The organism is Streptomyces sp. NPDC006385, from assembly GCF_040612485.1.
In the GTDB taxonomy this organism is placed as follows: Bacteria; Actinomycetota; Actinomycetes; order Streptomycetales; family Streptomycetaceae; genus Streptomyces.
On the sequence record NZ_JBEXQG010000046.1, the window covers coordinates 1 to 55,206 of the forward strand.

A 55,206-nucleotide genomic window follows, 5' to 3' on the forward strand; every position below is an offset into this window, starting at 1 on the left:
CCACCTGCTGCTATGTCGAAGTGGACATGGAAGAGGGCAACGCGCTTTTCGTGCGGGCCGGTCACCTCGCCCCGCTGCTGCGCCAGCCCGACGGCTCGGGGTACGCGCTCACCCATGTCGTCTTCCATCTCACCGACTGGGGCCGCCTCCCCGCGGGCGTCCCCGCGGACCTGGCCACCTACCTGGCGCACTGGCTGCCGCCCTGGATCGACACCTGCCTGGACGCCGGGATGTGGGACCTGACCTGCGAGCTGCTGGTCGTGGCCGCGAGCCTCCCGAACCCGCCCGAGCCCGCGACCCTCCAGGACGCCTGGACCCGCGTCGCGCGGGCGCAGCTCGACTCCGGCGCGCTGCCGGAGCAGCGCCTCGGGGGCGACGCCGGACCGGACCCGGAGCCGGACTTCCGCCACTGCTACCACTCCACGCTGATGGCCGCCTTCGCGGCGGCACAGACCGTCAAATGCCTCACCGACGCGGGCGGTGCGGTACCCGCGGGCGGCATGCAGAACCGGTACGGGGGACAAGGAGTGCCAGGATGACCGACACCCGTCTGATGCACACCGTCGGCGTGCGTGCCCTGGAGTGGTTGTGGGCCCACCGCGACGGTTTCCGCCTGGAACCCGAGGCCGATCCGGAAGTGGGCTTCCTGGAGCGCTTCAAGCCGGTCGGCGAACTCGCCCTGATCTGCCGGGTGTTGTTCCGGGAGGGCGTGGCCGGATCGCGGCAGGCGGAGCTGGCACGCCGGCTCCTGGACCACACGTGGCGGGAGACGTTGGACGGCGGTCGCATGCTGGTGCGCGGCCAGCGGATCGAACCGCTCTCGCCCATCCCGTTCGAGGTGTACCTCCCCTACAAGGAACTGGGCTACAGCGAGCCCGAGGTGGAACGCGCCACCGTCCTCTACCACCGGCTCGACAGCTGGGACGCCCTCGAACTGGATCCGACCCGACGCCTCGGACTGGCCGCGTTCCAGCGCCGCTTCGGCCTCACGCCCCGCACGCCCGAGGCCGGCCTGGTCGGCTCCACCTGGCTGGCCCGCACGCCCGAACCCTGGACGGTCAGCGGGCACATCGCCTACGACGTCACCCACACGGTGTTCCACCTCACCGACTGGGGAGAGCACCCCGAGGGCCTGCCGCCGGACATCGCCGAATACCTCGCCACGTGGCTGCCGGTGTGGATCGACGACTGGCTGGACCTCAAGCGCTGGGACCTGCTCGGCGAACTCCTCGTCGTCGACGCCTGTCTGCCCCGCCCCACCCTGGACGAACCGGCCTGGGAGGGCTTCGCCGCCGCGCAGCGGCCCGACGGCGCCATGCCCGCCGTCCGGGACATGCCCGAGGGCGAACCGGACGAGGTGTTCGACATCGTCTACCACCCGACGCTGGTCGCCGCCTTCGCCTCCGTGCTGGCCACGTCCCGCGCCCTGACCGAACTCACCCACGCCACCACCTCATGACCGACCGGGCCACGCCCTGGCCCGGGGCCGATGACGCCGTGCACCCGTGGGGTGTGGGGGTGGTGGGACTGCGAGGCGGTGCCGACGCCGGGGAACTGCCGAGCGCCGTCCCGAGCCGTGATCGTGTCGGTGGCGCTCTTGGGGACGACTACGCGCTGCTGGAGCGGCTGGAGCGTGCCGTCGACGCCGTGGAGGCGCCCGATGTCGTCTTCGCCGTCTCCCGGTCCGGTCGCCGCACCCTGTACTGCGGCGGCACCGCCCCACCCCCGCCGGTCGCCCGGCAGGAACTGCGCTACGAGATCGGTTCGGCCTCGAAGACGTTCACCGGGCTGCTGCTGGCTCACCTCATCCAGCGGGGCGTTCTGACCGGGGGCGAACCGGCCGCCGCCTGCCTGGACCCGGTCCGGCGGACCGACGCGGACCCGGTGACGCTCGCCCACCTCATCACGCACACCGCCGGGCTGCCCGCCCTGCCCGCCGACTTCTACCTGCGGGCGCTGCCCGCCTGGCGCACCAATCCCTACGGCCGCTACCCGGCCGAGCGGGTGACCGACGCCTTCCTGCGCCACCGCCCACGGCACCGGCCCGGCACCCGGTGGCAGTACTCCAACTTCGGCGTCGCCGTGCTCGGCCACGCCGTCGCCGCCGCGACCGGCACGGCGTGGGAGGAGCTGCTCGGCGCCCACGTGCTGCGTCCGCTCGGGCTGAGCGGCACCGCTCTTGAGGCGCGGGACGCGAAGGCCGACGCCGTCGGACACGGTAAGGACGGTCGCACGACCACCCTCGCCTTCGACGCGGGCGGCTTCCAGGCGGCGGGCGCCCTCCGCGCCACCCCGCACGACCTGCTGACGTTCCTCGAAGCCCACCTCGACCCGGCCGGCACCCCGCTGGCCGACGCGCTGCGTGCGGTACGCACGCCCGTGCTCCGGCGCGGTCCGGGACGCCGGCACGTCCACACGGTCGCGTGGTTCCGGCACTCCACGGACGGCGGTCCTCTGTACTTCCACGGTGGGGCGACCCTCGGCCAGCAGGCATTCCTCGGCTTCAGGCCCGACACCGGCACGGCCCTGGTCGCGCTGTGCACCCGCCGCTTCCGCGCCCGGGACCGCTTCGTCGCCACGGCGTACGGGCTCCTCGCGCAGGAGTAGACAGGAGTAGAGGGGAGTAGAGGGGAAGGAAGGGAACGGGAGCGGACGGTGCGGGGCGGGGCCCCGCACCGGAAGGGTCGTACGACTCCTACATCCGCTGCCACAGCGCCGGAGTGGCGACCGGCGACCACGCGCCCTGGGCCTGGTGGGACTGGAGGCACTGGTAGCGCACGCCCGCGTGGGTGACGGTGGCGCCGGCCTCGTAGACACGGCCCGCGGCCCAGGTGTCCGCCGTCCCGTTGTCCTGCGGAGCGGAGGCGCCGGACTGGGCGGACGCGGTCTTCAGGACGAGGTCGAACTCGCTGAGGATCGGGTTGATCGGCTGGTAGAAGGTGGTCCCGCCGTTCGTGCAGTTACCGGAGCCGCCGGAGGTCACGCCCTGTGCCTGGGAGCCGGAGACGTAGGGGCCGCCGGAGTCGCCCGGCTCGGCGCACACGGTGGTCTGGGTGACGCCGTCGACGGTGCCCTCGGAGTAGCTGACGCTCGTGTCGTGCTGCTGGATGGTGCCGCAGTGCCATCCGGTGGTGGATCCGGAGCGGCAGATCGACGCGCCGACGAGCGCCTGGACCGAGCCGGTGACCTGCGTCTGCTGACCGCCCTCTCCGCGCACGTCGGGTGTGGCGGTCCAGTCGCTGTTCACGGCGACCCAGGACATGTCCTTGCCGGGGAACGTGGACTCCTCGAACGTGCCCTGCGCGGCCCTGTTGGAGCCGGTGGTCGAGTCACCCTCGTCGCCGCAGTGGCCCGCCGAGGCGAAGCCCTGCTGCTCGTCCTTGGTGACGGAGAACCCGATGGAGCAGCGGGCGGTGTTCTCGATGTAGTAGGCGTCGCCGCCGACGAGGTCCGCGAACAGCCGGGGCCGCGCCGCCGACACGCGGACGCCCACGCCCTTGCCCTCGACATCGGCGGCCTTGATGAAGGCGGTGGCGGCCGACCGCTTGGTCGCCTGGACGACGACCCGGTTGGCCGGTACGTCGACGTACCAGACCGGTGTGTCACGCGTCTTGAGGCGTCCGGCTGCCGAGTCCAGCTTCTTCTTGACGGCCCGCAGCTCGGTCAACGGCCGCTTGACGACGGCGGCCTTCGCGCCCTGCGCCTCGATGGCGGCCACGTCGGCGGCGTGCGTGGTGGCGACGGTGAGCTCGGCGGAGGTCGCCCCTCGCACCCAGGCGCCCGCGAAGTGCGTGCCCAGGGCGTTGCGCAGGCGGCCCGCACGGGCGCCGGCCTCCGCCTCGTTGACCAACCGCTCGGCCGCCTGACCCGGCTTCAGCTTGAGGTCCCGTTCCAGGGCGCGCAGCACCGCCGCGGGCGGCCGGTCGGCACCGAGGGTCTGGGCGGCGGTGGACGCGGGCACCGGCGCGGGCGGCGGCTCGGCCGCGGCGACCGGGGTGACGCCGGTGAGCACGAGGGCGCCGAGCGCGGTGAGGGCGGCGCGGCGCCGAGCTGCGGTATGTCTGCCGAGCATGCGGTGTACCTCCATCGGGTGGGAGTGGGATGTCGATCAGCTCAAGCCCTTGACGGAAAGCGACGCGCCGATGCCCGAAGTGACGTTTTTTCGCGCTTTGGGGGGCGTTGGGGGGTGCCATGTGCGCCAGCGGACGGAATGGAGGCCCCCGGCTCCCCCGGCTCTCCCTCCCCCCCGGCTCTCCCTCCCCCCGGCTCTCCCTCCCCCCCGGCTCTCCCTCCCCCCGGCCCCGACCCCGGTCAGGGCGGCGCCCCCAAAGTTTCATCGTTCGTTTTCTTGAATCATTCGTGTTTAGGGAGGTAGGTTGTCGCCATGACCTCCCAGACTCCGACCCCCGCCGAGGAGCTGCGCGGTGCCGGGCTGCGGGTGACCGCCGCGCGGGTCGCGCTGCTGGATGCCGTCCGCGCCGGTGACCACCTCGGTGTCGAGGCCATCGCCTCCGGGGTGCGTGATCGCGTAGGACATGTCTCTTTGCAAGCCGTGTACGAGGGCCTCCACGCACTCACCGCGGCAGGACTCATCCGCCGTATCGAACCGGCCGGCAGTCCGGCCCGGTACGAGGGGCGTGTCGGCGACAACCACCACCACGTCGTGTGCCGGTCGTGTGGTGTCGTCGCCGACGTCGACTGCGAGGTCGGCGAAGCGCCCTGCCTGACCGCGTCCGACGACCACGGCTTCGCCATCGACGAGGCCGAGGTCATCTACTGGGGCCTGTGCCCCGACTGTTCCACCGCCGACAGTGCACCCCGAGCACTGTGATTCACCTAGTTCGGAAGGTTTCCCATGGCTGAGAACCCCGATGCGATCGTCACTGACGCGAAGACTGAGGGCGCCGGTGGCTGCCCCGTCGCGCACGGTCGCGCCGCCCACCCGACCCAGGGCGGCGGTAACCGTCAGTGGTGGCCGGACCGGCTCAACCTGAAGATCCTCGCCAAGAACCCCGAGGTGGCCAACCCCCTCGGTGAGGAGTTCGACTACGCCGAGGCGTTCAAGGCCCTCGACCTCGCGGCCGTCAAACGGGACATCGCCGAGGTGCTCACCGACTCGCAGGACTGGTGGCCGGCCGACTTCGGCAACTACGGCCCGCTGATGATCCGTATGGCCTGGCACAGCGCGGGCACCTACCGCATCAGCGACGGCCGCGGCGGCGCCGGCGCCGGTCAGCAGCGCTTCGCCCCGCTCAACAGCTGGCCGGACAACGGCAACCTCGACAAGGCCCGCCGTCTGCTGTGGCCGGTCAAGAAGAAGTACGGCCAGTCCATCTCCTGGGCCGACCTCATGATCCTCACCGGCAACGTCGCCCTGGAGCAGATGGGCTTCAAGACCTTCGGGTTCGCCGGCGGCCGCGAGGACGTCTGGGAGGCCGAGGAGGACGTCTACTGGGGCCCCGAGACCACCTGGCTCGACGACCAGCGCTACACCGGCGACCGTGAGCTGGAGAACCCGCTCGGCGCGGTCCAGATGGGCCTGATCTACGTCAACCCGGAGGGCCCGAACGGCAACCCGGACCCGATCGCCGCGGCCCGCGACATCCGTGAGACGTTCCGCCGCATGGCGATGAACGACGAGGAGACCGTCGCCCTGATCGCCGGCGGCCACACCTTCGGCAAGACCCACGGCGCCGGCCCCGCCGACCACGTGGGCGCCGACCCCGAGGCCGCCTCCATGGAGGAGCAGGGCCTGGGCTGGAAGAGCACCTACGGCACCGGCAAGGGCGGGGACGCGATCACGTCCGGCCTGGAGGTCACCTGGACCACCACGCCGACCCAGTGGAGCAACGGGTTCTTCAAGAACCTCTTCGAGTACGAGTACGAGCTGGAGCAGAGCCCGGCCGGCGCCCACCAGTGGGTGGCCAAGGACGCTGCGGAGATCGTCCCGGACGCGCACGACTCCTCGAAGAAGCACCGTCCGAAGATGCTCACCACCGACCTGTCGCTGCGCTTCGACCCGATCTACGAGCCGATCTCCCGCCGGTTCTACGAGAACCCGGAGGAATTCGCGGACGCCTTCGCCCGCGCCTGGTACAAGCTGACCCACCGCGACATGGGCCCGAAGTCCCTGTACCTCGGCCCGGAGGTCCCGCAGGAGACGCTGCTGTGGCAGGACCCGCTGCCCGAGGCCGAGGGTGAGGCCATCGACGCCGAGGACGTCGCGGCCCTCAAGGCCAAGCTCCTCGACTCCGGTCTGACCGTCTCGCAGCTGGTCTCCACCGCCTGGGCGTCGGCCTCGACGTTCCGCGGCAGCGACAAGCGCGGCGGTGCCAACGGCGCCCGCATCCGCCTGGAGCCGCAGCGCAACTGGGAGGTCAACGACCCGGACCAGCTCGCGCTGGTGCTGCGCACCCTGGAGAACATCCAGCAGGAGTTCAACGCGAACTCCGGCGCCAAGAAGGTGTCCCTGGCCGACCTGATCGTGCTCGGCGGCTCCGCGGCCGTGGAGAAGGCCGCCAAGGACGCCGGCTTCGACGTCGAGGTGCCGTTCGCCCCGGGCCGGGTCGACGCCACCGAGGAGCACACGGACGCGGAGTCCTTCGCCGCGCTGGAGCCGACCGCCGACGGGTTCCGCAACTACCTCGGCAAGGGCAACCGCCTGCCGGCCGAGTACCTGCTGCTCGACCGCGCCAACCTGCTCACCCTGAGCGCTCCCGAGATGACGGTCCTCGTCGGTGGCCTGCGCGTCCTGGGCGCCAACCACCAGCAGTCGCAGCTCGGTGCCCTCACCGACACCCCGGGCGCGCTGACGAACGACTTCTTCGTCAACCTGCTCGACCTGGGCACGACCTGGAAGTCGACGTCCTCGGACCAGACCACGTTCGAGGGCCGTGACGCCGCCACGGGCGAGCTGAAGTGGGCCGGCAGCCGTGCCGACCTCGTGTTCGGCTCCAACTCCGAGCTGCGCGCGCTCGCGGAGGTCTACGCGAGCGACGACGCCAAGGAGAAGTTCGTGACCGACTTCGTCGCGGCGTGGGTCAAGGTCATGAACCTGGACCGGTTCGACCTCGTCTGATCCCTCCCGCACATGACGTCCAGGCCGGCCCGCGGGGTCGGCCTGGACGTCGTCGTGTCCACGCTCACCTCGCAGGCCACACCCTTCACAGAACACACACCGCGCCCCATCAGCTCTTTAATTTTCAATCGCTAGCCTCGCCGCGGGGGAGTGGCCCGGGGGTGCCTCACCCGCCGCGCCACTCGCTCCTCCCATCCCCCACCAGCACAGGAGACTCGGCGTGCTCGACGGCGACGTAGTGGTGATCGGCGGCGGCTATGCGGGCGTCCGTCTGGCGAAGCGACTGGACGCGACGGCGCGGGTCACGCTGGTGGACCGCAAGGAGGTCTTCTTCCACCGCATCGCCGCCCTGCGCGCCGGCGTGCGTCCGGACTGGTCGAGCACGCCCTTCATCCCGTACGACCGGCTGCTGCGCAACGGCCGCGTGGCCGTGGGCAAGGCGGTCCGCATCGACACCACCGAGCGCCAGGTCGTGCTGGCGACGGGGGAGCGGCTCCCGTACGACGTGCTGGTGATCGCCACCGGCGCCGACTACCCCGAACCGGCCCGCTTCGCGGGCACCACCGTGGAGGAGGCGGCGAAGTCCTTCGCCGAGCACCAGCGGCACATCGGCGGGGCCGAGCACATCCTGGTCGTGGGCGGCGGTCCCTCCGGCGTCGAGCTCGGCGCCGAGATCCGCCTGGCCCGGCCGGACGCCCGGGTCACGCTCGCGCACTCCGGGCCGGAACTGCTGCACTCCACGGGCAGCACCCGGGCCGGCCGCAAGGCGCGGGAGTGGCTGGAGTCGCACGATGTGGAGGTGTGGCTCGACGCCTTCATGTCCCCGGGCAACGACTTCGGCACCTATCGCGACAGCCGCGGACACCTCATCGAGGCCGACCTCTCCTTCTGGGCGACCGGCACCACCCCCAACACCCTGTGGCTGCGGCTGGCCGGGCACGGGGACTGGCTCAACGGGACGGGCCACGTGAAGGTCGACCAAGCGCTGCGCGTCCAGGGGTGGCTGGACGTGTTCGCGGTCGGCGACGTGAACGACGCCACCGAACTCAAGATCACCCCGGCCGCGCTCGCCCAGGCCGACCTCGCCGCCCACAACATCCGCGCCTACCTGAACAGCGCCGGCAAGCACCGCAAGGAGCCCCGCTTCTACCGGCCGATGCACCGCACCCCGCTCATCGTCCCGTTCGGCCCGGCCGACGGGGTGACCCTGCTGCCCGTGCCCGGCGGCGAGACCGCGGTCCTGGGCGGCCGCACCACCACGCTGGCCAAGGCCAAGACCCTCATGACCCCCTACATGAGGCGCCAGCTCGGCTACACCGCGGCCTGAGCGCCCGCTGAAGGAGCGGCCACCGGAACGGCACGGGAACGGCACCGCGGCGGCACTGAAGCGGCACTGAAGCGGCACGGAAGCGGCACGGCCTGAAGGTCGCCGAGTGCCGTATCGAACCGGGCGTGCCGGGTACTCGTACCCTCCACCGAGCCCCGGCCCCGGACCCGTCCCCGGCAGCGGGCTCGCACAGGACTGGCGGGCTTCGAACGGAGTCGTCATGACGCAGAACCGGGAGAGCGCGACGCCCGCGCGGCGCCCCGGGTTTCCGGAGCTGCGCCCGGTCGAGGAGAGCCTGGCGCAGTCGCCGCGGGAACCACGCTCACCGACCAACGAGGAACCGCGCCGTGACCGCGGCCAGGCGTTCCTCGACCGCAGCCAGGCGATCCTGGAGGCGACCAAGCAGATCGGCGCGCTGCTGAAACACAAGGGGCACAGTTTCGCCCTGGCCGGCAGCGTGGCCGTCTACGCCCACGGCGGGAGCGGCCACCTCCAGCACGACGCAGACTTCTGCATCCTCCGCTCCGACGCCGAGGCGGTGGCGGACACGCTGGCCGAGGCCGGCCTCACGGTCCGTACGCCCCCGGAGGACTGGCTGCTGAAGACCACCTGCTTCGGCCAGGAGGTCGACCTGCTCTTCGAGCTGGCGCACCGCCCGGTCAGCACGGAGCTGCTGGCCCGCGCGCAGGAGCTCCCGGTCGACTCGGTGCGCATGCCCGTGCTGGCGCCGACCGACCTCATGCGGGGTCTCATCGAGCCCTTCTCGGAGCACTACTGCGACTTCGGGCCGGTGCTCGCCGCCGCCCGAGCCCTGCGCGAGAAGGTCGACTGGGAGGCCGTACGCGCTTCCTGCGGCGACGAACCGATGCCCGCCGCGTTCTTCTTCCTGCTCGAACGCCTGAACGTCATCGCCCCACGGGAGGAGTCCCGATGAGCGGATACGGCGCCCCGCCCGCTCCCGACGCCGGCGCGACACAGAGCCTCGACTACCGCGTGGCCCATCTCGCCGACCACCTGGCCGCCGGGGACCTCGGCGAGCTGGGTGTGCGGATCGAGATCCGCGGTGAGGCGGTGCTGCTCACCGGCACCGTGCCGTCCGCGCAGTGCCGTGACGACGTCCTGCGCATGGCCCTCGACGAGCTGTCGGGAACCCCCGTCCACAGCGACATCGTGGTCGCGGACTCCTCCGCGCCCGACCACGCCGAGGAGGTCGGATGATCCGCATAGCGGCCGTCGGGGACATCCACATGGGACCCGACAGCAAGGGCCGGCTCCGCCCCTCCTTCGAGACGCTGCCCGAGTGCGCCGACGTCCTGCTGCTCGCCGGTGACCTCACCCGCCACGGCACTCCGGAGGAAGCCCGGGTGGTGGCGCACGAGATCGAGGGGCTCGCGGTCCCGGTCGTCGCGGTCCTGGGCAACCACGATCACCACGCCGAGTGCGCCGAGGAGATCACCGCGGTGCTGGAGGACGCGGGCGCGCGGGTCCTGGAAGGGCAGGCGACCGTGGTGGGCAACGGAGGCGCGCGCATCGGCGTGGCCGGCACGAAGGGGTTCGGCGGCGGATTCGTCGGGCGCTGCGCCGGCGAGTTCGGTGAGCCGATCATGAAGGAGTTCGTCAGGTACTCGCGCCGACGCGCCGACACGCTGCGGGACTCCCTGCAGGAGCTCGCGGGACAGGACTGCGACGTACGCATCGCCCTCACCCACTTCTCTCCGGTGCCGGACACGCTGGCCGGCGAACCACCCGAGATCTATCCGTTCCTCGGCAGCTACCTGCTGGCCGAGGCGATCGACACGTCAGGGGCGGACCTGGCGGTGCACGGGCACGCGCACCTGGGCACCGAGCACGGCATGACGAGCGGGGGCGTGAAGGTGCGCAACGTCGCTCAGCCGGTGATCGGCCGGGCGTTTCACGTCTACCACCTCGCGCGTCCCGAGCGGGCGACGGCCGCCGCCCCGGGGGGCCGGGCGGAGGTCTGACGGCGCCGGCCGGTGTGGGCGAGGCCACGTCGCTCATCGGCGTCCAGGCATGTCCAGCGGCCGGGACGCCGGGCTACCGTTTGAGGGATTCCCGTTGATCTGATGGATTCCCCGTCCATCGCCCGTACCTCGGACGGCCCGGCAGTGCTCGCAGATCTCTCCCCGCTCATCGCGGCGACCACCCAATGGCTGACACGTTCCTACCCCGCGTGCGGCGGTGCGCTGGCCGCTGCCCTGGGTGAGGTGCAGGCCCGGCAGGCCGTCACGGTCGCGGCGTGGCTGCGCTACCCGACGCCGACGGACGCCGCCCTCGTGGGGATGGCGGGCCCCGGCGGCTCGGGGGCTCTGGACTGGATCACCGGCGTCGACGCGACCGCGCACGACGAGACGGACGACTTCGCCTGGCGCACCTGGGTCGACGAGGTCGTGGCGAGCTGGGCGGCCTGCCTGCTCACCGACGACGACCTGGCCCGGCTGGCGGTCGCCGCGATTGCCGACGGCGGCCACGCGACCGGCGTGCCGTTCGAGTTCCGGCGCCTGGTGTCCCCCGACAACCGCGACCGCGAGGCAGCGGCCCTGCTGCGCCACCCCGACCTCGTCGCGCCCGTGGCCGCCCTCCACCGCGCCGCCCTGTACGCCCGCCTCGACCCGGGCCGGGCCCTCGTCGCCTGACGGGTCTGGGGTCCCGGGGTGGCCGGTGGGTGTGTGAGGGCGGCCCCACCCGCTGAGTCCGGAGCTGACCGGGCCGTGCACCGCAACGGGCTGAACCCCTATCCTCCCTGGGCCGCCGAGCCGCCGAGCCGCCGAGCCGCCGAGCCGCCGAGCCGCCGAGCCCCAGTGCCGGCGACGAACCCAGAACCCACGCGTCCGGCAGACCCGGCAGCCCCGGCAGCCCCGGCAGCCCCGCAGGCCGGGGCGCCACACGCGCCGCCCGGCATGTCTTGTGCAGCCAGGGCGTGCCGCTCGGCCCGGCGCCGCCTCCCCGCGCCGCCTCCCCGCGCCCCCGTCAGGCAGCCGTCCCCAGGGCCACTCGGCCCACGTCCCCGTCCTTCGTCGGCAGGGGCACGGGTGCCGGCGTCCGGCGGGCGCGCAGGGCGAGGCCCGCCGCGATGGTGCCCGCGATGATCAGGCCGCCCGTCACCAGGGCGCCACGGGCCCCGGCCAGTTCCATGAGGAGGCCGAGCGCCGGAGGGCCGCCCAGACCCCAGGCGGTGCCGATGCTGCTCCACACGCCGAGCACACGTCCCCGCAGATGAGCCGGCGGGTCGGTCTGGAGTACGGCGGTCCCGGCGGTGTCGGAGACCGACTCCACGACGGCCATGGGCAGGACCAGCACCAGCAGCACCGCCAGTGACGGGGACAGCCCCGCCGCCACCTGGAGCAGACCGCCCGCGGCCGCCAGGGTGCCCACCAGCCGGACGGAGGGCTTACGCAGCCGGGCTCCGAGCACCGCGCCCACGATGCCGCCGACGGCGAGCACCGTGGAGACCGTGCCGAAGGAGCCCGCGCCGCCCGCGAGCGGCCCGGTGACGAGGACGGCCAGGGTGAGGCCGTAGTTGCGGCCGAAGACCGAACTGACCCCGGTGACCGCGGCGAGGGCGACCAGACGGGGCCGGCGCACGAAGAAGACCAGGCCCTGGCGGACGGTCATGTCGGGCTCCGGCCCGCCGCTCCCGGGCCGGGGAACGGCGCGCACCCGGGCGGCGTGGCGCACCGCGCCGGGCGCCGGGCGCAGGAAGGGGATCACCGAGGCCACGAAGAGGAACGACAGTCCGTTCGCGGCGTACGCGGAGGCGGTGCCGAGGAAGCCGACCGTCACCCCGGCCAGGGCGGTGCCCACGAGCCGGCCCGCGTTGTGGACGAGTGCGCCGACGCCGATGGCGGAGGGGACGTCCTCCACCGGGACGAGATCGTTGCCCAGCAGGGCGCACGCCGGCCCGTCGACGGTGGCGATCATGCCGGTCACGGCGGCCAGCACCATCAGGAACGTCATGTCGAGCCGGTCCAGCGCCACCAGCATGGCCGTGGTGAAGGCGACCGCGCCGAGCAGCGCCTGGCTGACGGAGGCCGTCAGTTTGAGGGGCCAGCGGTCCACGGCCGTACCGCCCAGCAGGCTCATGAACAGGGCGGGGGCGGCCTGGACGGACATCGAAAGGCCCGTGGCCGCGGCGGAGCCGGTGATCTCGAGGACGAGCAGGTTCTGCACCGTGAGCTGCATCCACGTACCGGCATTGGACAGAAAGTTGGCGACGGACCACCAGCGCATGCTGCGGTACCGCAGCGACCGCCAGGGCGAGCGGGGCGCGCCCTTGGACGGGACGGAGGCGCTGTTCGGCGCAGGGGAGGGCAGGGCGGGGGTGGAAGACACAGTGCGGTACCCGGAACCAGGAGAGTCGGAGGAGGACCGGGGAACCGGCATCACCGGCTGCGCTGCGCGGAGGTTCCACCGAGTCGGTCACGGCGCGGACCATCGTGACAGACGGGACCCCCGAGACGCCGCCGCCTGCCCTGTCGCGCCGTCGTCCCAGGGGTCAACTGCCCGGGAGAATCCCGTATTTGGTGATCGAGTGTGGTTGCTCACAGCCCCCTGCGTCCGCACCGCAGGGCCTTCACCCGGAGGGGTCAGTCCTTCGTCAGTCCTTCGTCAGTCCTTCTTCTTGCCGCGGCCGCTCAGCGCGTCGCGCATGCGGTCCACCAGACCGGCTCCGGGGGCCAGGAGCTTGTTGGCCGGAGGCTTGTCCGGCGCGGACGGGTGCGGGCGGGTCGGGGCCATCTTCTTCGCCATCCGTACCTTGTCGCCCAGTTCGTCCAGCGCCTTGGGGGGACACGCCGCGCGCAGCCTGGGGAAGAGGTTCTGCTCCTCGTCGGCGATGTGCGAGCGGACCTCGCTCATCAGCATCCCGGCCAGGCGGTCGAACTCCGGATCTCCGACGTCGCACCCCTCCAGGTCCTTCATGATCTGCTCGGCCTTGGAGTGGTCGTCGATCTCCTTGTCGGCGATGGCGTCCCCGCCCGCCACGTGTTCCCGTACGGCGGGGTAGAGGTACTCCTCCTCGGCGACCGAGTGCCTCACCAGCTCCATCGTGGCCTGGTCGGCGTAGACCTTGCGGTCCTTGTCACCGGACGGAAGCGCCTCGATACGGCCGAAGATCTCCTCGACCTCGCGGTGATCGGTCACCAGCTCGTCGATGACGTTCCCACCATGACCCATGTCCTTCACCTCCAGCCTCAGCGGCGGCCCGGGCGGGCCCGCCGCCGGCTCCGAGTGCCCGCGGTCGGCGGGCTCACACGGAAGTCGCGGGTCTCTCTGGACAGACGCATAGTGGGAATCAACGTGTGAAACCAACTGACTCGGGAACCCCGTGGTCAGCGCGTCGCCGGGAAGAGGCGGCGCCCGGGGCGGCACCGCCGCCCAGCGCCATTCGCGACCTGTTCTTTCACTCTCACAACGGCTGGGGGAAGGCTCGCCGAAGCTTTCCGCAGCTCTCCGAAACCCTCGTGTACCGCGCCGATCGGTGTGTCGGGGGCGCCTTTTCCCGGCGCCTCCCGTGCGCGGACGAAGGAAGTTCCATGAGCGAATTCTCGACATGTACATGGCGACGTGCCCTGGTGGCCGGTGGCGCCGGCTTCCTCGGCAGTCACCTGTGCGAGCGCCTGCTGAATTCAGAGGTCGAAGTCGACTGCGCCGACAACCTGTGCTCCGGTTCACGCGAGAACATCGCGCACCTGGAGGGCCGCCGCGGATTCAGGTTCATCGAGTGCGACGTCTCGGCACCGGATGCCCCGCAGCGGCTGCCGGGGCCGTACGACCTGGTCCTGCACTTCGCGTGTCCCGCCTCGCCCGCCGACTACCTGCGCCTGCCGCTGGAGACGCTCGACGTCGGCAGCCTGGGCACCCGCACCATGCTGGCCGTCGCGGAGCGTGACGGAGCCCGTTTCCTGCTCGCCTCGACGTCCGAGGTGTACGGCGATCCGTTGCAGCATCCGCAACGGGAGGACTACTGGGGCAATGTCAACCCGGTGGGACCGCGCAGCGTCTACGACGAGTCCAAACGGTTCTCGGAGGCGCTGGTCACCGCACATGTGCGCGTGAAGGACGCGAACGCGGGCATCGTGCGCCTGTTCAACACCTACGGGCCGCGCATGCGCGCGCACGACGGCCGCGCGGTCCCCACCTTCGTCAGCCAGGCACTGGCCGGTGAACCACTGACGGTGGCCGGGGACGGCCGCCAGACGCGGTCGCTGTGCTACGTGGACGACACCGTCGACGGGATCCTGCTCGTGGCGGCGAGCCACTCGGTCCGCCCCGTCAACATCGGCGGCAGCGACGAGGTCACGGTGCGTGAGATCGCGCAGCGCGTGGTCGAGCTGACGGGCTCCTCCTCCCGGATCGTGTACGTCGACCGCCCCACCGACGACCCGCAGCGACGCCGCCCGGACACCGGCCTGGCGCGCGAGCTGCTGGGCTGGACGCCCCGCGTGCCCTGGGAGGAGGGCATCAAGCAGACCATCGCCCACTTCGCCACGGAATCTCCGGCGCGCGAGCCCGGCCCGCAGGACTGAACAGCACCCACCCGCACGCCGCACGGAGGCATCGCATGCGCGTCCTGGGAATCAACGCCCTCTTCCACGACCCCGCCGCCGCCCTCGTCATGGACGGCAGGATCGTGGCGGCGGCGGAGGAGGAACGCTTCAGCCGCCGCAAGCACGGCAAGCGCCCCCTGCCCTTCTCCGCCTGGGAACTGCCCGAACTGTCCGCCCGATGGTGCCTGGACCGGGCCGGCCTGACCCCGTCCGAGCTGGACGCGGTCGCCTACTCCTACGACCCCGAACTCGCCCGTCCGGCAGAGCAGTTGGGCCTGCACGACCCCTGGGACCACCTGCGGCAGGAATACGCGCGCCGCGCCCCCGAGTTCCTCGCCGAGGCCCTGCCGGGACTCGACCCGGACAAGGTCCGCTTCGTCGCCCACCACGTCGCGCACGCCGCGTCCGCCGGGCAGGCCGCCCCGTACCCCGACAGCGCCGTCCTGGTCCTGGACGGCCGCGGCGAATGCGGTTCCCACCTCGCCGGCCGCTACGCGAACCGCGAACTCACCGTCCTGGGCTCGCAGTCGCTGCCCGACTCGATGGGCCTGTTCTACGAGGACCTCACCCAGCACCTCGGATTCCTGCGCAGCAGCGACGAGTTCAAGGTGATGGCACTGGCCTCCTACGGCCGGCCCCGCTTCCTCGACCGGCTGCGCGAGTACGTCCACCTGGACGGCGACGGCGGATTCCGGGCCCGCCCCGTCCCGTGGGCGTCGCTGGTCCCGCCGCGTCCGAAGGACGGCCCCTGGACGCAGGACCACGCCGACCTCGCCGCCGGCGCACAGGCCTGCCTGGAGGAGGTCCTGCTCGGCCTCGCGCGCTGGCTGCACGACCGTACCGGCGAGGAGGTGCTCACGCTCGCGGGCGGTGTGGCGCTCAACTGCGTGGCCAACACCCGGCTGCACCGGGAGACGCCCTTCCGCCGCGTCTGGGTCCAGCCCGCCGCCGGGGACGCGGGCACCGCTCTCGGCGCCGCCCTCCACATCGCCCACCAGAAGGAGGCCGTGGAGGCCATGCCGACCGCCGCTCTCGGCCGCGACTGGAGCGACGAGGAACTGCGGGCCTGGCTGGATGCCGCGGCCGTGCCCTACGAGGAACCCGACGACATCGCCGAGACCGTGGCCGCCGAACTCGCCGGGGACGGCATCGTCGCCTGGTTCCAGGGCCGCAGCGAGTACGGGCCCCGGGCGCTCGGACACCGCTCCCTGCTCGCCCACCCCGGCCGCGCGCAGAACCTGGAACGCCTCAACGCCGTGAAGGGCCGCGAGGAGTTCCGCCCCGTCGCCCCCATGGTGCTGGCCGAGCGGGCCGCGGAGCTGTTCGACGGGCCGCTGCCCAGCCCCTACATGCTGTTCGTGCACGACGTCGCCGAGGAGTGGCGGGACCGCATCCCGGCCGTCGTCCACGTGGACGGCACGGCACGGATCCAGACCGTGGACCGCCAGGACGAACCCCTGGTCGCGCGCATGATCGAGGGGTTCGAGCGGCTCACCGGACTGCCCGTCGTCGTCAACACCAGCCTCAACACGGCGGGGCGCCCCATGGTCGACGATCCGCGTGACGCCCTGGAGTGCTTCGGCTCCGCGCCCGTGGACCTGCTCGCCCTCGGACCGTTCGCGATCCGGCGGAAGAAGGTGTTCGCATGACGGGCGCTCCCGCCTACTCCGTCGTCATCCCGACGATCGGACGGCCCTGCCTCGCCGACTGCCTGCGCGCGCTCGCCGAGGCAACCGGACCTGACTACGCGCCCGAGGCGGTCGTCGTGGTCGACGACCGCCCCGAACCCACCGGCGAACTGCCCCTGGAGGCGGCAGGCGACCTGCGCGGGCGGCTGCGCACCCTGCGCACCGGGGGCCGCGGCCCGGCGGCCGCCCGCAACGCCGGCTGGCGCACGGTCCGCTCGCCCTGGACCGTCTTCCTCGACGACGACGTCCAGGTGCGGTCCGACTGGTCCCGCCGCCTCGCGGACGACCTCGGCTCGGCCGGCGCCGGCACCGGCGGCGTCCAGGGACGCCTGCGCGTCCCCCTGCCCGAGGACCGCCGGCCCACCGACTGGGAACGCGGCACGGCCGGGCTGGAGGACGCCGCCTGGGCCACGGCGGACATGGCCTACCGCACCGCGGCACTCGCGGAGGTCGACGGCTTCGACGAGCGGTTCGGCCGGGCCTTCCGCGAGGACGCCGACCTGGCGCTGCGCATGCGGGAGGCCGGGTGGGCACTGCGCCGCGGACGGCGTACGACACGCCATCCGGTGCGGGAGGCCGACGCCTGGGTGTCGGTACGGGCCCAACGCGGCAACGCCGACGACGCGTTGATGACCCGGCTGCACGGCCCCGACTGGTGGGCGCGGGCCCAGGCACCCCGTGGACGACTGCCCCGGCACGCGCTCGTGACGTCCCTGGCGCTCACCGCACCCGCGCTGGCGCTGACCGGCCGGCGCCGCGCCGCCACGCTCGCCGCGGCCCTGTGGGCGCTCGGCACCGCCGAGTTCGCCCTGGCCCGCATCAAGCCCGGGCCGCGCACCCCGCAGGAGGTCACCACCATGGTCGCCACCAGCGTGGTCATCCCGCCGCTCGCCGTCCGCCACTGGCTCGGCGGCCTGGTCCGCCACCGGAGTGCCACGCCCCTGAGGAGCACGCCGTGAACCCGCGCGGCACGGGCGGCCGAGGACGCGTGGCCGCCGTCCTCTTCGACCGCGACGGAACCCTCGTCGAGGACGTCCCCTACAACGGCGACCCCACCCGCGTCCGCCCGCTGCCCGGCGCCCGGCAGGCACTGGACCTGCTGCGCGCCGCCGGCATCCCGACCGGGGTCGTCAGCAACCAGTCGGGCATCGGCCGCGGACTGCTGACGGACACCGACGTCCGCCGCGTCAACGACCGGGCGAACACCCTGCTCGGCGGCCTCGACACCTGGGTCTACTGCCCGCACCCGCCCGACGCCGGCTGCGGCTGCCGCAAACCCCGGCCGGGACTGGTCATCGAGGCCGCCCGGCGCCTGGGCGTGCCCCCCTCGGACTGCGTGGTGATCGGCGACATCGAGGCCGACGTCCTGGCCGCGCGCGCCGCCGGCGCCCGGAGCGTGCTCGTGCCCAACGCGGCCACCCTGCCGGAAGAGGTCGAGACCGCGCCCAGTACGGCCCCCGACCTGCTCACGGCGGTCCGCCGCCTGCTCGCCGAGACGGGTGGTGATCGCCCGTGAGGACCCTGGTCGTCCGCCTCGACAGCTTCGGCGACGTCCTGCTCGCCGGACCCGCGGTCCGGGCTGTCGCGGCGCACTCCTCCCACGTGACGATGCTGTGCGGCCCCCGCGGCGAACCCGCCGCCCGACTGCTGCCCGGCGTGGCCGACGTGATCGTGTGGGAGGCCCCCTGGGAGGGCTTCGACGCGCCCACCGTCCAGGACGCCGACGTCGACGGCCTCGTACGCCGCCTGAAGGACGCGGCGTTCGACGCCGCGCTCGTGCTGACCTCCTTCCACCAGAGCCCGCTGCCCACCGCGCTGTTGCTGCGCCTGGCCGGCGTCCCGCGGATCGGCGCCGACAGCGTCGACCACCCCGGCCGCCTCCTCGACGTACGGCACCGCAGGCTCCCCGGCCGCCACGAGGCCGAGGCCGCCCTCGACACCGCCGCCGCCATGGGCTTCCCGCTCCCCGCCGGGGACGACGGGCGGCTGCGCGTCCTGCCGCCGCCCGACACCATCGCGCTGACCGGCAACGGCCCGTACGTCGTGCTGCACCCGGGTGCCAGCGCGCCCGCCCGCGCCTGGAGCCCCGAACGCTGCGCCGAGGCCGTCGAGTCGCTCTGCGACGCCGGGCACCGGGTCGTCGTCACCGGCGGCCCCGACGAGACCGGCCTCACCCGGAAGGTCAGCGGCGGCATCGCCGTGGACCTCGGCGGCCGGACCGAACCGCGCACGCTCGCCGGAGTGCTGCGCACCGCCGACGTCGTGGTCTGCGGCAACACCGGCCCCGCCCATCTGGCCGCGGCCGTCGGCACTCCGGTCGTGTCCCTGTTCGCTCCCGTGGTCCCGGCGGAGCGCTGGGCGCCGTACGGAGTGCCGAGCGTCGTCCTCGGCGACCAGCGGGCCCCCTGCGCGGACAGCCGCGCCCGGCGGTGCCCCGTCCCCGGCCACCCCTGCCTGGAGGAGGTCACGGGCCACGACGTGGTGAGCGCGGTCCGCAAACTGCTGAAGGAGAGCGCATGAACGTCCTGGTGTGGCATGTGCACGGTTCATGGCTGACGTCGTTCGTGCAGGGCCCGTACGACTTCCTCGTCCCCGTGACCCCCGACCGCGGACCCGACGGCCTCGGACGGGCCAGAACATGGCAATGGCCCCCCACCGTGCGGGAGTCGAGCCCCGCCGAGCTGCGCGAGGCCGACATCGACCTCATGGTGCTGCAACGGCCGCACGAGCTGGAACTGGCCCGGCGGTGGACCGGCCGCCGCCCGGGCGTCGACGTGCCGGCCGTGTACGTCGAGCACAACAGCCCGCACGAGTCACCCGTGGACACCCGGCACCCGCTGGCCGACCGGACCGACATCACGCTCGTCCACGTCACCCACTTCAACCGGCTGATGTGGGACAACGGCCGGGCCCCCACCACGGTGATCGAGCACGGCATCATCGACCCCGGCCACCTGTGGACCGGCGAGGAGCCGCGCGCCGCCGTCGTCGTCAACGAGCCCGTACGGCGCGGCCGTACGACCGGAACCGACCTGTTGCCCGAGTTCGCCCGCGCCGTGCCGCTGGACGTCTTCGGCATGCGCACCGAAGGGCTCGCGGACCACCTCGCGCTGCCGCCCGACCGGCTCCGCAGCCGCGACCTGCCCCAGAGCAGACTGCACCCGGCGATGGCGCGCTGCCGCATGTACCTCCACCCCGTCCGGTGGACGTCGCTCGGTCTGTCCCTGCTGGAGGCGATGTTCCTGGGGATGCCCGTCGTGGCGCTGGACACCACCGAGGTGCGCGAGGCCGTCCCGGAGGGCGCCGGGGTGGTGTCCAACCGGCTCGACGTACTGCGGGACGCCATGCGCGGATTCCTCGCGGATCCCGTGGACGCCCGGCTGACAGGGGAGGCCGCCAGGGCCGCGGCACAGGCCCGCTACGGAGAGCGGCGCTTCCGGGACGACTGGGAGCGCCTGATCAAGGAGGTCACCCGATGAGCACCAGCCACCCCCCGGCCGGCCGCGTCGCCATGGTCTCCGAGCACGCCAGTCCGCTGGCCGCGCTCGGCGGACCGGACGCGGGCGGACAGAACGTGTACGTGGCGCAACTCGCCGGGCGACTGGTCCGCCGGGGACACGAGGTCACCGTGTACACGCGGCGCGACGACCCCCGGTTGCCGGAACGGGTCACCACACCCGACGGGTTCAAGGTCGTCCATGTGCCCGCCGGACCCGCGGCTCCCATACCGAAGGACGAACTCCCGCCCTACATGCCGGAGTTCGGGGACTTCTTGGCCCGGCAGTGGGCCGCCGAGCCACCCGACGTGGTGCACGCCCACTTCTGGATGTCCGGATGGGCCGCCCTCGCCGGCGCCCGCGAGCTCGGCGTGCCCGTCGTGCAGACCTATCACGCGCTCGGCACCGTCAAGAAGCGGCACCAGGGCGCCGCCGACACCAGCCCGCCCGACCGCATCGCGATCGAGACCGCCGTCGGCCGCCGGTGCAGCCGCATCATCGCCACCTGCAAGGACGAGGTGAGCGAACTCGAGGCCATGGGGCTGTCGCGACGGCACATCTCGGTCGTCCCCTGCGGCGTCGACCCCGAGCGGTTCGCGCCGGTCGCCACATCCCGCAGGCCGGCGTCCGCGCCCCGGCGGCTCCTCGCCGTCGGCCGGCTCGTCCCCCGCAAGGGCTTCGACCGCGCCATCCGCGCCCTGGCCGACGTCCCCGACGCCGAACTCCTCATCGCCGGCGGACCCGAAGCCGCCCTGCTGCTCGCCGAACCAGAGGCCGAGCGGCTGCGCGCGATCGCCGAGGAGTGCGGCGTCGCCGACCGGGTCAGGCTGCTGGGCGGGGTGAGCCGGGAGGAGATGCCGGGGCTGCTGTCCAGCGCGGACCTCGTGCTGTCCCTGCCCCGGTACGAGCCCTTCGGCATCGTTCCGGTCGAGGCCATGGCCTGCTGCGCCCCCGTCATCGCCACCGCCGTCGGCGGACAGCTCGACACCGTCGTCGACGGCGGCACGGGCGTCCTGGTCCCGGCCGACGACGACCACGACATCAGCGGCACCATCCGCCGCCTCCTGGCCGACCCGGACCTGCTCGCCCGCTACGGCGCCGCCGGCCGGCGCCGCGTCCTGGCCCGCTACACCTGGGACCGCGTCGCCGACGGCGTGACCCGTGCCTACAGCGCCGTCTCCTCCGTCCCCTCGCTCTCGGGAGCCGTCCGATGAAACTCGCCACCGACGTCACGCACTGCGACGACCTGATGAAGGCGCTCGAAGGCTTCCGCGGCTACGCCGCGCCCGTACTCCAGCGCTGGGGCGCCATGCTCGCCTCCCGCCTCGGATCCGGATCCCGGCTCCTCGTCGCGGGCAACGGCGGCAGCGCGGCCCAGGCCCAGCACCTGACCGCCGAGCTGGTCGGACGCTACCGGGACGACCGCCCGGCGTTCTCCGCCCTGGCGCTGCACGCCGACACCTCCTCCACCACCGCCATCGCCAACGACTACGGCGTCCAGGAGATCTTCGCCCGGCAGGTCGCCGCGCACGGCCGCCCCGGGGACGTCCTCGCGCTGCTGTCCACCAGCGGCGCCAGCGCCAACCTGCTCGTCGCGGCGCGCGAGGCCCACCGCCTCGGCATGACCGTGCTGGCCCTGACCGGCCCGGCGCCGAACCCGCTGGCGGGCGCCGCGGACGAGGCCCTGTGCGTCGAGGCGGCGACCTCGGCGACGGTGCAGGAGCTGCACCTCGTGGCCGTCCACATGCTCTGCGAGACCTTCGACCAGGCGGTCGAACGGCGGGAGGCGGCGCGGCGGCGGACCCGGGACGCCGAGCGCGGCGAGACGGCGGAGCGGCGGTACTGGGCCGTCGGCACCGGGGTGGCCCCGGAGGAGCGTCACCGGGCCGACGAACCGCACGAGGAAGCCGCCGGCCGACGCCCCGGGGAACGCTGGACGCTGCTCCTGGAGGAGGACGGAACATGACCGCCCTGGCCGCACTGCTGGTCGTCGGGGACGCCCTGCTCGACCACGACGTCTCCGGCCGAGTCGAACGGCTGGCGCCCGACGCTCCCGTACCCGTCGTCAGCGGGACCCGGCGCGCGACCCGCCCCGGCGGGGCCGCGCTCGCCGCCTGCCTCGCCGCGGCCGACGGCCGGCCCGTCACGCTGATCACCGCACTGGGCGACGACCCGGACAGCGCCGCCCTGCGCGGGCTCCTGACCGACCGGGTGGAACTGATCGAACTCCCTCTCACCGGCGCCCTGTCCAGCAAGACCCGCGTCCTCGCGGACGGCCGGCCGCTGCTGCGCCTGGACGACGGCGAGGGAAGGGCCCGGGAGGGCACGCGGGCGGCGACCCGCGCGATCACCGAGGCCGCGGCCGTGCTCGTCGCCGACTACGGCCGCGGCACCGCCGACGTGCTCCGCGACGCCCTGGCCGACGCGGCGGCACGGGTTCCCGTGGTCTGGGACCCGCACCCACGGGGCCGGCCACCGGTACCCGGCGTACGACTGGCGACCCCGTCCGCCGCTGAGGCACACGCCTTCGCGGGGCGGGCCGAGAGCGCCGGGGCGGAGGCTTCGGCGGGGCAGGTCGGGACCGCTGGGGCGGAGCGTTTGACGGGTGAGGCGGAGGGTGCCGGGGCGCGGGCTTCGGTGAGTCGGGTCGAGGGTGCCGGGGCGGAGGCTCCGGTGGGTGGTGCCCAGACCGCCGGGGCGGAGGCTTCGGTGGGTGGTGCCCAGACCGCTGGGGCGGAGGCTTCGGTGGGTGGTGCCCAGACCGCTGGGGCGGAGGCTTCGGCGGGTGGTGCCCAGACCGCCGGGGCGGAGGGTTTGGCCGGGTGGGCCGAGGACATCGAGGCGCGGGCCGTGGCGGGGATGGCCCAAGGCGCCGGGGCGCGGGCGGGGACCGGTCGGCCCGGCGGTGTCGAGGACCCCGGGCACCGCAGCGAACTGCACACGGCGGCTCAGGACGCCGGGCGGCTCGTGCGTGCGTGGCGGGCGGCGTCCGTGGCGGTGACGCTCGGCGGGCGCGGGGCGCTCCTGTCGCACGGTGAGACGCCGCTGCTCGTGCCGTCGCCGGTCACGGCCGAGGGCGACGCCTGCGGGGCCGGGGACCGGTTCGCGGCGACCGCGGCCGGGCTGCTGGCCGACGGCGAGCTCGTCGAGACGGCCGTACGGGGAGCGGTGCACGCGGCCACCCGCTACGTCGCCGAAGGCGGCGTCCGGACCCTCGCCGTGGACACCGCGCCGACCGGACCCGCGCAGCCATCGCCCGAGGCCGAGCCGACGGACGACGCCCTGCGCACGGCGGCCCGGGTGCGGGCGGCGGGCGGAACCGTCGTCGCCGCCGGCGGCTGCTTCGACCTGCTGCACGCCGGCCATGTCGCGCTGCTCCAGGCAGCCCGGCGTACCGGTGACTGCCTGGTGGTGTGCGTCAACTCCGACGCGTCCGTGCGCCGGCGCAAGGGCGACGGCCGGCCGCTCGTCCCGGAGGCGGACCGGATCCGCGTGCTGCGCGCGCTGGAGTGCGTCGACGCGGTCGCCGTGTTCGACGAGGACACACCGGAACGCCTCCTCGCGGAACTGCGCCCGCACATCTGGGCCAAGGGCGGCGACTACGCCATGGCCCGCCTGCCGGAGGCGCCCCTCGTGGAGAGCTGGGGCGGCCAGGTCGTCCTGTTCCCCTACCTCGACGGCCGCTCCACCACCGGCATCGCCGAGCGAGCGGCCCTGACTCCGGGCACGGCGGGCATGCGCCCGCGGGCCACGGGCGGCGGGCGGAGGCGACGGTGACGGATCCCTCGCGTCGCCGAGCAAGCAGTCCAGCGCCGCGACGTGCGGCGGCACACCGGCCGGTGACCGCGGACGGAACCGGGCCCGAACAGACAGGAACCGGCGTCGGACGCCGCGTGCTGGTGCTGCGGGCGCTCGGGCTGGGTGATCTGCTCGCCGGAGTGCCCGCACTGCGCGGCATTCGCCGGGCCTTCGCCCGAGATCACGTCGTGCTGGCGTTGCCCCCGGCACTTGAGGAGGCCGCGCTGGCCACCGGAGCCGTGGACAGCGTCCTGCCGGCCGAGGCGCCGGGGCGGGGCGTGCCCGCGCTGGATCACTGGTCCGGGCCGCCCCCGGACATCGCCATCGACCTGCACGGCAACGGACCCGAGAGCCGCGACGCACTGGCCGCGCTCGCCCCCCGCCGGCTGCTGGCCTTCGCCGCCCCCGAATCCGAATCCGAATCCGGATCCGTTCCCGATCTCGTCCGGCCCCCCGTCTGGCGACCGGACGAGCACGAGCGCGAGCGGTGGTGCCGCTTCCTCGGCGCCTACGGCATCGTCGCGGATCCCGACGACGTACGACTGCCCCCGCCCGCCGCGCCTTCCCCGGCGCCCGGCGCCGTCGTCGTGCATCCCGGGGCCGAGTCCGCCGCCCGCCGCTGGCCGGCCGAGCGGTACGCCCACGTCGTACGGCGGCTGCGAGCCGTCGGCCATCGCGTCGTCGTCAGCGGCGGCCCCACCGAGGACGCGCTCGTCCTGGCCGTCGCCGAACGTGCCGCCCTGCCCCCGCGGGACCTGCTGCGCGGCGGGCTGCCGTTCGGCGAGCTGTCGGCGCTCGTCGCCCACGCCGCGCTCGTCGTCAGCGGCGACACCGGCCTCGCCCATCTCGCGGTGGCCCACGGCACACCGTCCGTGACCCTCTTCGGACCGGTGTCGCCCCGGCTGTGGGGACCCCCGCGCGCCGAGCGGCACGTGGCCCTGTGGAAACCCGGCCCACCGGGCGATCCGCACGGTGACGTCCCCGACCCGCAGTTGCAGCGGATCGAGGCCGAGGAGGTGTGCACCGCCGCGATCGGCCTGCTGGCACCCGTTCCGACACCTGCGCGGCCACAGAAGGGAGGTGACGTTCATGACCCATCAGTTCGCGCCTGACGCGCCGCCTGCCCGTGCGGACGGACCCGACGGGCGTGTCACCGTCGCGGTGATCACCCGTGACCGTCCCCTGAGTGTGCTGCGCACCCTGGACGCCCTGGCCGCCCTGCCGGAGCGGCCCCGCGTGATCGTCGTGGACAACGGCTCCGACGACTCGACCTGCGCCGCGGTGCGGCGCCACCCGGCGGCCAGCCTGCTCCTCAGGCCATCCGAGAACACCGGCGCCCTCGGCCGGAACCTCGCCGTACGGCACGCGGACACGCCCTACGTCGCGTTCAGCGACGACGACTCCTGGTGGACCCCCGGCGCCCTGCGCCGTGCGGCCGACCTGCTCGACGCGCACCCTCGCCTGGGCCTGCTGGCCGCCCGCACACTGGTCGGCGCCGACCAGGCGGAGGACCCGCTCAACGCCGTGCTCGCCGCCTCACCCCTGCCGGACCGGCCCGACCTGCCGGGCCGCCCGGTGCTCGGCTTCCTGGGCTGCGCCTGCGTGGTGCGCCGGGACGCCTTCCTCGCGGCCGGCGGCTTCCATCCACTGCTGTTCTTCGGCGGGGAGGAGACCCTGCTCGCCTACGACCTCGCGGCCGCCGACTGGGGGGTGACGTACGAACCCTCCCTGACGGCCCGTCACCTCCCCGAGCCGGGAGGCCGCCACGGCCGTAGCCCCCTGGTACGCCGCAACGAGGTACTGACCCTCTGGCTGCGCCGCCCGCTCCCCGTGGCCCTCGGCGCCACCGCGCGCCTCGCGGCCTCGGCCGCCAACGGTGAGCCCGGCGCCCGCCCGGCGCTGCGCGGAGTGCTGACGCGACTCCCCGCCGCCGTCGCGCGGCGCAGGCGGCTGCCGGCGCACGTCGAGCACGCGGCCCGGCTGCTGGACGGGGGTGGTGCGCCCGCACCGACGCGGGGGGACCGGCCGGCATGAGCGCACCCAACACCACGCCCGGCGGGCCGGACGGCCGTACGACCGTGGTGGTGATCACCCACAACCGGTGCGCGGAGCTGCTGCGCACCCTCCGGCTCCTGCGGAAGCTGCCGGAACGACCGCGGGTCGTCGTCACCGACAACGCCTGCACCGACGGAACCGCCGAAGCGGTGCGGCGCGAATTCCCCGACGTCGTGCTGCTGCGCCCCGGCCGCAATCTCGGCGCGGTCGGCCGCAACCTGGCGGTGCGCCTGGTCCGTACGCCCTATGTGGCCTTCTGCGACGACGACAGTTGGTGGGAACCGGGCAGCCTGCGGCGGGCGGCGGACCTGCTCGACGAGCGGCCGCGACTCGCGGCGGTCACCGCGCGCATCCTCGTCGAGCCGCACGGCACCGAGGACCCGGTCGTACAGGAACTCAGGGAGTCCCCGCTGACGGGGCCCGACTGGCTGCCCGGGCCGGCCCTCGGTTCCTTCCTCGCGGCCGCCACCGTCATGCGCACCGACGCCTTCCGCGCCGGGGGCGGCTTCCACCCGGGCCTGTGGCTCGGCGGCGAGGAGGAACTGCTGGCCACCGACCTCCAGCGGCAGGGCTGGTGGCTGAGCTACACCGAGGATTTGACCGTCCACCACGAGGCTTCGGTGCTGCGGGACAGCACCGCACGCCGGATCCTCGGACTGCGCAACACGCTCTGGTTCACCTGGCTGCGCCGCCCGCTCCTGCCGGCCCTGCGGCGTACGGCCCACCTGATGGCCACCGTCCCCCACGACGTGGCCTCGGCCCGCGCCTTCGCCCGCGCGGCGGCCGGCCTGCCCTGGGTGCTGCGGCAGCGCGACCCGGTGCCGCCGGAGATCGAGGACCGGCTGACGGCCCTGCAGCGCGCCCGGCGCTCCTCACCCGCACGCAGGTACGTCGGGTGAGAGCGGTGCCGACGGCGTCAGGTGGGCGTCAGGAGGTGCTCTCCGGGCCGTCGCCGTCCTGGCCGGCGAGGTCCTCGGTCGTCTCGGGGGCGTCGTCGCGCTCGCCCTCCGCCTGGGACGGTGTCGTGTACTCCGGAGCCGGATGGTGGGCCCACGGGGTCTCGGCGTCCTCGCGCTCGCCCTCGGCCTGCGACGGGGTGTGGTGGCTCACGCTCATCGTGGTCGTCCCTCCTACGCACGGGACGGTCGGCCGGCCCTCTCCCGGAGCGGGCGAGGGGCCGGGCACCGTCGAGCGCACGTCCGTGTACCCCCTCGCGCCCCGGTGACACGGTGCCGCCCGCCCGCATGGCTCCCGCACGACGGGTACTCGTCCGGCGGTACGGCCCGGCGGTGGAAAGGACGCGCGGTGCGCGAGCACCCATACTGTCTCTACGGGCGGACCGAAAGTCCCGAGGTGAGGTTTCCACCCGAAGGCCCGGGCAACCCGGGCCCGACGCCATGACGGCGTGTTGCCCCCCATAGACCCCAGTACGCAGTCCCCGGGCGGCCGAGCCGTCCAGGGGCTGCTCGTGGGTCCCGCTCGCCTCCTCGAACGGGAGTTCCGGATGACGATCAACCAGCACCCGTCGCCCGTCTCGTCCCCACTGCGGATCGGTCTGCTCGGCTCGTACGGCGGGTGCAACATCGGTGACGAAGCGATCCTGATGTGTGTTCTGAGCTGCCTGCGCGCCCATCGGCCGCACGCCCGACTCGTCGTCTTCAGCCGGCACGCCGAGCACACCCGCACCCATCAGCCGGAGGCCGACGAGGTGGTCGACTGGGAGGGCGTCCCGCAGAAACCCGTCCTGGACGCGCTGGCCGGGCTGGACCTGCTGGTGCTGGGCGGCGGCGGGATCCTCTACGACGGGGAGGCGCGGCGCTATCTGCGGCTGGTGAAGGCGGCGCACGAGCGCGGCGTGCCCACCTTCGCCTACGCGGTCGGCGCGGGCCCGCTGCGCGAGGCGGACGACCGGGAGGCCGTGCGCACCGTGCTGCCGCAGATGACCGAGGTCGTGGTGCGGGACGAGGAGTCCCGCCTCGTCCTGGAGGAGGTCGGCGTCGACCGCGAGGTCACCGTCACCGCCGACCCGGCGCTGCTGCTGACGCCGGAGCCCTTCACCGAGCAGATGATGCGCCAGGAGGGCCTGCCCACCGACACCCGGCTCATCGGGATGTCCGTGCGCGAACCCGGCCGGGCGGCGGAGAAACTCGACGAGGACGACTACCACGCGCTGCTCGCCGACGTCGCCGAGTTCCTCGCGCGGCGCCTGGACGCGCACGTGGTCTTCGTGCCGATGGAACGCCAGGACGTCCGCCACGCCCACGGCGTCCTGTCCCGGATGAGCGCCCCGGACCTGGGCCGCATCCTGCACAACTCCTACAGCCCCGGCGAGATCCTCGGCTTCATGAGCCATCTGGACATGGTCGTCGGCATGCGACTGCACGTCGTGATCTTCGCCGCGCTCACCGGCCTGCCCGTGCTGCCGCTGCCGTACTCCGGCAAGGTCTTCGACTTCGCCCGCCGTACGGGGGCACCCGCGCTGGTAGGTGTGGCGCGGGAACAGGCCGGGCTGCTGCTCGCGGAGGTGGACCGGCTCTGGGACGAGTTCCCGCGGCGGCAGGAGGACCTGACCACGCGGGTACGGGGACTTCAGGCACTGGCCCGGGAGACCTGCGCCCGCTGTGGCTTCCTGCTGGACTCCATCGACGGGGTCGTCCCGGGTGACGAGCGGGGGGCGGCGGCTGTCCATCTGCATGACGTCGTGACCCCGTGACCCCACCGATTCGACGGGAAGATGCGATGCCGATCCTGGAACCACCCCGACCCGGCGAGACCGTCACCCTGCCCCCGCGTGCGGCCCGTCACGGCGGCCGCACGGACGTCCTCGTCGTCGGCGGTGGCCCCGCCGGCACCGCCGCCGCCTACGCGGCGGCCGACGCCGGCGCCGACGTCGTGCTCGTCGAGCGCTACGGCTTCCTCGGCGGCAACGCGACCGTGGCGCTGGTGATGCCGCTGATGTCCTTCCACAACGAGCAGAAGCAGGCGGTCTTCGACGAGGGCGGCCACGACAGCCGGCTGCTGCCCACCGACCACGGGGAGGGCGAACCGGTGGTGGCCGGCTTCCTGTGGCTCCTGCTGGACCGGCTCGCCGCACGCGGCGGCTGCATCCCGCCGTCCCCCGACACCGGCTACACGGTGCCGTTCGACCCGGAGACCTACAAGTTCGTCCTCCTCGACCTGATGGACCAGGTGGGCGTGCGCATGCTGTTCCACTCCTTCGCCTCGGCCGCGCTGCCCCTCGACGACGGCTGGCGGGTGGTCTTCGAGACCAAGTCCGGCCCGGTGGTGATCGACGCCGGTGTCGTCGTCGACGGCACGGGCGACGGCGACATCGCCGCGGCCGCCGGGGCGCCGTACGAGATCGGCCGGCCGGAGGACGGGCTGGTGCAGCCGATGACGCTGATGTTCCGCGTCGTCGACTTCCTGCAACCGATGTTCTCCGAGTACGTCAGCGAGCACCCCGACCAGTGGCGGGGCGTGCACGGGCTGTGGGACCTCGTCCAGGAGGCCACCGAGGCGGGCGAACTGCGCCTGCCGCGCGAGGACATCCTGTTCTTCGGCACCCCGCATCCCCGCGAGGTCAGCGTCAACAGCACCCGGGTCACCCGCGCGCTCGGCACCGACGTGTGGGACCTCAGCCGCGCCGAGTACGTCGCGCGCCGCCAGATGGAACAGATCGACCGCTTCCTGCGCCGCCACGTGCCCGGCTTCAGGAAGTCGTACGTGGCCCAGAGCGGCGTCCAGATCGGCGTACGGGAGACCCGCCGCATCCTCGGCGACTACCACCTGACCGGACACGACATCCTCGCGGCGCGCTCCTTCCCCGACGCCGTCGCGCACGGCGCCTACCCGGTGGACATCCACAACCCCAGGGGCAGCGGCACCGTCCTCAAGCGTGTTCCGCGCGGGCACTTCTACGACATCCCGCTGCGCTGTCTGCTGCCCAGGGACACGGACCGCCTGCTGGTCGCCGGACGCTGCATCTCCGGCTCGCACGTGGCGCACTCGTCCTACCGCGTCATGCCCATCTCGATGGCGACCGGTCAGGCGGCCGGTGTCTGCGCCGCGCTGTCCGTGCGGCTCGGCCGCAGCCCCCGCGAGGTGCCCTACCACCTCGTCCAGCGCGCCCTCAGGCGCCAGGGCGCCCATCTGCGCCTCGGCCCTCGCGGTCCGGTGCCCCAACGGCGCTGACACCGGCTCCGGCCGCCGGCGCCCGGTCAGGCCTCTGTGTCGGTGTCGGTGTCGTCGTCGGTGTCGTTGTCGCGCCAGTGGCCGCCGTCGGGTTCGGTGTCGAAGCGGGTGGCCGACGAGGCGTTGCCGCAGAAGTCGTTGCCGACGACGCGGCCGCCCCTCCACCGGCCGCCGTGCCTGAGCCACAGGCCGTGCGTCTGGGTGCCGGGCCGCTGGTCGTCCCAGATCCGGTTGCCGGTGACCTGCGCTCCCGTGATGTCCGCGGCGGTGGTGATCCCGGCGCGCGGCGCCGGCGAGTCCGGCAGCCGGTACGCGGAACCCGCCTCGGGTGTCCCGTCGAGCCAGGCCGTGCCCGCGCCCGGGCGCATGGGCGCCAGGGCAAGCTGCGTCGACGTGTTGAACGTGACCACGGCGCTCTGCCCGCCCACCGTCAGCCGTTTGCCCCGGTGTCCGTCAGGTGGCCAGTCGGCGTTCTCGTCGGTCAGGGACAGGCTGGTGAAGTGCACCCCGTCGCCGCTGCCGGAGGCCGCGGGCGCCGCGCGCCGGCCGTTGTTGCGGATGCGGTTGCCCATGATCGCCGGATCCCGCAGAGCGGCGTCGACGCGGATGCCGTCGAGCGCGTTGTCCCGGATGTCGTTGGACTCCAGCACGAGGTCCGCGACCGCTTCCTGATCGCCGCCGGCGAGGTTGTGCTCCCAGTAGCCGTAGCGGCCGTTGTCGCTGACGCGGTTTCCGCGAAACGCGTACGGGCCGGGGGTGTTGCCGAACCCGATGCCGTCGCGCACGTTGCCGTCGATCACACAGCCGGTGACGATGCCGCCGCGTCCGCCGATGCCCGCGGTGCCCTGGGAGGACACGTCGAAGCCGGCCTCGTGGTTGGACAGCATCGTCGAGGACGTGACGATCAGGCCGTCGGCGCCCCAGTCGGAGATGCCGAACCGGTTGTCCTCGGCGTGGCAGGCCGTGATGCGGATACCCCGCGGCGGCGGCCAGTCCTCCTTCTGCAGTTCCACGAAGATGCCGTTGGTGCCGTTGCCGAGCGCGGTGCAGGACGTCACGGTCAGCCGCTCGACCATGCCCCAGCCGCCGATCCCGATCCCGATGCCGGCGCCGCCCATCCGGTCACCGGGGTCCTGCCGCCCGCAGCGCGCGGCCAGCACCCCTTCGACGACCGTGTCCTGCAGGAAGTCGCAGCCGAAGCCGGTGGCCGCCGTGTCGTGCACGTACAGGTCGCTGAAACGTCCGCGCAGCACGTACTGCAGCCCGAGCCCCTTGGCCAGGGCGTCGTACTCCTCCGTCACCACGCCCGAGCCGTCGACCTCGAAGTGCGCGAAGGTGATGTCCTCAAGGTGGTTGTGCGGGCCGGCGTCGTGCAGCTCGGAGGTGAACCAGGCCAGCGGGACCGGTGTCCTCGGGGCGCCGGGATTGCACAGCACGAAGCAGGTGGCGCCGCGTCCGGCCCCGATCAGCGACACACCGCTGCGCCATACGACGGCCTGGTCCCGGATCACGTAACGCCCGGCGGGGACGTGCAGGACGCGCGGCCGGCCGTCCGCCTCGCACGCCGCGCCCAGCGCGTTCACCAGCTTCGCGAGGGCCGGCTGGTCGTTGGTCGTGCCATCGCCGAGCAGGCCGTGCTCGCGCGCGTCGACGGTCAAGGGCATGGACATCGTGCCGCTCCTCTCAGGGGGCGCTCCGGCGACCGGCGGACGCGGGCAGCGGGCCGGTGCTCGCGGGGCGACCTCCGGTGATCGCCGAGTACCAGGCATGCGCACGACCTATGCCCGGACCGGTCCGGCGGCGCCCGGACGACGGCACCCCGCGATCCGTGGCCGTGGGGCACGCCGCCTAGGGTGCGGGCATGACCGCACAGGCGTACCTCTCCGAACTGTTCTCCCTCGACGGCCGCGTCGCCGTGGTGACCGGCGGCAGCTCCGGCATCGGCCGGGCCATCGCGGAAGCCCTCGCACGCGCGGGAGCGAGTGTCGTGGTCGTGGCGCGCGGGGAGGCCGAGCTGGCCGCGACGGTCGACGAGCTGGCGGCCCACGGCTGCCGGGCGGCCTGGGTCAGCGCCGACCTCGGCACACGCGACGGCGTGCGCGCGGCGGCCGAGGCGGCGGCCGGGACATTCGGCGAGCCCGACATCCTCGTCAACAGCGCCGGGATCAACCTGCGGCCCCCGCTGGGCGAGCTGGGCGAGGACGTCTGGGACACCACCATGGCCGTGAACCTTGAGGCCCCCCACCTGCTGGGGCAGCGGTTCGGGCCGGGCATGGCCGAGCGGGGCTTCGGGCGGATCATCCACATCACCTCCCAGCAGGCGCACCGGGCGTTCGTCCAGAGCGGCGCCTACGGCGTCTCCAAAGGGGCACTGGAGTCGCTGGCCCGTTCCCAGGCCGAGGCATGGTCGCCGTACGGCGTCACCTGCAACACGCTCGTGCCGGGGTTCGTCATGACGCCGCTGAACGCACGCCTGTCCTCCGACCCCGGGAAAGTGGCGGCGCTCGCCGCCCGGACGATGGTCGGGCGCAACGGCCTGGCCGAGGACTTCGCGGGGGCGGCGGTGTTCCTCGCGAGCCGCGCCTCCGCCTACGTCACCGGGCAGGCGATCTTCGTCGACGGCGGGTTCTCCGTGCACTGAGCCCGGCCGGGCCGGTCCGTCAACGCAGGTCGAGCCGCATCAGGATCCGGGGATGGCCGGCCAGCACCGAGGTGGTGTCGGCGACGTGGACGAACCCGGCGCGTTCGAAGTTCTTCCGGAGCCCGGCGTACGCCGTCGTCAGGTCGACCCTGGCGTCCCCGTTGTCGAGCGGGTACGCCTCGACCGCCGGTGCCCCGTGCGCGCGGGCGAAGTCGACCGCGCCGGCGATGAGGGCGTGGGTGATGCCCTGCTTGCGGTGGCCGGGCCGGACGCGGACGCACCACAAGGACCAGACCGGCAGGTCGTCGACGTGCGGGATCTTGCGGCCCCGCGCGAAGGACGTGGCCGAGCGCGGCGCCACGGCGGCCCAGCCGACCGGTTCGGCACCGTCGTAGGCGAGGACGCCCGGCGGGGGATCGGCGCGGCACAACTCGGCGACGTACTCACCGCGGGACGGCCCGCGCAGTTCGTTGTTGAGCTTGGACGGGATCCGGTAGCTCAGGCACCAGCAGACGTTCGCTCCGGGCGACTTCGGGCCCAGCACCGCACGGACGTCCTCGAATACCGAAGCCGGACGAACTTCGATGGCCATGGCACCACCCTGTCACGGTGGGGCCGCGGGCGCCGCGGAGGCCGCGTGACCGGCGTGACCGGCTTGACCGGCGTGACCGGCGTCGGCGTAGGCGCCGGGCGACGCGGGTACCCGGGCGGGCATGAGGTGGCAACAGGTGCAAGCCTCCCCGGCCTCGGTGTACGTGCTGGTGCTGGCCCCGGAAGAGGACGCCCTCGCCGAGATCACCGGCTTCGCCCGGGAGCAGTCCCTCGGGGCGTCCCAGGTGACCGCCGTGGGCGCCTTCTCACGGGCCGTGGTGGGCTGGTTCGACCGCGACGCCAAGGACTACCGGCGCATCCGGGTCGACGAACAGTGCGAGGTCCTGTCCCTGCTGGGGGACATCGCCGTCGGTGAGGACGGACCGACCGCGCATCTGCACGCCGTGCTGGGACTGTCGGACGGTACGACGCGCGGGGGTCATCTGCTGGAGGGCCAGGTGTGGCCGACCCTGGAGGTGATCGTGCGGGACAGCCCGGCGGCGCTGGCGAAGATCCACCGCCCCGACCTCGGCCTCGCGCTGATCGACCCAGGGGAATTCGGACGGGACGGAGGGCCGTGAGGATGCCTCCCCGGACACAGACTCCCGCGAGCGATCCCCGGGTGGGCCGCCGCGCCGCCACCCGCACCGCACGCGCACGCGGCCGGGTCCCGGAGCCCGACGAGGAACCCGATCTGCTCGGCCGGTACCTGGCCCGGATCGCGGCGACCCCACTGCTCACGGCGCAGGACGAGATACGGCTGGCCCAGCGCATCGAGGCCGGGGTGCGGGCCGCCGGGGAACTGCGCCGGGCCGACGTCGGCGAGCCCGCCCCGGAGCCGGGGCGACGCCGGGAACTGGACGCGGTCTCCCGGGACGGCCGGGCCGCCAAGGACCACATGATCCGGGCCAACCTCCGGCTCGTCGTGGCGATGGCCGAGCGGCGCGCCCACCGCGGCGTGCCGCTGCTCGACGTCATCCAGGAGGGCAACCTGGGGCTGATCGGGGCGGTGGAGAAGTTCGACCACACCAAGGGCTTGGAGTTCTCCACGTACGCCACCTGGTGGATCCGCCAGGCGATCGAGCGGGGCCTGGCCCAGCGCGCCCGCGCCGTGCGGCTGCCGATGCACGTGGTCGAGGAGCTGCGCAAGCTCGGCACGATCGAACGGCGTCTGCGGCACGACCTGGGACGTGACCCCACCGTCGAGGAGGTGGCCCGGGAGAGCGGCTTCGCCGAGGACCGCGTCGACTGGCTGCGCCGGGTCGGGAGGCAGGAGATCAGCCTGGACACGCCGGTCGACGCGACCGGTGAGACCGTGGTCGGCGACCTCATCCCGGACACCGAGGTGCTCCAGTCCGCGGACATCGCCGAGTACCAGGCGCTCGCGGCGGACCTGAGGAAGGCCATCGGCACCCTCGCGCCCCGCGAGGCCATGATCCTCAGCCTCCGGTACGGCCTGCACGACGGGGAGCAGCGCACCCTCGACGAGGTCGCGCGGCACGTGGGCCTCACGCGCGAGCGCGTACGCCGGCTGGAGAAGCAGTCCCTGGCGCGGCTGCGGGCACCCGAGACGGGGCGGCGGCCGTCGGCGTGGGCGAGTTGACCGGCACCCCGCTGCACGGCTTCACGCCGTGGCGTGGAACGCGTGCAGCGTGTCCGCGACCTGAGCGTCCGACACCGGACCGAAGTCCTCGTACCACTCACCGACCGCGTGCAGGGCCGGCGGCTGTTCGAGGCAGATGACGTCGTCGCACTCGGCGCGCATCGCCGTCACCGTCCGCGCGCTGCCGACCGGAAACGCGGCGATCAGCCGGGCCGGACCGTTGCGGTGCAGGAAGCGCAGCGCCGCCCTCGCGGTCAGGCCGGTGGTCAGCCCGTCGTCCACGAGGACGACCGTGCGGCCGTGGACGAACGGGACGTGGCGGCGGCCGCGGTAGACGTACTCGCGGCGGTGCAGCTCGTTGCGTTCCTGGGCGACGACATCGCCGAGCCGGTCCTCGGACAGATGCATCATGGCCAGGCTCTGCCGGTCGTACAGCGGCGGATCATCGGCGACGATCGCGCCGATCGCCGTCTCCGGCTGGATCGGGGTGCTGATCTCACGGGCGACGAGCACGTCCAGCGGGGCACGCAGAGCGCGGGCCACCTCCGCGGCGACGGGCACGCCGCCCGGCGGCAGGGCCAGCACGAGCGGATTGATCAGATCGCCGGAGTCGGCCCACTCGACCAGCCGCAGGGCGAGCTCCTGTCCGGCGTGGGTACGGTCACGGAATGACACGGCGCTCTCCCTCGACGTCGGGGCAGCCGCCGAGTGCCCGGTGGGCGTACCCCGAAACGGGGGCGAGCGGCCCACCCCAGGCAGCGCAAAACGCACATGAGGGACGCAGGATCGGGTACCCGAGCCGTCCGGTGCGTACCGGACGGAAGCGCACGACACGGCGACGGGACGAACCATGACCGACCCCCACTTCGAGAGCGGCGCCATCGCGGCCCAGCAGGCCCTGCGCACGGTCGTCGAGAAGGGCGCGGACGAGGCGGCACTGAGCACGCTGGCCCACAGCGAGGTGCTGGTGCCGGCGGCGACGAACGCGGAGGGCCCCCCTCCCACGGCGCTGACGCTTCCCGTGTTCGAGCAGGAGGACGGGACCGAACTGGTACCGGTCTTCACCACGCAGGAACGCATGAAACAGGCCATGCCCAGGATGCGGCGGCACCGCAGTGTCCAGCTCGGCGCCCTCGCCCACGGCTGGCCCTCCGAGAACCTGTCCCTGGTCATCGACGCGGGCACGCCCGAGCAGCTGGCGCTGACGGCGCACGGCGTCAAGGCACTGCTGGACCGGGGCGACAGCTGACCTCACGTGTGTGCGTGGACCGTCGCGCCATCCGCGCCGCAGCGACGCCCGCGTGACCTAAGTAGTCGCTTTTCGGCCGGTGCCGGGCGGGAACCCGGATCGCCGTCCAGGACCGCCGAGCGATCAGGAGGCCGTTGTGACGGACCCGCGGCACACCCAGCAGAATCCGGCCACCCAGCACCCGCAGCCCGACTTTCCCGCCCAGGACCAGCCCCACCCCGGATGGACCGGGCCGATGGATCCGCCGCCCGACCACGGTGAGGAGAGCTACCGCGGCACCGGGCGACTCGAAGGCCGCGCGACCGTCGTCACCGGGGGCGACTCCGGGATCGGGCGGGCGGTGGCCCTGGCCTTCGCCCGCGAGGGCGCCGACGTGCTTTTCACCCACCTCGACGAGGAGGCGGACGACGCACGCGAGACGTCCCGGCTCGTGGAGGACGCCGGCCGCAAGGCGGTCGCCGTGTCCTGCGACATCCGCGAGGAGCGCAACTGCCGGGCCCTGATCGAGCGTGCCGTCGCGGAGTTCGGGCGCATCGACGTCCTGGTGAACAACGCCGCCTACCAGATGTCCCAGCCGGACGGCATCGAGGCGATCACGACCGAGCAGTTCGACCGGGTCATGCGCACCAACCTCTACGGCATGTTCTGGCTGACGAAGTTCGCCTTGCCGCACATCCCCGAGGGCGGGAGCGTCATCAACTCCACGTCGGTGCAGGCGTACAAGCCCAGCCCGCATCTGCTGGACTACGCGATGACCAAGGGCGCGATCGTGACGTTCACGCAGGGGCTGGCCCAGATGCTGGCCGACCGCGGCATCCGCGTCAACGCGGTCGCGCCGGGGCCGGTGTGGACACCGCTGATCCCCGCGACGATGCCCGACACGGTCGAGTTCGGCAAGCAGAGCCCGCTGGGCCGCCCGGCGCAACCCGCCGAACTGGCTCCGGCGTACGTCTATCTCGCCTCCCAGGAGGCCAGTTTCGTCACCGCGGAGATCCTCAACGCGACCGGCGGGACACCCCTTCCCTAGGGCGCGTGTGGCTCGCGCTCCTGCGGGTACTGCGGCGCGCATGACCGGAATCGAACTCAAGAGCTCCGCGTTCGACGACCACGCGATGATCCCGCGCCGCCACGCCAAGCAGGGCGAGAACGTCTCCCCGCCGCTGACCTGGTCCGGCGTGCCCGACGAGGCGGCCGAGCTGGCCCTGCTGTGCGAAGACCCGGACGCCCCGTCGGGGACCTTCGTCCACTGGCTGCTCACCGGCATCGATCCGCACACCGACGGGCTGCCGGCGGGCGGCACGACCCCGGGGAGCCACCCGCACACGAACGGCTACGGGGAATCCGGCTGGGGCGGCCCCCAGCCCCCGGTCGGCGACGACGCGCACCGGTACGTCTTCCGCCTCTACGCCCTCCCGGGCCCCGTCTCCATCCCGGAGGCGGCCACGGCCGACGAAGCACACCGGGTGCTCGACCGGCAGCAAGTGGCGAGCGGAACACTCGTCGGCCTCTACCAGCGCTGACGGGCCCAGCCGGGCGCACCAACGCTGACGCTGACGGGCCCAGCCGGGCGCACCAACGCTGACGGCCCACCTAGTCGCCGAGGCGCGTGACGAGCGCGTCGAGCGCGTCGAGGAGCCCGTCCGCGCCGTCCTCGGGCGGTCCTGCCAGGAACGCCCGCCTGCGGTGCCGGGCCGTCTCGCGCCCGTACGAAAGGCACCAGCCCCACCAACGGTCCAGCTCAGCGGCGTCCAGGCGCTCGGCGGGCACGAGGGCGGGCCAGTCGCACGCCCGTGCCTGCGCGGTCACCTTGGCCCCGCCGACGACGGGATCGACGGCCAGCGCCGGGGTCCCGGCGCGCAGGGCGAGCACCAGGCCGTGCAGCCGGTCCGTGACGACACAGTCCAGCCGGGGCAGCAGGGACTGGAACTGGTCGGCGGTCGTGCACAGCCGCCAGTCACGGGAGTCGAGCCGGGTCTCCAGTTCGACCGGCGCGCAGTCCAGACCGCCGAGCCACCGGGTCACGGTGTCGGCGACCTCCTCGTGCCGGCGACGCCCGCCGTACTCGCGCTGGCCGTGGGTGAGGATCACTCCGACGACGGGAGCGGGAGCGACGGGAGGGGCGCTCAGGGAGAGGTCGAGCACCGGGGCCGCGCCGGGGGCGTCCCGGGCCAGTACGCGATGGAAGCCGGTGACGGCGGGATCGGCGGGGTCCAGCACCGAGGTGCCGACCGCGATGCGCCGGCACCGGTCGAACCGCCGGTGCAATCGCTCCACCTGCGGACCGTGCAGCGGTCCGCACACGAACAGCAGATCGGAGTACATCTGCGGCCGGACGTCCTCCAGATGCAGCGCCTCGTCCGCGTACCCCGGACTCCACGCGGTGTCGTAGGCGAGCCCAGCCCGGGCCAGCAGCTCCTGGACCCGCCTCAGGGCGAGCACATCACCCGCCGTGACCTCGCCCTCCCGGAGGCTGAACCACCCGGTGAGCAGGATCCTTCGCATCCGGTCACACCCCCGTACCCGTCCGGTCATGGGCGTGCCGGGTACCCGGCCGGTCGTGGGCCATGCGACGGACGGGCCCGGCACGGCCGGTACGCCGGGCTGCGTATCGGCCGCGCAGAGCGCATGGTGGTGACATGAGCACGCGTCCCCCCGTGGTGGTGCTGCCGCCGGCGTCGGACGGCGGGCGTGAGGTGACGATCCGCGGCGAACCGGCGGGCACCGCCTACAGCCTGTTCGACGTCCTGGACCTGGTGCACCGCGCCGACCTGCCCGCCGAGGACCGGGCCGTCGACGATCCCGAGCTGATCGAGTGGCGCGGCGGCGGGCCGTACGACTGGAACGAGACCGACACCTCCGGCACGGCCGGTGAGTGAGCCCGGGCGCCACCCTCGGATGTCCGAGGTTCCCGCCGGAGCGCCGCTGACCTTGACTGAAGGCGGCACACCGAACGGAACCACTACATCACGGGGACACACGCATGAACCGCAGGAAGACCGCTCTCGCAGCCGGCCTGGCCACCACCGTCTCGGCCCTCGCCCTCACCGTCGGCGGCCCGGCCGCCCCCGCGCAGGCCGCGGCGCCCGCCGACGCCGCGGCCATGGCGGGCACCGTCGACTGCGACGGCTGGGTGCACAACAACAACCCGGACCACGGCATCGCGGGCTGCAAGAACAACACCGACCGCACCGTCACCTTCCGCGCCGAGATCGTCTGCGGCTGGGCCCCGGACGTCTCCGGCCAGTGGGTGACGCTGGCCCCCGGCCAGTACGGCGAGTCGTCGGGTGTCTGCGCCCTCTACAGCTCGGGCGTCGGCAGCGTGGGCTGGACCATCCAGTAGGGCTACCGCCTGGGGCTACCGCCCCGGTGCGCGCTCCGGGTCGGGGTTGAACACCGGGTGGTAGCTCTCCGGCGGCGCCAGGTAGCTGACGGGCAGCCCACCGGTGTCGATCACGATCTGGTCGACGACTATGCCCGGATCGACCATGAACAGGCGCAGTACGTGGTCACCGGGCTCGTCCACCGTCACCCGGGCGGTCAGCCGCTCCACGCCGTCCTCCACGTTGCGGGCCCAGGCGTCGCCCCGGTTGCCGGTGGCGACGGCCTGGCCCGACAGGACGGTGGCCGGCTGGTCGTCGACCGCGACGGCCAGCCGGCGATGCCCGCGCTCGTCGAGGGACGGCAACCGCAGGACGGTGACCGCGAAGGTGCCGGCGCCCTCGAAGCGCACCCGGTACCTCAACTCCGGTGCCTTGGCGGCGAAGTCGGCGGTGACCGGAGCCGCCGTCGACGGCACCGCCTCCATGGCTGCCGTACGGCGGCCCAGTCCGCGCACCGCCCGCCAGCGGGCCCCGCCGCGCGCCACCCGGTGGTCGGCGTGCACGGCGTCGATCGAGACGTACCCGTGGGCCGCCACGAACCCACGGGCCCGCCGGCGCGCCCGCTCACCGTCGTTGACCACCCGCAACGGCACCTCCACCCGCTGCCCGCCCCCGCTGACGGCGACCGTCGCGTCGTACGTGCCCTCCGGCATCCGCGCCCAGTCGATCTCCACCCACACCCGGGTCTGCTCGGTGAGCGAGCCTCCCGTCGTGCTCAGCAGCACCCAGGGCCGGCTCGCCTGCGCCGACCAGTCGAGCGGAAGGAAGCCGGTGTTGAAGACGTCGAGGAAGCGGCTGTCCCGCGTGTAGGAGGAGAAGGACAGCGGGCGCTGGACCCCGGTCTCGTTGCCCTCGGCCGCCACACCCAGCCCCGAGGTCTCCTGCCGGGCGAGGCGGGTGACCGTCGGGCGGCCGGGCGCCTTGGGGATCTGGGAGGGGTACGGATTGACGATGCCGTCCCATTTCCCTCCCGCCACCTCGGTGTTGTACCGCCTGGTGAGCGCGGCCTCCTCGGCGTGGGCCGCCTCGGCCAGGTCCGCGAACCGGTTGGTCCCGGCGCCGCGTCCCTGCCGGACCGCGAGCGCGTTGCGGTCCGCCCAGTAGTACTTGAGGTTCATCAAGTACGCGCCGTGCACCGGGTATTCGACCAGTTCGTAGTAGGCGTCCCGGTACGCCTCGGGCAGCTTGGCGCCCAGCGCGCGGACCCGCTCCAGCAACCGCTCGTACGCGGCCATGCGCCGGCCCGCCTCGTCGCCGTGGTGGACGACGGAGAAGACCCCGCGGTCGATGAACTCCGGGCGTCGCTCCGCCGCGAGGCGGTAGTACTCGCCGCGCAGGGCGGCGATCTCGCGGCCGTACCGGCGGCCGAACTGCCTCCCCGCCCACTCGGCGAGGAAGTCCTCCACGTCGTCGGCGCCCCACCGGTCGACGTCCCAGGCCATGTCCATGCAGAAGGACAGTCCGGTCTCGATCGACTTCACGTCGCCCACGTTGAAGATCCACATCCGGTCGACGCCGTGCTCGTACACGCGCCGCAACTCCTGCCACACCTTGGCCGGTTGGGTGGTGTCGAGCCAGAGATAGCTTTTCGGTCGGCCCCAGTAGGAGAGGTGGTAGTAGATGCCGTTGCCGCCCGCGCGCCGCCGCTCGGCGTCGTTCGGCAGCTGGCGCATGTTGCCGTGGTTGTCGTCCGGCCAGATCAGCGTGACGTCGTCGGGGACCTGGACGCCCGCGTTGTACAGCTCCAGGACCTCCTTGTACGGGATGAAGATCTGCGGCTCGGCGGCCGCGCCGACCTCCTCGGCCAGGATGCGGCGCTGGTCGGCGATGATGTCGTTCATCACCGCGACCTTCTCGGGAATGGTCGTGGCGTACTTGGTCTCCAGCGCGCTGTCGTGCAGACCGCGCATGCCGATCGTCCAACTGCTCTCGTACGAGGCGTTCTGTCTGGCCCTGGCCCTCCAGTAGTCGGAGATGACCTCGGGGTTCACCGTGTAGTCGTACAGCGGCAGGGCGCCGTCCGCGCCGCGGTGCTCCTCGGCCCACGGCGCCCACTCGTGGACGCCGTTGCGCAGCAGGGCCTCGGGGTGGCTGGAGCCGACGACGATGCCGTAGCGGTCCGCCAGTTCCGGGTTCTCGCGGTGCTTGTTGAAGAAGTCGGAGTACGGATGCATGGCCGGCCACAGGTAGTTGGCCTTGAGGCGGAGCAGCAGCTCGAAGACCCGCTTGTAGGTCTCGGGGCCGATGTTCTTGTCCGGCTCCTGGGTGCGACGCGACCAAGTGGTGAGGTTCTGCTCGTCGTTGACGAAGACACCCCGGTAACGCACCGAGGGCTCGTACCGTTTGATCGGCCCCGCGGGCACCGTCACCGTGTCACGGCGGGGCACGGGCACGTCGGCCCACCAGTACCACGGGGAGACCCCGATGCGCTCCGAGGTGTCGTAGACGCCGTAGACCGTGCCGCGCCGGTCACTGCCCGCGATCACCAGGGCGCGCTCCACCCCGGGCAGCGGGCGCTCCACCACCTGCGTCACCGACGCCTCCCAGCGGCCTTTCACCCGCGAGACGTCCAGGCGCCCGCGTGCGGCGAGCCGGTCGATGACGGGGCTGGCGCCGAGGGTGCCGATCAGCACCAGTCCCGCGGCCGTCTCCGGGAGCGTGTGGCGCAGCTCCGGCCGGACGCCGCCGACGCGTTCGACGTCCGCGCGGAGATCGCCGGCCGCGCGGATCACGGCGGGGTCGTCCGCCGCGTCGACGTACAGCTCGACGGCGGCGCCGCCCCGCACCAGCGGGAAGTCGGGCCGGTCCGACGCGGCCCGGGCGGCCGTGGGGAGCACGCCGGGCACCAGCGGGGCCACGCCGACGGCGGCCATGCCCCGCAGGAACGCCTTGCGGGACCACGGCTGGGACGGGTGGGGCGATGCGTGGTGCGGCACGGGGCGGTTCCTTTCGCGCATGGCTGTGGGGGCGTGGAGCGAGGAACGACGGGAGCGTGCGGGCGGTGGCAGGGTTGGCATGACCCGGCTAGAAAGCGCTTGCCGTCGGGAACCCTAGGCCAGGTCGGCACGACGGGTCCAGACCCGTGCGGGGAGCAGGACCAGCCGATCCGAGGACGCTTCAGGCGGGCCTCGTGCCGTGTGTCCGGTGCCGGTGGGTGGGGTACGCGGCGACGGACGGAAGGGGAGACCCATGCTGTTCCGTGACCGCAGGGAGGCCGGGCAGGAGCTGGCGGAGCAACTGCGCGTCCGGCAGGAGAAGGGCCTCCTCGCGCATCCCGTGGTCCTCGCCCTGCCCCGCGGCGGTGTCGCGGTCGCCCGGGAGATCGCCCGGGTGCTGCAGGCCCCGCTGGACGTGCTCGTCGTACGCAAGATCGGGGCCCCGTTCCACGAGGAGTTCGGGGTCGGCGCGCTCGCGGGCGACGACCCTCCGCTTTTCGACGAGGCGACGCTGTACCGGCTGGGGCTGAGCGAGGCGGATCTGGCGCCGGTGGTGGAGCGCGAGCGCAGGGAACTGCGGCGGCGCGAGGAACGCTATCGGCAGGGCCGGCCGGCGCCGCCGCTGCGCGACCGCACCGCCGTGGTCGTGGACGACGGCGTGGCGACCGGCTCGACCGCGCGCGTCGCCCTGCGCGCGGTACGCAGCCGGCAGCCCCGGCGCCTGGTCCTGGCCGTACCGGTCTGCGCACCGGAGGCGGCCGAGGAGTTGCGCCGGGAGGTGGACGACTTCGTCTGCCTCCATGAGCCGAGGCTGTTCAGCGCGGTCGGCGAGTGGTACCAGGACTTCGGCCAGCTGACCGACGCGGATGTGCTGGAGGCACTGCGCGGCGACTGACGCTCACGGAGGATCACTCCGGGCCACCCTCGGGCATCGGCCGTGTCCGATGGGGCTCTCGACGGCCCCTCCCCGGTCGGCGGCCTCAACCCGGCGTGCACCGCCCGGCCCCCGCGCGACCAGCAGGTCCGCCTCCGCGGCCCAGTCCGGGAAGCCCTCAACGCCCGCGCCCACATCACGATCGGAGCCCGGACCGGACGCGACAGCCGTACGCCACGTGCCAGGTGGCGCACCGGACGGCAGCGCGGCCGATTCCGGCCGCGGCCCAGATCGCGGGCGCGCGTCGCGACGCCCGGCTCGGCCGTGCTCCCGCGCCGACGCGACCGCGGCTTCGACCGCCGGCGGTGACCCGCCGGGCGAATCGCCGTCCGGCGGGGCAGCCGGGGGGGTCGGCTCGGGGGCCGCCGTCGCAGGCCACGCGGTGTCCGGCGTGGCGCAGCGACAGCCCCGCCAGGGCGAAACGGGGCCGGTTCGTCGCGTCGGCGTCGAGGAGGGGCGGCGAAGTCGGCGGTTGAGCGGAGCCGGCGGTTCACGCGGTGGTTCGGGAGGCGGATTTCGTCAGGGTGAGGGCGCCGTCCGCGGCCAGGGCGAGACGGGTGCCGTAGGCGATGCGGTCGAGGGTGGCGTGCAGCCAGGCGCGGTCCTCGGGCGGCGCCGGCTCCAGGCGCATGCGGCGGGCGAGGAGGGGCAGCATGCGCAGGTCGGTCAGTTCGCCGGTCTCCGCCGCCACCGTCACGAGGTAGGCGATACGCAGGTCGTCGCGGTACTCCTCGTACCCCGGGATGCCCTCGTAGTCGTCGATGAAGTCGCCGCAGCCGTGCAGGATCAGCCGGTTCCGGTAGAGCTCGACGGGGCGTGGGTGGTGGGAGGAGTGGCCGTGGACGAGGTCGGCGCCGCCGTCCACCAGGGCGTGCGCGAAGCGGCGCTGGTCGCGGGGGACGAGGTAGCCCCAGTTGGAGCCCCAGTGCACGGACACCACCACGAGGTCGCCGGGCCGCTTGACCTGCCGGATGCGCCGTACCGCCGCGGCGGCCGTGGCGGGCGACAACTCGGGCGCGTAGGCGACCCCGGGCAGGTCCGCCGTGGCCGCCCAGCCGGGCGGGATGCCGCTGTTGCCGCAGCCCAGGGCGAAGACGAGTACGCGGCCGCCGTGGGGGAGCGGGAGCGCCACCGGCGCGTACGCCTCCTCGGCGCCGCGCCCCGCGCCCGCCGTCCGCAGCCCGGCCCCGTGCAGCACGTCGAGCGTCTCCTCCAGGCCCGCGCGCCCGAAGTCCCGTACGTGGTTGTTGGCCAGGACGCAGACATCGGGCCGGGCAACGGTCAGGGCGGGCACGTTGGCCGGATGCATGCGGTAGTGGACCGCCTTGCCGGGCTCGAACGCGTCACTGCGCGTGACGGACGTCTCCAGGTTGACGATCCGGACGTCCGGCGCGCTCGCCTCCAGCAGCGCCAACGCCTCGCCCCACGGCCAGGACGGGTCGACCGGCGCCGGGATCGGGCCGCTCACCGACTCCGCCATGCTCACGTAGGAGCGGGCGTCCGTGACGTACCCCTCCCGCAGCGCCGGGTCGCCGGGCCGGGCCAGGATCTGGTCGACGCCGCGTCCGAGCATCACGTCGCCGCAGACGAACAGCGTCACACCGTCGCCGCTCATGTCTCAACCGTACGAAATTCCCCACCCGTGCCGCCGGGGCACTCGGCGCGATAGCGAGCGCCCCACGCGGGTACCCCGCACCTGCGGCGCCGGGCGCCGCGGACCGCCGGACGAGGCGCGGGAGGCTGACATGGAACTGGTCGAGGAGGCTCCCCACCGCTTCCGTATCGACCCGCACGGCCCGATGCGCGTGCCGGGCGTGGTGTTCGCGTCCCGGAACCTGCTGCGGGACGCCGAGAAGTCCCTGGAGCAGGTGGCCAATGTCGCGACGCTGCCGGGGATCGTCGCCGCGTCGTACGCCATGCCCGACATCCACTGGGGTTACGGCTTTCCCATCGGCGGTGTCGCCGCCACCGACGTGGCCGACGGCGGTGTGGTCTCGCCGGGCGGGGTCGGCTTCGACATCTCCTGCGGCGTACGGCTGCTGGCCGCCGACACCGATCACGAGGGGCTGGCGTCGGCGCTCCCCGCGGTGATGGACGGCCTGGACCGGGCGATCCCGCGAGGCGCCGGTCCCGGCGGGGTGTGGCACCTGACCGGCCCCGGGCAGTTGGAGCGCATCCTGCGCGGCGGCTCCCGGTACGCGGTGCAGGAGGGCCATGGCGAGGAGCGTGACCTGAGGCGCTGCGAGGACGGCGGGGCGGTCGCCGACGCCGACGTGGACCAGGTGAGCGCGCGGGCACGCGAGCGCGGCCTCGGCCAGGTCGGCAGCCTCGGGTCCGCCAACCACTTCCTGGAGGTGCAGCGCGTCGACGAGGTGTACGACGCGGCGGCCGCCGCCGCGTTCGGGCTCGCCGTCGGCCAGGTGTGCGTGATGATCCACTGCGGTTCCCGCGGCCTCGGTCACCAGATCTGCACCGATCACGTCCGGCTGATGGACGCCGCGATGGCCCGCTACGGCATCAAGGTCCCCGACCGCCAACTGGCCTGCACGCCGGTCGAGTCACCGGAGGGGCGGAGGTACCTCGGCGCGATGGCCGCCGCGGCCAACTACGGCCGGGCGAACCGTCAGTTGCTCTCCGACGCGGCCCGCCGGACCTTCCACCGCGCCGCGCGCACCCGGCTGTCCCTGGTGTACGACGTCTCCCACAACCTCGCCAAGATCGAGACCCATCCCGTGGCCGGCACCCACCGCACCCTGTGCGTGCACCGCAAGGGCGCGACCCGTGCCTTCCCGCCCGGCCATCCGGATCTGCCCGAGGACCTGCGCGAGGTCGGCCAGCCGGTCTTGATCCCCGGGACGATGGGCACCGCCTCGTACGTCCTGGTCGGCGTGTCCCCCGGCGACGCCTTCTTCTCCACCTGCCACGGCGCGGGCCGCGTCCTCAGCCGCCACCGGGCCGCGCGGGCGGTGGGTGGCGGGGAGTTGCGGGCCCGTCTGGAGTCCGCGGGGATCGCGGTGCGTCCGCGGTCGTTGCGCGGGTTGGCGGAGGAGACCCCGGAGGCGTACAAGGACGTGAGCGAGGTGGTGGCCGCGAGTGAGGGCGCGGGGCTGTGCCGGACGGTGGCGCGGTTGGTGCCGCTGGGCGTGGTGAAGGGCTGAGCCGGCGGGAGCGGGCGCGCATCGCCGCGTCGGCGTGCTGGTGCCCAGGCCCAGGCCCAGGCCCAGGCCATCCGCCGAGGGCGAGGAGCGTCCGAGCGTGCGCAGTCGTCACCGGGCCGCGCGGGTGGTGGGTGGTGGGTGGCGGGGAGTTGCGGGCCCGTCTGGAGTCGGTGGGGATCGCGGTGCGTCCGCGGTCGTTGCGCGGGTCGGCGGAGGAGAACCCGGGGCGTACAAGGACGTGAGCGTGCAGGGCTGAGCCTCACACGTCCACGGTCACCGCGCAGGACCACCCGTACGGGCCCGGTCCGATGTGCAGCCCGTGCCAGGAGATGCCCTTCGGCGTGGCGCCGGTGACCTCCACGTCGGCCAGTTCGGCGAGGGCGAGGCGGACGTCCAGGTCGCCGTCCGTGGTGTCGGCCTCCAGGTCGACGGGCACCCGGCCGTCCACGTCGAGCCGGAAGACGACCTCGTCCAGGAGCGCGGTCAATAGGTCCTCGTCGCTGTCCTCGGTGAGCCGCACCCGCTCCACCGAGGTCGGCCGCACCGCGGTGACGTCGGCGAAGCACTCCACCATGCCCAGCGCGGCCTCCACCAGGCAGCGCTCGCGGCTGGCGCCCCATGCCTCGATCCGCACGTCGGCCGTGTGCGGCACCGCCCGGTGGCCGCTTCCGCCGCTCCGCCGTGTCTGGATGTCGTCGTCCGTGTCACCGACCATCGGCATCACCTGATCCGCTCGTGCCGTCCGGGATCTCGGTCCGGTCAGGCCCGCGCGCCCGGGTCCGGCGTCCTGTGGAACGGGGAGAAGCGGCGGGGCTCGTGCCGCCGCGGGCCGCGGTGGCGGTGGTGGGTCGCCCCGCGCCTCACCATGGCCAGCCCGAGGCAGAACAGGAGCGCGAGGGCGAGACCCGAGCAGAAGACCGCCAGCGTGTTCATGGTCGCGAGCCCCTGGTCGAGCACCGAGACGGAGTACTCAGGTCCGCCGGAGAGGTTGTCGGCGATGACCAGGCCGGTGAACGCACCCGTGGCCGCGAGAAGGAGCAGTCCGAGGAACAGCATCCGAGTCACCTCCCAGGAGGGTGCTGCACCGATAGGGGTACCCGCGACCGGGCACGGCGTACCGCCGGGGACGAGGAGACAGGCGCGGACCCACGCGGACCCATTGACCTCGACCATCCACGATCATAATCTCCGTCCTCATATGTAGATGCCATCTTCATGTGAGGACCCCATTCAGTGGGGTGAACGGTGAACGGACGCGGCGTTCAAAGGAGAACCGCACATGCCGCTCGTGGTGGTCGGGATCAGTGTCCTGGTCCTGCTCGTCCTGATGACCAAGCTCAGACTGAACGGCTTCGCCGCCCTGCTCCTGGCGGGGCATCGGACTGGACAAGATTCCGGACCAAATCGGCGACACCATGCTCACCATCGGGCTCGGTGCCATGGTCGGCCGGGTGATGGGGGACTCCGGCGCCGCCCAGCGCATGGCCGGCCGGCTCCTCGACGTGTGCGGGCCGCGCCGGGTGCAGGTGGCCATGGTGCTCACGGCCATGCTCATCGGCGTGACGATGTTCTACGAGGTGGCCTTCGTCATCATCGTCCCGATCGCCTTCACCCTCGTCCGGGGCACCCGCTCCACCCTGCTGTGGGTCGGGCTGCCCATGTCGATCGCCCTGTCCACCATGCACAGCTTCCTGCCGCCGCACCCCGGGCCCACCGCGGTGGCCGCCACCTTCCACGCGTCCGTCGGACTGACCCTGTTCCACGGCCTGTTCATCGCCGTCCCCGTCGGCGCGTTCGTCGCCCTGCTGTGGCCGCGCCTGCCCTTCGTCCCGGTCGCTGTCCGTGGCCCTGCTGCCCGTGGTGCTCATCGCCGGTGCCGCCGTGACCGACCTGGCCGGCCCGGGCGACGGCGCCCTGACGCACTTCGTCGCCTTCGCCGGCTCCGCACCGATCGCCCTGCTGCTCACCCTGCTCGTGGCGATCTGGGCGTTCGGCCCGCGCATCGGCCGCAGCCTGGCCGAGGTCAGCGCCTCCTGCAAGGAGGCCGCCCAGGCGATGGCGATGATCCTGCTCGTCATCGGCGCGGGCGGCGCCTTCAAGAACGTCCTCGTCGAGGGCGGGATCTCCGACTACATCAAGGAGGCCACCGACGGCTGGTCCGTCTCCCCGATCGTCCTCGCCTGGCTGATCGCCGCCATCCTCCGCGTGGCGCTCGGCTCCGCGACCGTCGCCGTCGTCACCGCCTCCGGTGAGGCGCTGCCCCTGCTCGCGGGCAGCGGCGTCCACCCGGAGGTGATGGTCCTCGCCGTCTCCTGCGGATCGATCGCCTTCTCCCACGTCAACGACCCGGGCTTCTGGATGTTCAAGGAGTACTTCAACCTGTCCGTCCTGGACGCCATCAAGGCCCGCACCACCTACACGACGGTGCTCGCGATCCTCGGCCTCGGTGGCGTACTGGTCCTGGAACAGGTCCTCGACGTCCTCGGCGTCTGACCCACCACCCCCCTCACGAGAACGGCACCCACCGCCATGACCCAGCCTGTCGTCACCCGCTTCTCCGTGTACCCGGTCGCCGGCCGGGACTCGATGCTCCTCAACCTCTCCGGCGCGCACGCCCCGTTCTTCACCCGCAACGTCGTCGTCCTGGAGGACTCCGAGGGCCGCACGGGCCTGGGCGAGGTGCCCGGCGGCGAGAAGATCACGCGGACCCTGCGCGACGCCGAACCCCTGGTCGTCGGCGCCCGGCTGGGCGACCACAAGAACGTCCTGCGCACCATCGGGACGACGTTCGCCGACCGCGACTGCGGTGGCCGCGGCGCCCAGACCTTCGACCTGCGCACCACCGTCCACGCCGTCACCGCCGTCGAGTCAGCCCTCCTCGACCTGCTCGGGCAGCACCTCCAGGTCCCGGTCGCCGCCCTGCTCGGCGACGGCAAGCAGCGCGACGCCGTACGCGTGCTCGGCTACCTCTTCTACGTCGGCGACCCGGACCGCACCGACCTGGACTACGTCCGCGCACCCGACGCGGCCGTCGAGTGGTACCGCGTCCGGCACGAGGAGGCGCTGACCCCCGAGGCGATCGTCCGGCAGGCCGAGGCCACCTACGACCACTACGGCTTCCGCGACTTCAAGCTCAAGGGCGGCGTCCTGCCGGGCACGGAGGAGGTCAGGGCCGTGACCGCCCTGAAGGAGCGCTTCCCCGAGGCACGGATCACCCTCGACCCGAACGGCGCCTGGTCCCTGCGCGAGGCCGTCGAGCTGTGCCGTCCGCTCGTCGGCACGCTCGCCTACGCCGAGGACCCCTGCGGAGCGGAGGACGGCTACTCGGGCCGGGAGATCCTCGCGGAGTTCCGCCGGGCCACCGGGCTGCCCACGGCGACCAACATGATCGCCACGGACTGGCGTCAGCTCACCCACGCCCTGGCCCTGCAGTCGGTGTCGATCCCGCTGGCCGACCCGCACTTCTGGACCATGCGGGGCTCGGTGCGCGTCGCCCAGCTGTGCCACGCGATGGGCCTGACCTGGGGCTGCCACTCCAACAACCACTTCGACATCTCCCTGGCGATGATGACCCACTGCGGAGCGGCGGCCCCCGGCGAGTACAACGCCCTGGACACGCACTGGATCTGGCAGGAGGGACGGGAACGGCTCACCGTCGATCCGCCGAGGATCACCGGCGGCGAGGTCGCCGTGCCGGACACGCCCGGACTGGGGGTCCGCCTGGACAGGGACCGGCTGCTCGCGGCGCACGAGCTGTACCGGGAGAAGGCGCTGTCGGGCCGGGACGACGCGCTCGGGATGCGGTACCTGATCGACGGCTGGACCTTCGACGCGAAGCGGCCCTGTCTCGTGCGCTGAGTCCCTGAAAGCGGGTCAGAGGGCGAAGACGCGGCGGGCGTTCCCGTGCAGGAACAGCTCCCGCGTCTCCTCGTCCAGGTCCAGGGCGTCCAGGTGCTCCAGCGCCCGACTCGGCGTGATCATGGGGTAGTTGGAGCCGAACAGGACCTTGTGCCGGCCCCGGCCGCGCAGGTACTCCACCAGTTCCGGCGGATAGCGGCGGACGGTGTAGGCGCTCGTGTCGATGAACACCTTGGCGTGCTTGTCGGCGACCGCGATCATCTCCGCCGTCCACGGGTGGCCAATGTGCCCGCACACGATCGTCAGCTCCGGGAAGTCCAGCGCGACCTGGTCGATGTACGGGATGGGCCGCCCGGTCTCCGACGGGCGCAGCGGTCCCGTGTGCCCGACCTGGGTGCAGAACGGCACGCCGAGGTCCACGCAGGCCGCGTAAAGGGGGTAGTACAGCCGGTCGGTGGGCGGCAGCCCCCACAGCCACGGCACGACGCGCAGCGCCACGAAGCCCAACTCCTCGACCGCGCGCCGTAGTTCCCGTACCGCCGCCATGGGCCGGGCGAGGTCGGCGCCCGCCACTCCGCGCAGCCGGCCACGGGCCTGCTCGACGAAGGCGGCCACCTCGTCGTTGTCGATCAGCGGGCCCTGCGGCCCGTACCAGGCGGCCGCCAGGCCGATCTCCACGTCCGCGGCCTCCAGTGCCGCCACCGTCACCTCGACGGGCAGCGGCTCGTCGAGCCGCTCCATGCCGGTCCACCGGCGCAGCGACTCGAACATCTCGTGGTTGGCGTGGCGCAGCGTCGGATGCTGCATCCAGGCGTCTACGACGGGCATGGGTACCGCCTCTCGGGACGAAGGTCGGGCGTGCGCGGCCACGGTGTCCACCGCGTCCACCGCGTCCATCCGTACCCCACCCCTCCCCGTCCGGGAAGCGACGCTCCCAGGAGCGGCACTATCGTCGGGCCATGTACTCCACGCGAGTCTCCTGGTACGTGAACGCCCCGCGTGCGGCCGTCTACCGGGCACTGCTGGACGCGGACGCCGTCGCGCGGTGGCGGGTGCCGGACGGCATGACCGCCCGGGTGCACGAGTTCGACGCCCGCGAAGGAGGGGCGTTCCGTGTCTCGCTGACGTACGACATGCCGACCGGCACCGGGAAGTCGGACCCGCACACCGACACCTACCACGGACACTTCGTGCGGCTCGTGCCGGACGAGCGGGTGGTGGAGGCGGTCGAGTTCGAGACCGACGATCCCGCGCTGCGCGGCACGATGACCATGACCACCACCCTCACGGACGCCGGCGGCGGCACGGACGTCCTCGTCGTGCACGAGGGCGTCCCCGACGCCGTGCCGGCCGCGGACAACGAGACGGGCACGCGTATGGCCCTGGCCAACCTCGCCCGCCTCGTCGAGGGCGCAGCACGGTGATCTCATCGGGAAACCGATCGGCAACCTCCGGGCGTTCGGCGGCGACTACCGGTCGAGGAGGCTTACCCGTTGCCTCCCCGAGCCCGAACGAGAGTCACCGCGATGAGCACCAGAGCAACGCCGCGCAGACCGCGCAGACCGCGCAAGCACCGCAGGAGATCCGCCGACCGCCGTCGCCCGCTGCCGATCGGCCTGACCGGCGCACTGACGATCACCCTGGTCGCGGCCGCCGCGCTGGTCGGCGGCCTGCTGATGACGGGGCCCGGCTCCGGGCAGGACACGGCCAAGGGCGACGGCCCGACGCCCCAGCAGGCGAGCGGCACCCTCCGCTCCGCCGACTCGACGCCCGCGGCCTCCCCGTCGCCCGCCCAGTCATCGGCGTCCCCGTCCCCTTCGAAGGCGTCCGCCTCGCCCAGCGAACGTGCCACCGCCTCCCCGAAGCCGGACTCCGCCGCCCGTTCCTCGACCGCCTTCGCCGCCTGGCCCGCCTCAGCCGCCGACCGTCCGGTGCCCGCCACCATCGAGGTCTCCGGCACCTACGACGGCGGTCTCAAGCGCTTCCACGGTTCCGGAGCCCTCGGCGGCGACGGCCAGGACGAGGACCAGGGCGCGCTTTTCGAACTCGCCGACGGGGCAGTCCTGCAGAACGTGATCCTGGGCGCCCCGGCCGCCGACGGGGTGCACTGCCTGGGCACGTGCACCCTGCGGAACGTGTGGTGGGAGGACGTCGGCGAGGACGCGGCCACGTTCAAGGGCGCCTCGGCGTCGGCGACGTATCTCGTCCTCGGCGGTGGCGCCCGGCACGCGGACGACAAGGTCTTCCAGCACAACGGCGCCGGAACCGTGACCATCAGGGACTTCCAGGTCGCGGACTTCGGCAAGCTCTACCGCTCGTGCGGCAACTGCGACACCCAGCACGCACGCCATGTCGTCATCAGCCACGTCAAGGTGACCGGCCCGGCCGACGCCATCGCCGGCGTCAACGCCAACTACGGCGACACCGCGACCCTTTCGGGCGTGACGATCACGGGCGACGGCAACCGGGACATCACCGTCTGCGACCGCTTCCGGGGCAACGACAGCGGAGCCGAGCCGACCGGGACCGGCAGCGGACCGGACGGCACACACTGCCGCTACCGTGCCTCGGACGTCACCTACGACTGACGCCGCGCATACCTGTCCGGGCAGCACACCTAGCCACGGGGCAGCACCGTGACCCGACGGAAGTTGCACGCGTCCCCTGCCGTGCGCCCGGCGGGGGCGGGCCGGTGCTGATGGGCCTTGAGCGCGGCGCTGACCAGGCTCATCAGCAGGTCGACGTCCGTGTCGCAGTCGAGGTGTACCGTCACCCAGCTCGACCCCGGGACCAGCCGGATCGCGGTCGACTCCTGGAGGTCGTCGTGGAACCGCCGGATGACCGACGCCGTCAGATGCAGGTCCACGTCCCGGTCGGAATGGAAGTGCACGATCTCGCTGTGGACGGAGCGCAGTGCCCGCCCTGCGCCGCAACTGGCCGGGCCCGAGCGGAGATCGGGCCAGACCTGCAGTTGCTCCATGGCGCGTTGGGCCAGTGTCATGCCCCCATAGTCACCCGATCACCGCTCCGCAACCAGGGGTTGAGTGAACCGTAACCGTGGTGTGAGGTGATTCGATCACCGGACGACTACGCACGGTGAGGGCCTACTCCGGTGGCGTCGGGGTGTCGTGCGTGCGGTACATCGCCTGCACGTCCAACTCCAGCTGGACCGTGGGACCGACCACCGCGATGCCACGGGCGAGCATGCTGCGCCAGTTCAGCGTGAAGTCCTCCCGGTGCAGCTCCGCCTTGGCCAGCGCCGCGCACCGCAGCTCCTCGCCGTAGCCGCCGTTGACCGACCCCAGGTACGTCGTGTCCAGCTCCACCGAGCGGCTCACGCCGTGCATGGTGAGCGTGCCGTGCAGCGTCCACTTGGCGCCGCCCCGGTAGGCGAAGCGCCTGCTGGTGAAGTCGATGTACGGGTAGCGCTCGACGTCCAGGAAGTCGGCCGAACGCAGATGGTTGTCCCGGGTGTTGTTGCCGGTCGTGATGCTGGAGGCGTCGATGCGCACCGACACCTGGGACGCGCCCATGTCGGACGCGACCTGTATGCCGCCCGTGAACCGCTCGAAGCGGCCGTGGACATGGGCCATGCCGACGTGCTTGGCGATGAACCTGATCGCCGTGTGCGGCGGGTCGAACAGCCAGGTTCCGGGCGCCGGCAGGTCCAGCTGCCGGGCCGACGACAACTGCGCCCGCGCGGCGGGAAGCGGCGGACCGGCCGCGACGTCCAGGGTCTCCCGGTGCGGGGTCAGCCCCTCGGCCGTGATCATGAGGCTGTAGCGGCCCGGGGGCAGCGCCGCGAAGAACAGGCCGTACGGGTCCGTCGTCCCGCGTGCCACCACCTGGTGCGAGTCCAGCGCGGTCACGGTCACGTCGGCGCCCCGCATGGGCAGTCCCATCGGGTCCGTGACCTCACGGCCCACGACGCCCGCGCCGTCCGGCACGGGCAACGGGACGCCGGACGCCCCTCGGGAGCGTCGACTCCCTCGGGAGTTTCGACTCCTGAGCAGACCGAGGGGCATGGCGATCACCTTTCTTCCGGCGTGGGGGCTTCGAGAGTGGGGGGTGAAGGGGGAGGGGTTTGTCAGTGGGCGGCCATGGCCGGTGGTGCGCCTTCGTAGGCGGCTCGCAGCAGGGCGAGCACTCCGTCGGCCGTGACCGGGCGCGGGTTGGCGTACGCCTGGCCCGCGGTCACCGCCGCGGCCGTCGCCAAGTCGGCTTCCTGGAGACCGAGTTCGGCGAGGGAGCGCGGGGCGCCGAGACGGCCGGCCAGTTCCCGCAGGGCCGTCGGCGCGTCGGCCGCGTCCAGGGCGCGGGCCACCGTGGCGACGGCGTCCGGTGCGGCCGGCGCGTTGTGGGCCAGGGCGTACGGCAGCACCACCGTGTGCGTCTCGGCGTGCGGCAGGCCGAAGGTGCCGCCCAGGACATGGCACAGCTTGTGGTGCAGGCCCATGGTGGTGGCTCCCAGGCAGGACCCGCACAGCCAGGCGCCGTACAGCGCACGGCCGCGCGCCCGCAGCGACGTCGGTTCCGCGGCCACCTCCGGCAGCGCCCGCGCCATCGCCCGTACGCCGTCCTCGGCCATCAGCCGGACCAGGGGCGATGTGTCCGGGGCGTACAGCGCCTCCACGGCGTGCGCGAGGGCGTTGACGC

The 55,206-nt window shown here is 73.3% G+C and carries 52 protein-coding genes and 2 pseudogenes (1 of these 54 only partly in view); 38 read left to right on the forward strand and 16 right to left on the reverse strand.

Annotation, left to right across the window (positions count from 1 at the left end; genetic code table 11):
* From ABZ078_RS29000 to ABZ078_RS29010, 3 genes and pseudogenes are all read left to right on the forward strand, one after another.
* Positions 1-539: pseudogene (locus ABZ078_RS29000) on the forward strand (hypothetical protein); the annotation flags it as partial.
* Positions 536-1,459 carry a hypothetical protein gene (locus ABZ078_RS29005; protein WP_356580015.1) on the forward strand — a complete coding sequence of 308 codons (924 nt, stop codon included), beginning with the start codon at positions 536-538 and terminating at the stop codon, positions 1,457-1,459. The pseudogene ABZ078_RS29000 and the gene ABZ078_RS29005, both read left to right, overlap by 4 nt.
* Positions 1,456-2,607: a serine hydrolase domain-containing protein gene (locus tag ABZ078_RS29010; RefSeq protein ID WP_356580017.1), complete on the forward strand. Its 1,152-nt coding sequence runs from the start codon at positions 1,456-1,458 to the stop codon at positions 2,605-2,607. Before ABZ078_RS29005 ends, ABZ078_RS29010 begins: the two co-directional genes overlap by 4 nt.
* Positions 2,608-2,695: 88 nt before the next feature.
* Here the strand turns inward: ABZ078_RS29010 and ABZ078_RS29015 are convergent, their stop codons facing one another.
* The gene (locus ABZ078_RS29015) at positions 2,696-4,072 is read right to left on the reverse strand and encodes an alpha-lytic protease prodomain-containing protein (RefSeq protein ID WP_356580019.1); all 1,377 of its coding nucleotides are present in this window, start codon (positions 4,070-4,072) and stop codon (positions 2,696-2,698) included.
* Positions 4,073-4,384: 312 nt separating this feature from the next.
* Between ABZ078_RS29015 and ABZ078_RS29020 the strand changes: the two genes are divergently transcribed.
* The 7 genes from ABZ078_RS29020 (at position 4,385) to ABZ078_RS29050 (ending at position 11,059) form a co-directional block, all read left to right on the forward strand.
* Entirely contained in the window at positions 4,385-4,831 is a 447-nt protein-coding gene (locus ABZ078_RS29020) for a Fur family transcriptional regulator (RefSeq protein WP_356580021.1), read from the forward strand.
* A gap of 24 nt (positions 4,832-4,855) precedes the next feature.
* A complete protein-coding gene (gene katG, locus ABZ078_RS29025) occupies positions 4,856-7,078 on the forward strand; it encodes a catalase/peroxidase HPI (protein ID WP_356580023.1) in 2,223 nt (740 codons plus the stop codon).
* A gap of 220 nt (positions 7,079-7,298) precedes the next feature.
* Positions 7,299-8,405: an FAD-dependent oxidoreductase gene (locus tag ABZ078_RS29030; protein ID WP_356580025.1), complete on the forward strand. Its 1,107-nt coding sequence runs from the start codon at positions 7,299-7,301 to the stop codon at positions 8,403-8,405.
* 220 nt (positions 8,406-8,625) lie between these two features.
* Positions 8,626-9,339, forward strand: a complete 714-nt coding sequence (locus ABZ078_RS29035) for a hypothetical protein (RefSeq protein WP_356580027.1) — start codon at positions 8,626-8,628, stop codon at positions 9,337-9,339.
* The gene (locus tag ABZ078_RS29040) at positions 9,336-9,623 is read left to right on the forward strand and encodes a BON domain-containing protein (RefSeq protein ID WP_356580028.1); all 288 of its coding nucleotides are present in this window, start codon (positions 9,336-9,338) and stop codon (positions 9,621-9,623) included. Before ABZ078_RS29035 ends, ABZ078_RS29040 begins: the two co-directional genes overlap by 4 nt.
* Entirely contained in the window at positions 9,620-10,387 is a 768-nt protein-coding gene (locus tag ABZ078_RS29045; protein WP_356580030.1) for a metallophosphoesterase, read from the forward strand. Before ABZ078_RS29040 ends, ABZ078_RS29045 begins: the two co-directional genes overlap by 4 nt.
* A 144-nt stretch (positions 10,388-10,531) precedes the next feature.
* Complete coding sequence (locus ABZ078_RS29050) at positions 10,532-11,059, forward strand: hypothetical protein (RefSeq protein ID WP_356580136.1); 528 nt, start codon at positions 10,532-10,534, stop codon at positions 11,057-11,059.
* Between the two features lie 334 nt (positions 11,060-11,393).
* Here the strand turns inward: ABZ078_RS29050 and ABZ078_RS29055 are convergent, their stop codons facing one another.
* Together ABZ078_RS29055 and ABZ078_RS29060 are read right to left on the reverse strand one after the other, a co-directional pair.
* The gene (locus tag ABZ078_RS29055) at positions 11,394-12,755 is read right to left on the reverse strand and encodes an MFS transporter (protein WP_356580032.1); all 1,362 of its coding nucleotides are present in this window, start codon (positions 12,753-12,755) and stop codon (positions 11,394-11,396) included.
* Between the two features lie 276 nt (positions 12,756-13,031).
* Complete coding sequence (locus ABZ078_RS29060) at positions 13,032-13,598, reverse strand: hemerythrin domain-containing protein (RefSeq protein ID WP_356580034.1); 567 nt, start codon at positions 13,596-13,598, stop codon at positions 13,032-13,034.
* Positions 13,599-13,957: 359 nt separating this feature from the next.
* Here ABZ078_RS29060 and ABZ078_RS29065 point away from each other — a divergent pair, with 359 nt between their 5' ends.
* The 12 genes from ABZ078_RS29065 to ABZ078_RS29120 all read left to right on the forward strand — a co-directional run bounded on the left by ABZ078_RS29065 (position 13,958) and on the right by ABZ078_RS29120 (position 26,908).
* Positions 13,958-14,950, forward strand: coding sequence for an NAD-dependent epimerase/dehydratase family protein (locus ABZ078_RS29065; protein ID WP_356580036.1), 993 nt, complete (start codon positions 13,958-13,960; stop codon positions 14,948-14,950).
* A 35-nt stretch (positions 14,951-14,985) separates the two neighbouring features.
* Complete coding sequence (locus ABZ078_RS29070; protein ID WP_356580038.1) at positions 14,986-16,620, forward strand: carbamoyltransferase C-terminal domain-containing protein; 1,635 nt, start codon at positions 14,986-14,988, stop codon at positions 16,618-16,620.
* Positions 16,617-17,618, forward strand: a complete 1,002-nt coding sequence (locus ABZ078_RS29075; protein ID WP_356580041.1) for a glycosyltransferase — start codon at positions 16,617-16,619, stop codon at positions 17,616-17,618. The genes ABZ078_RS29070 and ABZ078_RS29075 overlap by 4 nt, the downstream gene beginning before the upstream one ends.
* Positions 17,615-18,175, forward strand: coding sequence for an HAD family hydrolase (locus tag ABZ078_RS29080; protein ID WP_356580042.1), 561 nt, complete (start codon positions 17,615-17,617; stop codon positions 18,173-18,175). The genes ABZ078_RS29075 and ABZ078_RS29080 overlap by 4 nt, the downstream gene beginning before the upstream one ends.
* Complete coding sequence (locus tag ABZ078_RS29085) at positions 18,172-19,179, forward strand: glycosyltransferase family 9 protein (RefSeq protein ID WP_356580044.1); 1,008 nt, start codon at positions 18,172-18,174, stop codon at positions 19,177-19,179. Before ABZ078_RS29080 ends, ABZ078_RS29085 begins: the two co-directional genes overlap by 4 nt.
* The gene (locus ABZ078_RS29090) at positions 19,176-20,138 is read left to right on the forward strand and encodes a glycosyltransferase (RefSeq protein ID WP_356580046.1); all 963 of its coding nucleotides are present in this window, start codon (positions 19,176-19,178) and stop codon (positions 20,136-20,138) included. The genes ABZ078_RS29085 and ABZ078_RS29090 overlap by 4 nt, the downstream gene beginning before the upstream one ends.
* Positions 20,135-21,370: a glycosyltransferase gene (locus ABZ078_RS29095; protein ID WP_356580048.1), complete on the forward strand. Its 1,236-nt coding sequence runs from the start codon at positions 20,135-20,137 to the stop codon at positions 21,368-21,370. Before ABZ078_RS29090 ends, ABZ078_RS29095 begins: the two co-directional genes overlap by 4 nt.
* Positions 21,367-22,122, forward strand: coding sequence for an SIS domain-containing protein (locus ABZ078_RS29100; RefSeq protein ID WP_356580049.1), 756 nt, complete (start codon positions 21,367-21,369; stop codon positions 22,120-22,122). The genes ABZ078_RS29095 and ABZ078_RS29100 overlap by 4 nt, the downstream gene beginning before the upstream one ends.
* Positions 22,119-23,933: a D-glycero-beta-D-manno-heptose 1-phosphate adenylyltransferase gene (rfaE2, locus tag ABZ078_RS29105; RefSeq protein ID WP_356580051.1), complete on the forward strand. Its 1,815-nt coding sequence runs from the start codon at positions 22,119-22,121 to the stop codon at positions 23,931-23,933. The genes ABZ078_RS29100 and rfaE2 overlap by 4 nt, the downstream gene beginning before the upstream one ends.
* A 62-nt stretch (positions 23,934-23,995) precedes the next feature.
* Positions 23,996-25,066, forward strand: coding sequence for a glycosyltransferase family 9 protein (locus ABZ078_RS29110; protein ID WP_356580053.1), 1,071 nt, complete (start codon positions 23,996-23,998; stop codon positions 25,064-25,066).
* Positions 25,044-25,988: a glycosyltransferase gene (locus tag ABZ078_RS29115; protein WP_356580055.1), complete on the forward strand. Its 945-nt coding sequence runs from the start codon at positions 25,044-25,046 to the stop codon at positions 25,986-25,988. Before ABZ078_RS29110 ends, ABZ078_RS29115 begins: the two co-directional genes overlap by 23 nt.
* Complete coding sequence (locus tag ABZ078_RS29120; protein ID WP_356580057.1) at positions 25,985-26,908, forward strand: glycosyltransferase; 924 nt, start codon at positions 25,985-25,987, stop codon at positions 26,906-26,908. Before ABZ078_RS29115 ends, ABZ078_RS29120 begins: the two co-directional genes overlap by 4 nt.
* A 28-nt stretch (positions 26,909-26,936) precedes the next feature.
* Here ABZ078_RS29120 and ABZ078_RS29125 read toward each other — a convergent pair whose 3' ends face one another.
* Entirely contained in the window at positions 26,937-27,125 is a 189-nt protein-coding gene (locus tag ABZ078_RS29125; RefSeq protein WP_356580059.1) for a hypothetical protein, read from the reverse strand.
* A gap of 388 nt (positions 27,126-27,513) precedes the next feature.
* Between ABZ078_RS29125 and ABZ078_RS29130 the strand changes: the two genes are divergently transcribed.
* Together ABZ078_RS29130 and ABZ078_RS29135 are read left to right on the forward strand one after the other, a co-directional pair.
* Complete coding sequence (locus ABZ078_RS29130) at positions 27,514-28,722, forward strand: polysaccharide pyruvyl transferase family protein (RefSeq protein WP_356580138.1); 1,209 nt, start codon at positions 27,514-27,516, stop codon at positions 28,720-28,722.
* 26 nt (positions 28,723-28,748) lie between these two features.
* Complete coding sequence (locus ABZ078_RS29135) at positions 28,749-30,200, forward strand: FAD-dependent oxidoreductase (RefSeq protein WP_356580061.1); 1,452 nt, start codon at positions 28,749-28,751, stop codon at positions 30,198-30,200.
* Between the two features lie 26 nt (positions 30,201-30,226).
* On the opposite strand, the gene ABZ078_RS29140 is transcribed toward ABZ078_RS29135, so the two are convergent.
* The gene (locus ABZ078_RS29140; RefSeq protein WP_356580063.1) at positions 30,227-31,870 is read right to left on the reverse strand and encodes a right-handed parallel beta-helix repeat-containing protein; all 1,644 of its coding nucleotides are present in this window, start codon (positions 31,868-31,870) and stop codon (positions 30,227-30,229) included.
* A gap of 191 nt (positions 31,871-32,061) precedes the next feature.
* Here ABZ078_RS29140 and ABZ078_RS29145 point away from each other — a divergent pair, with 191 nt between their 5' ends.
* A complete protein-coding gene (locus ABZ078_RS29145; protein WP_356580065.1) occupies positions 32,062-32,841 on the forward strand; it encodes an SDR family oxidoreductase in 780 nt (259 codons plus the stop codon).
* Positions 32,842-32,860: 19 nt separating this feature from the next.
* On the opposite strand, the gene ABZ078_RS29150 is transcribed toward ABZ078_RS29145, so the two are convergent.
* Positions 32,861-33,433 carry a GNAT family N-acetyltransferase gene (locus ABZ078_RS29150; RefSeq protein WP_356580067.1) on the reverse strand — a complete coding sequence of 191 codons (573 nt, stop codon included), beginning with the start codon at positions 33,431-33,433 and terminating at the stop codon, positions 32,861-32,863.
* Positions 33,434-33,554: 121 nt separating this feature from the next.
* Here ABZ078_RS29150 and ABZ078_RS29155 point away from each other — a divergent pair, with 121 nt between their 5' ends.
* Both ABZ078_RS29155 and ABZ078_RS29160 read left to right on the forward strand, forming a co-directional pair.
* The gene (locus ABZ078_RS29155) at positions 33,555-34,013 is read left to right on the forward strand and encodes a PPC domain-containing DNA-binding protein (RefSeq protein ID WP_356580069.1); all 459 of its coding nucleotides are present in this window, start codon (positions 33,555-33,557) and stop codon (positions 34,011-34,013) included.
* A gap of 2 nt (positions 34,014-34,015) precedes the next feature.
* On the forward strand, positions 34,016-35,035 hold the full coding sequence (locus ABZ078_RS29160) for a sigma-70 family RNA polymerase sigma factor (protein ID WP_356580071.1): 1,020 nt from the start codon (positions 34,016-34,018) through the stop codon (positions 35,033-35,035).
* A gap of 21 nt (positions 35,036-35,056) precedes the next feature.
* On the opposite strand, the gene ABZ078_RS29165 is transcribed toward ABZ078_RS29160, so the two are convergent.
* Positions 35,057-35,710 (reverse strand): phosphoribosyltransferase family protein, encoded by a 654-nt coding sequence (locus ABZ078_RS29165; RefSeq protein WP_356580073.1) that lies wholly within the window; start codon positions 35,708-35,710, stop codon positions 35,057-35,059.
* A 175-nt stretch (positions 35,711-35,885) separates the two neighbouring features.
* Between ABZ078_RS29165 and ABZ078_RS29170 the strand changes: the two genes are divergently transcribed.
* From ABZ078_RS29170 to ABZ078_RS29180, 3 genes are all read left to right on the forward strand, one after another.
* Positions 35,886-36,284, forward strand: coding sequence for an SseB family protein (locus ABZ078_RS29170; RefSeq protein WP_356580075.1), 399 nt, complete (start codon positions 35,886-35,888; stop codon positions 36,282-36,284).
* 136 nt (positions 36,285-36,420) lie between these two features.
* On the forward strand, positions 36,421-37,311 hold the full coding sequence (locus tag ABZ078_RS29175) for an SDR family oxidoreductase (RefSeq protein WP_356580077.1): 891 nt from the start codon (positions 36,421-36,423) through the stop codon (positions 37,309-37,311).
* 40 nt (positions 37,312-37,351) lie between these two features.
* Positions 37,352-37,804, forward strand: coding sequence for a YbhB/YbcL family Raf kinase inhibitor-like protein (locus ABZ078_RS29180; protein WP_356580079.1), 453 nt, complete (start codon positions 37,352-37,354; stop codon positions 37,802-37,804).
* A 70-nt stretch (positions 37,805-37,874) separates the two neighbouring features.
* On the opposite strand, the gene ABZ078_RS29185 is transcribed toward ABZ078_RS29180, so the two are convergent.
* The gene (locus ABZ078_RS29185) at positions 37,875-38,786 is read right to left on the reverse strand and encodes a polysaccharide pyruvyl transferase family protein (protein WP_356580081.1); all 912 of its coding nucleotides are present in this window, start codon (positions 38,784-38,786) and stop codon (positions 37,875-37,877) included.
* 134 nt (positions 38,787-38,920) lie between these two features.
* On the opposite strand from ABZ078_RS29185, the gene ABZ078_RS29190 reads away from it, so the two are divergent.
* Both ABZ078_RS29190 and ABZ078_RS29195 read left to right on the forward strand, forming a co-directional pair.
* Positions 38,921-39,160 (forward strand): hypothetical protein, encoded by a 240-nt coding sequence (locus ABZ078_RS29190; protein WP_356580083.1) that lies wholly within the window; start codon positions 38,921-38,923, stop codon positions 39,158-39,160.
* A gap of 104 nt (positions 39,161-39,264) precedes the next feature.
* Entirely contained in the window at positions 39,265-39,624 is a 360-nt protein-coding gene (locus ABZ078_RS29195) for a hypothetical protein (protein WP_356580085.1), read from the forward strand.
* Between the two features lie 15 nt (positions 39,625-39,639).
* Here the strand turns inward: ABZ078_RS29195 and ABZ078_RS29200 are convergent, their stop codons facing one another.
* Entirely contained in the window at positions 39,640-42,537 is a 2,898-nt protein-coding gene (locus tag ABZ078_RS29200) for a glycosyl hydrolase 115 family protein (protein WP_356580140.1), read from the reverse strand.
* Positions 42,538-42,853: 316 nt separating this feature from the next.
* On the opposite strand from ABZ078_RS29200, the gene ABZ078_RS29205 reads away from it, so the two are divergent.
* On the forward strand, positions 42,854-43,495 hold the full coding sequence (locus tag ABZ078_RS29205) for a phosphoribosyltransferase family protein (RefSeq protein ID WP_356580087.1): 642 nt from the start codon (positions 42,854-42,856) through the stop codon (positions 43,493-43,495).
* Between the two features lie 529 nt (positions 43,496-44,024).
* Here ABZ078_RS29205 and ABZ078_RS29210 read toward each other — a convergent pair.
* On the reverse strand, positions 44,025-45,149 hold the full coding sequence (locus tag ABZ078_RS29210) for a CapA family protein (RefSeq protein WP_356580089.1): 1,125 nt from the start codon (positions 45,147-45,149) through the stop codon (positions 44,025-44,027).
* 130 nt (positions 45,150-45,279) lie between these two features.
* Between ABZ078_RS29210 and ABZ078_RS29215 the strand changes: the two genes are divergently transcribed.
* On the forward strand, positions 45,280-46,692 hold the full coding sequence (locus ABZ078_RS29215; RefSeq protein ID WP_356580091.1) for an RtcB family protein: 1,413 nt from the start codon (positions 45,280-45,282) through the stop codon (positions 46,690-46,692).
* Positions 46,693-46,951: 259 nt separating this feature from the next.
* Here the strand turns inward: ABZ078_RS29215 and ABZ078_RS29220 are convergent, their stop codons facing one another.
* Both ABZ078_RS29220 and ABZ078_RS29225 read right to left on the reverse strand, forming a co-directional pair.
* Positions 46,952-47,407, reverse strand: coding sequence for an archease (locus ABZ078_RS29220; protein ID WP_356580093.1), 456 nt, complete (start codon positions 47,405-47,407; stop codon positions 46,952-46,954).
* A 44-nt stretch (positions 47,408-47,451) separates the two neighbouring features.
* The gene (locus ABZ078_RS29225; protein ID WP_356580095.1) at positions 47,452-47,748 is read right to left on the reverse strand and encodes a hypothetical protein; all 297 of its coding nucleotides are present in this window, start codon (positions 47,746-47,748) and stop codon (positions 47,452-47,454) included.
* A 223-nt stretch (positions 47,749-47,971) separates the two neighbouring features.
* Here ABZ078_RS29225 and ABZ078_RS29230 point away from each other — a divergent pair.
* Positions 47,972-49,185: pseudogene (locus ABZ078_RS29230) on the forward strand (SLC13 family permease).
* Positions 49,186-49,221: 36 nt separating this feature from the next.
* The gene (locus ABZ078_RS29235) at positions 49,222-50,550 is read left to right on the forward strand and encodes an enolase C-terminal domain-like protein (protein WP_356580097.1); all 1,329 of its coding nucleotides are present in this window, start codon (positions 49,222-49,224) and stop codon (positions 50,548-50,550) included.
* Between the two features lie 15 nt (positions 50,551-50,565).
* Here the strand turns inward: ABZ078_RS29235 and ABZ078_RS29240 are convergent, their stop codons facing one another.
* Positions 50,566-51,378 carry an amidohydrolase family protein gene (locus ABZ078_RS29240; protein WP_356580099.1) on the reverse strand — a complete coding sequence of 271 codons (813 nt, stop codon included), beginning with the start codon at positions 51,376-51,378 and terminating at the stop codon, positions 50,566-50,568.
* Between the two features lie 131 nt (positions 51,379-51,509).
* Here ABZ078_RS29240 and ABZ078_RS29245 point away from each other — a divergent pair, with 131 nt between their 5' ends.
* Positions 51,510-51,974, forward strand: coding sequence for an SRPBCC domain-containing protein (locus ABZ078_RS29245; RefSeq protein ID WP_356580101.1), 465 nt, complete (start codon positions 51,510-51,512; stop codon positions 51,972-51,974).
* Positions 51,975-52,076: 102 nt separating this feature from the next.
* Complete coding sequence (locus tag ABZ078_RS29250; RefSeq protein ID WP_356580103.1) at positions 52,077-53,138, forward strand: pectate lyase; 1,062 nt, start codon at positions 52,077-52,079, stop codon at positions 53,136-53,138.
* A 29-nt stretch (positions 53,139-53,167) separates the two neighbouring features.
* Here the strand turns inward: ABZ078_RS29250 and ABZ078_RS29255 are convergent, their stop codons facing one another.
* The 3 genes from ABZ078_RS29255 to ABZ078_RS29265 form a co-directional block, all read right to left on the reverse strand.
* The gene (locus ABZ078_RS29255; RefSeq protein WP_356580105.1) at positions 53,168-53,551 is read right to left on the reverse strand and encodes a luciferase family protein; all 384 of its coding nucleotides are present in this window, start codon (positions 53,549-53,551) and stop codon (positions 53,168-53,170) included.
* 103 nt (positions 53,552-53,654) lie between these two features.
* Entirely contained in the window at positions 53,655-54,575 is a 921-nt protein-coding gene (locus ABZ078_RS29260; protein WP_356580107.1) for a YceI family protein, read from the reverse strand.
* Between the two features lie 62 nt (positions 54,576-54,637).
* Positions 54,638-55,206, reverse strand: partial view of a maleylacetate reductase gene (locus ABZ078_RS29265; protein WP_356580109.1) — the 3' portion only. The gene runs 514 nt beyond the window's last position; only the last 569 of its 1,083 coding nucleotides appear in the window; its start codon lies off the right edge, out of view — the gene reads right to left on this strand; the stop codon is at positions 54,638-54,640.

Bases quoted from the DNA above. Each gene is read 5' to 3' on its own strand.
- ABZ078_RS29090 (WP_356580046.1), top strand. From the start codon at position 19,176: ATGAACGTCCTGGTGTGGCATGTGCACGGTTCATGGCTGACGTCGTTC.
- ABZ078_RS29170 (WP_356580075.1), top strand. From the start codon at position 35,886: ATGACCGACCCCCACTTCGAGAGCGGCGCCATCGCGGCCCAGCAGGCC.
- ABZ078_RS29130 (WP_356580138.1), top strand. From the start codon at position 27,514: ATGACGATCAACCAGCACCCGTCGCCCGTCTCGTCCCCACTGCGGATC.
- ABZ078_RS29015 (WP_356580019.1), bottom strand. From the start codon at position 4,072: ATGCTCGGCAGACATACCGCAGCTCGGCGCCGCGCCGCCCTCACCGCG.
- ABZ078_RS29240 (WP_356580099.1), bottom strand. From the start codon at position 51,378: ATGCCCGTCGTAGACGCCTGGATGCAGCATCCGACGCTGCGCCACGCC.
- ABZ078_RS29145 (WP_356580065.1), top strand. From the start codon at position 32,062: ATGACCGCACAGGCGTACCTCTCCGAACTGTTCTCCCTCGACGGCCGC.
- ABZ078_RS29200 (WP_356580140.1), bottom strand. From the start codon at position 42,537: ATGGCCGCCGTCGGCGTGGCCCCGCTGGTGCCCGGCGTGCTCCCCACG.
- ABZ078_RS29135 (WP_356580061.1), top strand. From the start codon at position 28,749: ATGCCGATCCTGGAACCACCCCGACCCGGCGAGACCGTCACCCTGCCC.
- ABZ078_RS29070 (WP_356580038.1), top strand. From the start codon at position 14,986: ATGCGCGTCCTGGGAATCAACGCCCTCTTCCACGACCCCGCCGCCGCC.
- ABZ078_RS29120 (WP_356580057.1), top strand. From the start codon at position 25,985: ATGAGCGCACCCAACACCACGCCCGGCGGGCCGGACGGCCGTACGACC.
- ABZ078_RS29255 (WP_356580105.1), bottom strand. From the start codon at position 53,551: ATGACACTGGCCCAACGCGCCATGGAGCAACTGCAGGTCTGGCCCGAT.
- ABZ078_RS29245 (WP_356580101.1), top strand. From the start codon at position 51,510: ATGTACTCCACGCGAGTCTCCTGGTACGTGAACGCCCCGCGTGCGGCC.
- ABZ078_RS29160 (WP_356580071.1), top strand. From the start codon at position 34,016: ATGCCTCCCCGGACACAGACTCCCGCGAGCGATCCCCGGGTGGGCCGC.
- ABZ078_RS29045 (WP_356580030.1), top strand. From the start codon at position 9,620: ATGATCCGCATAGCGGCCGTCGGGGACATCCACATGGGACCCGACAGC.
- ABZ078_RS29005 (WP_356580015.1), top strand. From the start codon at position 536: ATGACCGACACCCGTCTGATGCACACCGTCGGCGTGCGTGCCCTGGAG.
- ABZ078_RS29115 (WP_356580055.1), top strand. From the start codon at position 25,044: ATGACCCATCAGTTCGCGCCTGACGCGCCGCCTGCCCGTGCGGACGGA.
- ABZ078_RS29225 (WP_356580095.1), bottom strand. From the start codon at position 47,748: ATGCTGTTCCTCGGACTGCTCCTTCTCGCGGCCACGGGTGCGTTCACC.
- ABZ078_RS29020 (WP_356580021.1), top strand. From the start codon at position 4,385: ATGACCTCCCAGACTCCGACCCCCGCCGAGGAGCTGCGCGGTGCCGGG.
- ABZ078_RS29040 (WP_356580028.1), top strand. From the start codon at position 9,336: ATGAGCGGATACGGCGCCCCGCCCGCTCCCGACGCCGGCGCGACACAG.
- ABZ078_RS29260 (WP_356580107.1), bottom strand. From the start codon at position 54,575: ATGCCCCTCGGTCTGCTCAGGAGTCGAAACTCCCGAGGGAGTCGACGC.
- ABZ078_RS29095 (WP_356580048.1), top strand. From the start codon at position 20,135: ATGAGCACCAGCCACCCCCCGGCCGGCCGCGTCGCCATGGTCTCCGAG.
- ABZ078_RS29210 (WP_356580089.1), bottom strand. From the start codon at position 45,149: ATGAGCGGCGACGGTGTGACGCTGTTCGTCTGCGGCGACGTGATGCTC.
- ABZ078_RS29150 (WP_356580067.1), bottom strand. From the start codon at position 33,433: ATGGCCATCGAAGTTCGTCCGGCTTCGGTATTCGAGGACGTCCGTGCG.
- ABZ078_RS29010 (WP_356580017.1), top strand. From the start codon at position 1,456: ATGACCGACCGGGCCACGCCCTGGCCCGGGGCCGATGACGCCGTGCAC.
- ABZ078_RS29235 (WP_356580097.1), top strand. From the start codon at position 49,222: ATGACCCAGCCTGTCGTCACCCGCTTCTCCGTGTACCCGGTCGCCGGC.
- ABZ078_RS29220 (WP_356580093.1), bottom strand. From the start codon at position 47,407: ATGGTCGGTGACACGGACGACGACATCCAGACACGGCGGAGCGGCGGA.
- ABZ078_RS29205 (WP_356580087.1), top strand. From the start codon at position 42,854: ATGCTGTTCCGTGACCGCAGGGAGGCCGGGCAGGAGCTGGCGGAGCAA.
- ABZ078_RS29065 (WP_356580036.1), top strand. From the start codon at position 13,958: ATGAGCGAATTCTCGACATGTACATGGCGACGTGCCCTGGTGGCCGGT.
- ABZ078_RS29140 (WP_356580063.1), bottom strand. From the start codon at position 31,870: ATGTCCATGCCCTTGACCGTCGACGCGCGCGAGCACGGCCTGCTCGGC.
- ABZ078_RS29185 (WP_356580081.1), bottom strand. From the start codon at position 38,786: ATGCGAAGGATCCTGCTCACCGGGTGGTTCAGCCTCCGGGAGGGCGAG.
- ABZ078_RS29035 (WP_356580027.1), top strand. From the start codon at position 8,626: ATGACGCAGAACCGGGAGAGCGCGACGCCCGCGCGGCGCCCCGGGTTT.
- ABZ078_RS29215 (WP_356580091.1), top strand. From the start codon at position 45,280: ATGGAACTGGTCGAGGAGGCTCCCCACCGCTTCCGTATCGACCCGCAC.
- ABZ078_RS29190 (WP_356580083.1), top strand. From the start codon at position 38,921: ATGAGCACGCGTCCCCCCGTGGTGGTGCTGCCGCCGGCGTCGGACGGC.
- katG (WP_356580023.1), top strand. From the start codon at position 4,856: ATGGCTGAGAACCCCGATGCGATCGTCACTGACGCGAAGACTGAGGGC.
- rfaE2 (WP_356580051.1), top strand. From the start codon at position 22,119: ATGACCGCCCTGGCCGCACTGCTGGTCGTCGGGGACGCCCTGCTCGAC.
- ABZ078_RS29100 (WP_356580049.1), top strand. From the start codon at position 21,367: ATGAAACTCGCCACCGACGTCACGCACTGCGACGACCTGATGAAGGCG.
- ABZ078_RS29155 (WP_356580069.1), top strand. From the start codon at position 33,555: ATGAGGTGGCAACAGGTGCAAGCCTCCCCGGCCTCGGTGTACGTGCTG.
- ABZ078_RS29250 (WP_356580103.1), top strand. From the start codon at position 52,077: ATGAGCACCAGAGCAACGCCGCGCAGACCGCGCAGACCGCGCAAGCAC.
- ABZ078_RS29075 (WP_356580041.1), top strand. From the start codon at position 16,617: ATGACGGGCGCTCCCGCCTACTCCGTCGTCATCCCGACGATCGGACGG.
- ABZ078_RS29195 (WP_356580085.1), top strand. From the start codon at position 39,265: ATGAACCGCAGGAAGACCGCTCTCGCAGCCGGCCTGGCCACCACCGTC.
- ABZ078_RS29125 (WP_356580059.1), bottom strand. From the start codon at position 27,125: ATGAGCGTGAGCCACCACACCCCGTCGCAGGCCGAGGGCGAGCGCGAG.
- ABZ078_RS29060 (WP_356580034.1), bottom strand. From the start codon at position 13,598: ATGGGTCATGGTGGGAACGTCATCGACGAGCTGGTGACCGATCACCGC.
- ABZ078_RS29180 (WP_356580079.1), top strand. From the start codon at position 37,352: ATGACCGGAATCGAACTCAAGAGCTCCGCGTTCGACGACCACGCGATG.